At 40.7% G+C, this 57,671-nt stretch carries 55 protein-coding genes (1 of these 55 running past the window's edge); 15 read left to right on the top strand and 40 right to left on the bottom strand.

What is annotated here, in order from left to right:
• On the bottom strand, positions 1 to 2,535 hold the 5' portion of the coding sequence (locus HRT96_RS14975) for an efflux RND transporter permease subunit (RefSeq protein WP_293158341.1). The gene continues 561 nt to the left of window position 1, outside the view; the window shows 2,535 of its 3,096 coding nt (coding positions 1-2,535); its start codon is at positions 2,533 to 2,535; the stop codon falls past the left edge of the window.
• 33 nt (positions 2,536 to 2,568) lie between these two features.
• On the bottom strand, positions 2,569 to 3,648 hold the full coding sequence (locus HRT96_RS14970) for an efflux RND transporter periplasmic adaptor subunit (RefSeq protein ID WP_293158338.1): 1,080 nt from the start codon (positions 3,646 to 3,648) through the stop codon (positions 2,569 to 2,571).
• 355 nt (positions 3,649 to 4,003) lie between these two features.
• Between HRT96_RS14970 and HRT96_RS14965 the strand changes: the two genes are divergently transcribed.
• The 4 genes from HRT96_RS14965 (at position 4,004) to HRT96_RS14950 (ending at position 8,118) form a co-directional block, all read left to right on the top strand.
• Complete coding sequence (locus tag HRT96_RS14965; protein ID WP_006033523.1) at positions 4,004 to 4,690, top strand: LipL32 family surface lipoprotein; 687 nt, start codon at positions 4,004 to 4,006, stop codon at positions 4,688 to 4,690.
• 252 nt (positions 4,691 to 4,942) lie between these two features.
• On the top strand, positions 4,943 to 5,491 hold the full coding sequence (locus tag HRT96_RS14960; protein WP_293158333.1) for an ECF-type riboflavin transporter substrate-binding protein: 549 nt from the start codon (positions 4,943 to 4,945) through the stop codon (positions 5,489 to 5,491).
• 6 nt (positions 5,492 to 5,497) lie between these two features.
• Entirely contained in the window at positions 5,498 to 7,192 is a 1,695-nt protein-coding gene (locus HRT96_RS14955) for an ABC transporter ATP-binding protein (protein WP_293158330.1), read from the top strand.
• A gap of 29 nt (positions 7,193 to 7,221) precedes the next feature.
• Positions 7,222 to 8,118 (top strand): energy-coupling factor transporter transmembrane protein EcfT, encoded by an 897-nt coding sequence (locus tag HRT96_RS14950; RefSeq protein WP_293158327.1) that lies wholly within the window; start codon positions 7,222 to 7,224, stop codon positions 8,116 to 8,118.
• 108 nt (positions 8,119 to 8,226) lie between these two features.
• Here HRT96_RS14950 and merF read toward each other — a convergent pair whose 3' ends face one another.
• Positions 8,227 to 8,427, bottom strand: a complete 201-nt coding sequence (gene merF / locus HRT96_RS14945; RefSeq protein WP_293158325.1) for a mercury resistance system transport protein MerF — start codon at positions 8,425 to 8,427, stop codon at positions 8,227 to 8,229.
• Positions 8,428 to 8,571: 144 nt separating this feature from the next.
• Here merF and HRT96_RS14940 point away from each other — a divergent pair, with 144 nt between their 5' ends.
• Positions 8,572 to 9,405 (top strand): 4'-phosphopantetheinyl transferase superfamily protein, encoded by an 834-nt coding sequence (locus tag HRT96_RS14940; protein WP_293158323.1) that lies wholly within the window; start codon positions 8,572 to 8,574, stop codon positions 9,403 to 9,405.
• Here HRT96_RS14940 and HRT96_RS14935 read toward each other — a convergent pair.
• Together HRT96_RS14935 and HRT96_RS14930 are read right to left on the bottom strand one after the other, a co-directional pair.
• Positions 9,402 to 9,575 (bottom strand): hypothetical protein, encoded by a 174-nt coding sequence (locus HRT96_RS14935; protein WP_293158320.1) that lies wholly within the window; start codon positions 9,573 to 9,575, stop codon positions 9,402 to 9,404. The two genes, HRT96_RS14940 and HRT96_RS14935, sit on opposite strands and share 4 nt — an antisense overlap.
• A 1-nt stretch (position 9,576) precedes the next feature.
• Positions 9,577 to 10,176: a carbon-nitrogen hydrolase family protein gene (locus HRT96_RS14930; RefSeq protein ID WP_293158317.1), complete on the bottom strand. Its 600-nt coding sequence runs from the start codon at positions 10,174 to 10,176 to the stop codon at positions 9,577 to 9,579.
• A 676-nt stretch (positions 10,177 to 10,852) separates the two neighbouring features.
• Between HRT96_RS14930 and HRT96_RS14925 the strand changes: the two genes are divergently transcribed.
• Positions 10,853 to 12,394: a wax ester/triacylglycerol synthase family O-acyltransferase gene (locus HRT96_RS14925; protein ID WP_293158314.1), complete on the top strand. Its 1,542-nt coding sequence runs from the start codon at positions 10,853 to 10,855 to the stop codon at positions 12,392 to 12,394.
• Between the two features lie 111 nt (positions 12,395 to 12,505).
• Here the strand turns inward: HRT96_RS14925 and HRT96_RS14920 are convergent, their stop codons facing one another.
• Together HRT96_RS14920 and HRT96_RS14915 are read right to left on the bottom strand one after the other, a co-directional pair.
• Positions 12,506 to 12,742: a TIGR02647 family protein gene (locus tag HRT96_RS14920; RefSeq protein ID WP_293158311.1), complete on the bottom strand. Its 237-nt coding sequence runs from the start codon at positions 12,740 to 12,742 to the stop codon at positions 12,506 to 12,508.
• A 198-nt stretch (positions 12,743 to 12,940) separates the two neighbouring features.
• Positions 12,941 to 13,573: a GDSL-type esterase/lipase family protein gene (locus HRT96_RS14915; RefSeq protein ID WP_293158308.1), complete on the bottom strand. Its 633-nt coding sequence runs from the start codon at positions 13,571 to 13,573 to the stop codon at positions 12,941 to 12,943.
• Between the two features lie 244 nt (positions 13,574 to 13,817).
• On the opposite strand from HRT96_RS14915, the gene HRT96_RS14910 reads away from it, so the two are divergent.
• A complete protein-coding gene (locus tag HRT96_RS14910) occupies positions 13,818 to 15,095 on the top strand; it encodes a hypothetical protein (RefSeq protein ID WP_293158418.1) in 1,278 nt (425 codons plus the stop codon).
• A gap of 79 nt (positions 15,096 to 15,174) precedes the next feature.
• On the opposite strand, the gene HRT96_RS14905 is transcribed toward HRT96_RS14910, so the two are convergent.
• Both HRT96_RS14905 and HRT96_RS14900 read right to left on the bottom strand, forming a co-directional pair.
• On the bottom strand, positions 15,175 to 15,762 hold the full coding sequence (locus HRT96_RS14905) for a YceI family protein (protein WP_293158305.1): 588 nt from the start codon (positions 15,760 to 15,762) through the stop codon (positions 15,175 to 15,177).
• 110 nt (positions 15,763 to 15,872) lie between these two features.
• On the bottom strand, positions 15,873 to 16,436 hold the full coding sequence (locus HRT96_RS14900) for a cytochrome b (protein WP_293158302.1): 564 nt from the start codon (positions 16,434 to 16,436) through the stop codon (positions 15,873 to 15,875).
• Positions 16,437 to 16,633: 197 nt separating this feature from the next.
• Between HRT96_RS14900 and HRT96_RS14895 the strand changes: the two genes are divergently transcribed.
• Positions 16,634 to 17,524 (top strand): LysR family transcriptional regulator, encoded by an 891-nt coding sequence (locus HRT96_RS14895; RefSeq protein WP_293158299.1) that lies wholly within the window; start codon positions 16,634 to 16,636, stop codon positions 17,522 to 17,524.
• Positions 17,525 to 17,859: 335 nt separating this feature from the next.
• Positions 17,860 to 19,437, top strand: coding sequence for a PAS domain-containing methyl-accepting chemotaxis protein (locus HRT96_RS14890; RefSeq protein WP_293158296.1), 1,578 nt, complete (start codon positions 17,860 to 17,862; stop codon positions 19,435 to 19,437).
• A gap of 73 nt (positions 19,438 to 19,510) precedes the next feature.
• Here HRT96_RS14890 and HRT96_RS14885 read toward each other — a convergent pair whose 3' ends face one another.
• The 19 genes from HRT96_RS14885 to HRT96_RS14795 all read right to left on the bottom strand — a co-directional run bounded on the left by HRT96_RS14885 (position 19,511) and on the right by HRT96_RS14795 (position 40,831).
• A complete protein-coding gene (locus HRT96_RS14885; protein ID WP_293158293.1) occupies positions 19,511 to 22,573 on the bottom strand; it encodes an efflux RND transporter permease subunit in 3,063 nt (1,020 codons plus the stop codon).
• Positions 22,573 to 23,700: an efflux RND transporter periplasmic adaptor subunit gene (locus HRT96_RS14880; protein ID WP_293158290.1), complete on the bottom strand. Its 1,128-nt coding sequence runs from the start codon at positions 23,698 to 23,700 to the stop codon at positions 22,573 to 22,575. Before HRT96_RS14880 ends, HRT96_RS14885 begins: the two co-directional genes overlap by 1 nt.
• 1 nt (position 23,701) lies before the next feature.
• Entirely contained in the window at positions 23,702 to 24,736 is a 1,035-nt protein-coding gene (locus HRT96_RS14875; RefSeq protein ID WP_293158287.1) for an efflux RND transporter periplasmic adaptor subunit, read from the bottom strand.
• A gap of 131 nt (positions 24,737 to 24,867) precedes the next feature.
• Entirely contained in the window at positions 24,868 to 25,305 is a 438-nt protein-coding gene (locus HRT96_RS14870; protein WP_293158284.1) for a type II secretion system protein, read from the bottom strand.
• 78 nt (positions 25,306 to 25,383) lie between these two features.
• On the bottom strand, positions 25,384 to 25,839 hold the full coding sequence (locus HRT96_RS14865) for a GNAT family N-acetyltransferase (RefSeq protein WP_293158281.1): 456 nt from the start codon (positions 25,837 to 25,839) through the stop codon (positions 25,384 to 25,386).
• A gap of 127 nt (positions 25,840 to 25,966) precedes the next feature.
• On the bottom strand, positions 25,967 to 27,928 hold the full coding sequence (gene fhuB / locus HRT96_RS14860) for a Fe(3+)-hydroxamate ABC transporter permease FhuB (protein WP_293158279.1): 1,962 nt from the start codon (positions 27,926 to 27,928) through the stop codon (positions 25,967 to 25,969).
• A 66-nt stretch (positions 27,929 to 27,994) separates the two neighbouring features.
• Positions 27,995 to 28,948 (bottom strand): iron-siderophore ABC transporter substrate-binding protein, encoded by a 954-nt coding sequence (locus HRT96_RS14855; RefSeq protein WP_293158277.1) that lies wholly within the window; start codon positions 28,946 to 28,948, stop codon positions 27,995 to 27,997.
• Entirely contained in the window at positions 28,942 to 29,709 is a 768-nt protein-coding gene (locus HRT96_RS14850; RefSeq protein ID WP_293158274.1) for an ABC transporter ATP-binding protein, read from the bottom strand. The genes HRT96_RS14855 and HRT96_RS14850 overlap by 7 nt, the downstream gene beginning before the upstream one ends.
• 7 nt (positions 29,710 to 29,716) lie before the next feature.
• Complete coding sequence (locus HRT96_RS14845) at positions 29,717 to 30,436, bottom strand: siderophore ferric iron reductase (RefSeq protein ID WP_293158271.1); 720 nt, start codon at positions 30,434 to 30,436, stop codon at positions 29,717 to 29,719.
• Between the two features lie 47 nt (positions 30,437 to 30,483).
• A complete protein-coding gene (locus tag HRT96_RS14840; RefSeq protein ID WP_293158268.1) occupies positions 30,484 to 31,686 on the bottom strand; it encodes a TonB-dependent siderophore receptor in 1,203 nt (400 codons plus the stop codon).
• On the bottom strand, positions 31,687 to 32,619 hold the full coding sequence (locus tag HRT96_RS14835) for a TonB-dependent receptor plug domain-containing protein (protein ID WP_293158265.1): 933 nt from the start codon (positions 32,617 to 32,619) through the stop codon (positions 31,687 to 31,689).
• Positions 32,620 to 32,733: 114 nt separating this feature from the next.
• Positions 32,734 to 33,672 carry an AraC family transcriptional regulator gene (locus HRT96_RS14830; RefSeq protein WP_293158262.1) on the bottom strand — a complete coding sequence of 313 codons (939 nt, stop codon included), beginning with the start codon at positions 33,670 to 33,672 and terminating at the stop codon, positions 32,734 to 32,736.
• A 136-nt stretch (positions 33,673 to 33,808) separates the two neighbouring features.
• The gene (locus HRT96_RS14825; RefSeq protein WP_293158259.1) at positions 33,809 to 34,498 is read right to left on the bottom strand and encodes a siderophore ferric iron reductase; all 690 of its coding nucleotides are present in this window, start codon (positions 34,496 to 34,498) and stop codon (positions 33,809 to 33,811) included.
• A gap of 51 nt (positions 34,499 to 34,549) precedes the next feature.
• Positions 34,550 to 35,353 (bottom strand): AraC family transcriptional regulator, encoded by an 804-nt coding sequence (locus HRT96_RS14820; RefSeq protein WP_293158256.1) that lies wholly within the window; start codon positions 35,351 to 35,353, stop codon positions 34,550 to 34,552.
• 74 nt (positions 35,354 to 35,427) lie between these two features.
• On the bottom strand, positions 35,428 to 36,033 hold the full coding sequence (locus HRT96_RS14815) for a LysE family translocator (RefSeq protein ID WP_293158253.1): 606 nt from the start codon (positions 36,031 to 36,033) through the stop codon (positions 35,428 to 35,430).
• 92 nt (positions 36,034 to 36,125) lie between these two features.
• The gene (locus HRT96_RS14810) at positions 36,126 to 37,691 is read right to left on the bottom strand and encodes an aldehyde dehydrogenase family protein (protein ID WP_293158250.1); all 1,566 of its coding nucleotides are present in this window, start codon (positions 37,689 to 37,691) and stop codon (positions 36,126 to 36,128) included.
• Between the two features lie 22 nt (positions 37,692 to 37,713).
• On the bottom strand, positions 37,714 to 38,811 hold the full coding sequence (locus tag HRT96_RS14805; protein ID WP_293158247.1) for a saccharopine dehydrogenase C-terminal domain-containing protein: 1,098 nt from the start codon (positions 38,809 to 38,811) through the stop codon (positions 37,714 to 37,716).
• A gap of 85 nt (positions 38,812 to 38,896) precedes the next feature.
• Positions 38,897 to 39,760 carry a DUF1338 domain-containing protein gene (locus HRT96_RS14800; RefSeq protein ID WP_293158244.1) on the bottom strand — a complete coding sequence of 288 codons (864 nt, stop codon included), beginning with the start codon at positions 39,758 to 39,760 and terminating at the stop codon, positions 38,897 to 38,899.
• A gap of 219 nt (positions 39,761 to 39,979) precedes the next feature.
• Entirely contained in the window at positions 39,980 to 40,831 is an 852-nt protein-coding gene (locus HRT96_RS14795; protein WP_293158242.1) for an RluA family pseudouridine synthase, read from the bottom strand.
• A 999-nt stretch (positions 40,832 to 41,830) separates the two neighbouring features.
• Between HRT96_RS14795 and HRT96_RS14790 the strand changes: the two genes are divergently transcribed.
• Positions 41,831 to 43,462 (top strand): sodium:solute symporter family protein, encoded by a 1,632-nt coding sequence (locus tag HRT96_RS14790; protein WP_293158239.1) that lies wholly within the window; start codon positions 41,831 to 41,833, stop codon positions 43,460 to 43,462.
• Positions 43,463 to 43,495: 33 nt separating this feature from the next.
• Positions 43,496 to 43,618: a putative transporter small subunit gene (locus HRT96_RS14785; RefSeq protein WP_043994987.1), complete on the top strand. Its 123-nt coding sequence runs from the start codon at positions 43,496 to 43,498 to the stop codon at positions 43,616 to 43,618.
• Between the two features lie 113 nt (positions 43,619 to 43,731).
• On the opposite strand, the gene HRT96_RS14780 is transcribed toward HRT96_RS14785, so the two are convergent.
• From HRT96_RS14780 to HRT96_RS14755, 6 genes are all read right to left on the bottom strand, one after another.
• The gene (locus HRT96_RS14780; protein ID WP_293158233.1) at positions 43,732 to 44,574 is read right to left on the bottom strand and encodes a methyltransferase domain-containing protein; all 843 of its coding nucleotides are present in this window, start codon (positions 44,572 to 44,574) and stop codon (positions 43,732 to 43,734) included.
• 237 nt (positions 44,575 to 44,811) lie between these two features.
• Complete coding sequence (locus HRT96_RS14775) at positions 44,812 to 45,339, bottom strand: DUF2867 domain-containing protein (RefSeq protein ID WP_112712449.1); 528 nt, start codon at positions 45,337 to 45,339, stop codon at positions 44,812 to 44,814.
• 66 nt (positions 45,340 to 45,405) lie between these two features.
• Complete coding sequence (locus HRT96_RS14770; RefSeq protein ID WP_293158228.1) at positions 45,406 to 46,095, bottom strand: aspartate/glutamate racemase family protein; 690 nt, start codon at positions 46,093 to 46,095, stop codon at positions 45,406 to 45,408.
• A gap of 71 nt (positions 46,096 to 46,166) precedes the next feature.
• The gene (locus tag HRT96_RS14765; protein WP_293158226.1) at positions 46,167 to 46,637 is read right to left on the bottom strand and encodes a GNAT family N-acetyltransferase; all 471 of its coding nucleotides are present in this window, start codon (positions 46,635 to 46,637) and stop codon (positions 46,167 to 46,169) included.
• Positions 46,638 to 46,701: 64 nt separating this feature from the next.
• The gene (locus HRT96_RS14760) at positions 46,702 to 47,583 is read right to left on the bottom strand and encodes an NAD(P)-dependent oxidoreductase (RefSeq protein WP_293158223.1); all 882 of its coding nucleotides are present in this window, start codon (positions 47,581 to 47,583) and stop codon (positions 46,702 to 46,704) included.
• A gap of 94 nt (positions 47,584 to 47,677) precedes the next feature.
• Entirely contained in the window at positions 47,678 to 48,055 is a 378-nt protein-coding gene (locus tag HRT96_RS14755; protein ID WP_293140851.1) for an MAPEG family protein, read from the bottom strand.
• A 109-nt stretch (positions 48,056 to 48,164) separates the two neighbouring features.
• Here HRT96_RS14755 and HRT96_RS14750 point away from each other — a divergent pair, with 109 nt between their 5' ends.
• Both HRT96_RS14750 and HRT96_RS14745 read left to right on the top strand, forming a co-directional pair.
• Positions 48,165 to 48,413 carry a hypothetical protein gene (locus HRT96_RS14750; RefSeq protein ID WP_293158220.1) on the top strand — a complete coding sequence of 83 codons (249 nt, stop codon included), beginning with the start codon at positions 48,165 to 48,167 and terminating at the stop codon, positions 48,411 to 48,413.
• A gap of 254 nt (positions 48,414 to 48,667) precedes the next feature.
• The gene (locus tag HRT96_RS14745; protein ID WP_293158217.1) at positions 48,668 to 50,329 is read left to right on the top strand and encodes a CoA-transferase; all 1,662 of its coding nucleotides are present in this window, start codon (positions 48,668 to 48,670) and stop codon (positions 50,327 to 50,329) included.
• Positions 50,330 to 50,383: 54 nt separating this feature from the next.
• On the opposite strand, the gene HRT96_RS14740 is transcribed toward HRT96_RS14745, so the two are convergent.
• On the bottom strand, positions 50,384 to 51,304 hold the full coding sequence (locus tag HRT96_RS14740; protein WP_293158415.1) for an AraC family transcriptional regulator: 921 nt from the start codon (positions 51,302 to 51,304) through the stop codon (positions 50,384 to 50,386).
• 540 nt (positions 51,305 to 51,844) lie between these two features.
• On the opposite strand from HRT96_RS14740, the gene HRT96_RS14735 reads away from it, so the two are divergent.
• The gene (locus tag HRT96_RS14735) at positions 51,845 to 53,617 is read left to right on the top strand and encodes an acyl-CoA dehydrogenase family protein (protein ID WP_293158214.1); all 1,773 of its coding nucleotides are present in this window, start codon (positions 51,845 to 51,847) and stop codon (positions 53,615 to 53,617) included.
• A 321-nt stretch (positions 53,618 to 53,938) separates the two neighbouring features.
• Here HRT96_RS14735 and HRT96_RS14730 read toward each other — a convergent pair whose 3' ends face one another.
• Positions 53,939 to 54,301: a DHCW motif cupin fold protein gene (locus tag HRT96_RS14730; protein WP_293158211.1), complete on the bottom strand. Its 363-nt coding sequence runs from the start codon at positions 54,299 to 54,301 to the stop codon at positions 53,939 to 53,941.
• Positions 54,302 to 54,445: 144 nt separating this feature from the next.
• Positions 54,446 to 54,862: a hypothetical protein gene (locus HRT96_RS14725; RefSeq protein ID WP_293158208.1), complete on the bottom strand. Its 417-nt coding sequence runs from the start codon at positions 54,860 to 54,862 to the stop codon at positions 54,446 to 54,448.
• A gap of 204 nt (positions 54,863 to 55,066) precedes the next feature.
• On the opposite strand from HRT96_RS14725, the gene HRT96_RS14720 reads away from it, so the two are divergent.
• Positions 55,067 to 55,234, top strand: a complete 168-nt coding sequence (locus HRT96_RS14720; protein ID WP_293158205.1) for a hypothetical protein — start codon at positions 55,067 to 55,069, stop codon at positions 55,232 to 55,234.
• A 539-nt stretch (positions 55,235 to 55,773) separates the two neighbouring features.
• On the opposite strand, the gene HRT96_RS14715 is transcribed toward HRT96_RS14720, so the two are convergent.
• The 3 genes from HRT96_RS14715 to HRT96_RS14705 form a co-directional block, all read right to left on the bottom strand.
• A complete protein-coding gene (locus HRT96_RS14715) occupies positions 55,774 to 56,655 on the bottom strand; it encodes an alpha/beta hydrolase (protein ID WP_067042052.1) in 882 nt (293 codons plus the stop codon).
• Positions 56,656 to 56,772: 117 nt separating this feature from the next.
• A complete protein-coding gene (locus tag HRT96_RS14710) occupies positions 56,773 to 57,111 on the bottom strand; it encodes a hypothetical protein (protein ID WP_293158201.1) in 339 nt (112 codons plus the stop codon).
• Position 57,112: 1 nt separating this feature from the next.
• Positions 57,113 to 57,382: a hypothetical protein gene (locus HRT96_RS14705; RefSeq protein WP_293158198.1), complete on the bottom strand. Its 270-nt coding sequence runs from the start codon at positions 57,380 to 57,382 to the stop codon at positions 57,113 to 57,115.
• Positions 57,383 to 57,671 lie beyond the last annotated feature (289 nt).

Genomic DNA, 57,671 nt, shown 5'->3' with positions numbered 1-57,671 from the left:
GCCGTTAAGTAAGTTCATATCACTCACCAGTGGGATGATCTGTTGCTCAATGATTTCCATTGCTCTTTGTAATGGCATTGAGTTGGGCGGCGTTATCTGCAGCGTCACAGTTCTGTTTGTTTCAAGATGGCGGATCAAAGCCACCCCTGTGGTTTGTTGTAATTGCGCTAATGACGAAACCGGCACTACCTTACCAGCGGGGGTGGCTAGATTCGCCTGATAAAGATCTTGCGGGGTGGGAAAATCACTGTCGGCCGCTTTTAGGATCAAGTCTATTTTCTTTTTGCCCTCTTGTTTAAAATCACCAATAACGCGGCCATCCATCAATACGTCCAGTGCAATGCCTAAATCACGGTTCGACATATTATTAGCCCGTAAGCGGTCATGGTTCGGCAATATTTGCACTTCTGGGTAGGTGAGTTCAATAGACGGTATCGGTCGTATCTGACTGCCAGCTAACTCAGTATGAATCATATTGAACAACGCCCCAGCAGCGGTGACAATTTTATTCAGATCATTACCGCTAATATTAAGTTTTATCGCACGTCCTTCACCCAGTCCTGATTCAAATACGCCAGGCTGTAAACTCACGCCGTACATACCTGGAATACTGTAAATAAGCTCGGTAAAAAAAGGCAGTAATTCGCGGGCACGATCCCATTTTTCACTGATGGCACCTGAAATCATAAACCCCTCGGCACCGACGTAGAACATATTTTTTATCGCGGGGACACCATCGACTTCGGCACCGATATGTGGCAGTGCCATATCAAAAAAACGCTCGCCTATTTCCACCCGCTCCGCTGTCGATAATCCCGGTGGAGGTATCAAGATATTAAGTACTAGGTTACGATTTCCTTGTGGCAGATATTCCATTTTTGGCGTTAACAGCCATACAGAAATCATTGCCAACGAAATAAGCAAACCGATAGTCGAGATCCGGGTTAGCCAATTACGGATCACCAACGTCACCAGTGCTATCAATCCGTTTGACAAGCGTTGACCTAGGCGATCGAGAAACGTAGGTTTGTTGTCTGTTTGTTGTTTTTGACCGTTGAACAGCCAATAGGCAAACATAGGGATCACTGATACCGATACAAACAGGCTTAACGAGACCGCGGCAACAACGGCGATCGCGATGTCACGGAACAACTGCCCCGCTTCTTCTTCAATAAACACCACAGGTAAAAATACCGCAACGGTGGTAACTGTTGATGCCAGCACCGCCCCCCATACTTCTTTAGTCCCTTGCAGAACTGCATCGAACGCTGTTTTCCCCATCTGCCGATGTCGCACAATATTTTCGATAACCACAATGGCATTGTCCACCAGCATACCAACAGCAAAGGCGATCCCTGCGAGGCTAACAACATTGAGGTTACGACCCAACAAATCAAGAAAAATAAAGGTGCCGATAACACTGATTGGAATAGCCGTAGCAACAACGATAGTCGCGCGGACACTGCGTAAAAATAGCAATAATACACCCACGGCAAGTAAGCCACCAAACAGGATGTTTTGTTGGATCTGATCAATCGCACCGTTAATGTAGAACCGTTGATCATAAACCCAGTCTAGATAGAGACCTTCGGCTTCGAGCGTGTTTGCGTTTAACCATTGGTAGCGCGCTTCCACCAGATTCGTCATATCAAGAATGTTAGTGCCCGTTTCCGGACGAACACCAATGGCAATACCCGGGATCCCATTATGTAAAACAACAGAGTTTTTCTTAGCATAATCTTGCCGGATCTCAGCTACGTCACCCAGTAATACCCGTTGCTGCCCGGTAGAACGTAATACGACAGCAGCGATGTCTTCAGCCGATTTGAATTCTCCAATGGTACGAACGCGAAAATCATGCCGACCCACCGCCAACGTACCTGCCGATATGTTGGTATTTTCATTTTGGATCACCTCGATCACATAATTAATAGTTAACCCGTATGCTGCCAGCTTCTCGGCACTGATGATCACATGCATCTGATCTTCGGTTCCGCTACCAACAAACAGCTCTGACACGCCGTTCACCCGTTCGATATGCTGACGAACTTCATTTTCAAAAAAAGTTTTGTAAGTTTGCACCGGACGTTGATTACCGTCTTTCGTTTTCAGGATCATCCAGATCACCGGGGACGCGGTCGCACCAGAGGCATTCACGACAGGGTTATCAACATCGGCAGGATAAGAAGCCACTTCGTTGATCTTGTTAGTAACTCGCAACAACGCTTGTTCAACACTCGTGCCGACCTTAAAACGTAAGGTAACACTGCCCTGACCATTGCTCGCTTCACTTTCCATTTCGATGAGATCAGGCAAACCTTTAAGAATGTTTTCCTGCTCCTCAATGATCTCACGTTCAATTTCGTAAGGTGTCGCACCGCGCCAGCTAGTTTTAACCTGGATCTCCGGTTCGATCACCGTCGGGCTGAGCTGATAAGGTAACCGCGTCAGGCTGATAATACCGAACAGCAACAGCATGATAATACCAGCCAAAATGGTGACAGGTTTTAAAATTGAGAAGCGGATAATGTCCATAAGCAATCTCGGTTTTGTCTAATGATCAACGATTTAAAATCGAATAGCCTGGCCGTCGTGTATTCGCTCGTTACCTCTGGTAATAACTTGCTGGAAGTCGGCTATTTCAGGCGCTTCTATCGCAACAAGCAACCCTTTATACCCCAAGATCTGCACCGTAACCATCTTAGCTCTGCCATCAACGGCAAGAAAAACAACCGGTTTACCAAACTGTCTGATAACTGCATCTCTCGGTACTAACTGGCTGTTAAGTTTGGAACCACTCGGTAAACTAACCAGTGCTTGCATGCCTGCAATTAAATCTTTGCCTTGCTCAAGCTTTAATTTGACGGTGAAAGTCCGTGTCGCTACGTCTCCTTGAGGAATAAAGTGAACAAACAAACTGGTGTAGTCTTTGCCGCCACTGCGAACCGAAATTTGGCGACCAGGATATAAAAAGTTTAACAAGTGCCCAGGAACATCAACTTCAACCTCGATATCTTTATCATCAGCAACCACGGCAATCTGACCACCGATGTCAACCCACTCCCCTTGCTCTGTCAACTTTGCTTGAATCAAACCACTGAAAGGGGCATTTATCTGGGTCTTTTGTATTTGTAACTGCTGATAGTCGAGAATTGCCTTAAGAGATATAACGCGTTTTTTCTGCGCGAGTACACGATAATAGTGTTCATCGTACAGAGATTCGGAAATTGATTTATCGGCGTATAACGCTTTTATACGCTGTAAATCTTTATCTGCGCGCTCCAGTTCAAACTGGGACTGTCGGTAATTAGCACGAACACCCGCGAGTCTGGCTTCAAGTAAATCAGAGCGCAAAGTGACTAGAGCTTGACCGATTTTGACTCGAGAACCAGCCGTGAAGTGGATAGTTTTAACAATGCCAGCAACCTCTGCAGCAACACGTGATACTCGTGTATAGCTAATACTGCCAACGAGTTTGACCATAGGCTCTACTGGTCCACGGGTAATTTGGCTGACTTCCACCAACATAGGAGGCGGACCTGAGTTTTTCGGGGGAGGATCTTTATCTGCTGCCGCGTAAAGAATAATTGGACAGAGAACGACCAATAGCAGGATGTATAATGGCACCTTCAGTAAATACAATCGCATTGGCACTCCAAATGACTCGACTACATCACTGTATTTTAGCTGAAAATTAAGGATTATCTAAAATATCCGATATATTTTTGTATCAAAAAATGTGAACGGATGACGGTATACAATACACTCATGAGTATTAATTACATGACGGTGGTCGTTATTTTAAGTATCACTTTAGTATTAAACCTCAAGCATTAGCGAGTGCTAAGTTTATACATTGAAAATTGGCGTCAAGTCTGATTTTCACTGATTAATTGGTATTGAATTAGTGTTGAATTAGTGTTGAATCAAGTGATGATCGTGAACGGTTGAATAAATACAATATACTGGCGACTCATTTATATATTGATTTAAGGATAGAATTTTGAAAAAAGGAATTGCAACTAAATTATTACCATTATTAGCAATCGTTACACTTGCAGGTTGTATGTCTACTGGCCCACACCTAAAAAGCTCTAATAAAGAAAGCATAGCGGGTATGGAAGTACGTGCACCCTATATTAACTATACGAGTTATTTTGGTTATGTTGATGATAGTGTAACGCCAGATGGTAAAATTAAAGGTAAACCAGCATATTATTTATATGCATGGGTTCCTGCTGTCATTGACGAAATTGGTGTATCTATGATATCTCCAGCTGAAGCAACGCCAGCTGAAGGCGATTTCGTACAGAGCACATTTGAAGCAAGTCTTCAATCTGATCCAAATAAATATTTTGATACATATATTACACTTGATCGCCTAAACATTGTTGATAATGCAAAAATCAATAAAGGCGGTAAAGTACTTCAAGCATTAAACTATAATGACGATACTTCTGAATTACCTGCTAACCCAAGTGGTTCTTCTTATAACTCATTGTTACGTCAAGTATCTGAAGTAAGCAGCCCAACTAAAGCGCTTGTTCGTGGTGTATACCGCATCTCATTCACTTCATTCCGCTCAGCGATTGAAGGCTCTTTTGAAGCAACTATTGGTACAAACGTTCCAGGTGTTAAAATCGCAGCTTCTTTAGAAGAATTACATGAACTCGTTAACAAAGAAGGTTAATCCTTTTTTAATTAACTCGGTAGTCGTCATGATACCTGAAATAATCTAATTAAACGGCGCCTCTTGCGCCGTTTATATTTTTACCTGTATGTAGCTATTCGCAACGATTAAGCACAATGTACACACCCACACAAACTAATAACCTAAACGCTGGTTAAAAGAAAACCACTTTAACTTTATTTCCTTAATAGCCTGTATTCCTGTACAATTCGCACCTTAAATTTTCCGTGTTAATTTATATCCAAGGCTTATATGAATCTTTCAGCTAAAACTGTTGTTGTGATTGCGATTGGTGCTGCTTTATATGGCATCGGCGGGTTACCGATGTTTGGTATACCGGTATTTGCAAATACTACACTTAAACCTGCGATGGCAGTGCTTGCACTCTTCTCGGTATTATTTGGTCCATTAGTTGGTTTTTTAGTAGGCTTTATTGGTCATTGGGTTACTGATTTATTCTCTGGCTGGGGTGTTTGGTTAACGTGGGTATTAGGCTCAGGTATTGTTGGTCTTATCATCGGCTTATTCCCTAAACTAACAAAAGGTCGTTTAGAAAAAGGTCAATTCTCGATGAAAGATATGGCACTCTTTGTTGTGCTTGCCTTAATCGGTAATACTGTCGGCTATGGCGTATCAGCACTACTCGATACCATTCTTTACGCAGAACCATTTAGCAAAGTAATGACTCAATTAACGATTATTGCTGCAGGTAATACGATATTAATAGGTATGGTTGGCTACATTCTACTGACTGCATTTGCAAAACGTAAGAAACAAAGCCGTAATCTGACCGAGGGTTAATCAACAATGACTATCGAATTTTCTGACTTCTCTTTTAAATATGCTTCGCAGGATAAAGCGACACTAAAAGGCATAAATCTAAGGATAGAGAAAGGAGAGAAAATTGTCATTATTGGTCCAAGTGGCAGTGGTAAATCTACCCTTGGACAATGCTTAAACGGTCTGATCCCGCATGCGATAAAAGGCGACATGTCTGGTACCTTAACCATCAATGGTACGCTGGTATCAGGGTTACGTATGCAAGATTATAGCGAGGCAGTAGGCACTGTATTACAAGATACCGACAGCCAGTTTGTCGGTTTGAGTATTGGTGAAGATATTGCATTTTCGCTTGAAAACAACATGATTTCTCAAGCTGAAATGTTACCTATCGTGCAGAAAACCGCGGCTATGGTTGATCTTGATGAGTTACTTGATCATTCACCGTATGCATTATCAGGTGGTCAAAAACAACGAGTATCATTAGCGGGAATATTGGTTGATGATACTGACATCCTGTTATTTGATGAACCCCTTGCCAGCCTTGACCCGAAAACCGGTAAAGCCACTATCGAAATTATCGATCAGCTACATCGAGATACAGGCAAAACCGTTATCATTATCGAGCATCGTCTTGAAGATGTGCTACACCGCCACGTCGATCGCGTGATATTAATGGAACGTGGTCAAATCATTGCCGATATGAGCCCTGACAAATTAATCGTTTCACCACTATTACAAGTCCACGGTATTCGTGAACCACTCTATATTACAGCGTTAAAAGCGGCGAAGTGTCCCATTTCAATTTCAGATAATCCTGCTTATATCGAAAAGATGGACCTACAGAAATATCAAACACCATTAACCAATTGGTTTAATGCGCAAGCCCCGATTGTCAAACCACAGACTAGCGAAGTATTACTCGAAATTAACGATTTAACCTATTCTTACACTGGCGAAAAGAATGCCCTGGAAGGTATTTCGTTTAGCATTAATCGCGGTGAATTTGTTTCTATTTTAGGTAAAAACGGCTCGGGTAAATCAACCATCACCAAACTAGTCATGGGTGTTATCGCACCAGATACCGGCAGTATTAAGTTTAATGGTGAAGATATGGCTGATTTGTCTATCTTTGAACGCGCTCAAAAGATTGGCGTGGTGATGCAAAACCCGAATCATATGATCTCTCATCACATGATTTTTGACGAAGTGGCATTTGGTTTACGCAACCGTGGCCATGACGAAGCATTTGTTGAAGAAAAAGTATTACACGTTCTGGGTTTATGTGGCTTAATTAAATATCGCCACTGGCCAATTGAAGCACTTAGCTATGGCCAGAAAAAACGCGTAACGATTGCTTCAATTTTAGCATTAGAGCCTGAGTTACTTATTTTAGACGAACCAACCGCAGGACAAGATCATCGTAACTATACATCGATGCTGTCATTTATTAAGACGCTAAACAAAACGCTCGGTATTACTGTGCTTATCATCTCTCACGATATGCATCTAGTGCTAGAATACACCACACGTGCCCTTGTTATTGCCGAAAGCAAATTGATTGCCAATGCCCCGGTTTCACAAGTGTTCAGCGACCCTGTGCTACTTGACCGGGCAAACTTAAAAGTAACGAGTCTGTATACATTAGCCAATGCGGTTGGTATCGACAATACCGATGGTTTTATGCAACAGTTTATTAAATCTGAAGTGACGCCTGCATAATGAAGCGCAATACGAATCATAAAAACGATATGAATAAAAATACTTTTAATAACGACATTAAAAAACGTAATAATAGTAGTAACGTCAATAAAACTAAAAAAATCGATTTTGGTATTAACTATGTCAATACCAACTCAGTCCTGCATCAGCTTAATGGTGTTACCAAGTTTGTGCTGTTTTTAGCTTGGGTAACCGTAGTATTAACGACCTTTGATTTACGCCTGATCCTCGCGCTTATCATTACAGGCTGTACGTTACTTAAATTAACCAGAGTGCCGTTTCCTGTTTACAAGCCGTTATTGATTGCCACTGCCAGTGTACTAAGCATCAACGCATTATTCATGTTCTTGTTAGCACCACAGCAAGGCGTTGAGTATATTGGTTCAAGTACGCTGTTATTATCTCTGTGGGGGGATTATTCCCTGACCCAAGAAACCTTGTATTACCTGCTGACAGTAACGCTGAAGTATTTCAGTATGTTCCCCATTGCGTTAGTATTTGTGTTTACCACGCATCCGACTGAGTTTGCGGCAAGTTTAAACCGTCTTGGTGTACCATACAAAATTGCCTATGCGGTCAGCTTAACATTGCGCTATTTACCTGATGTGAAGAATGATTTTGTTAACATCATGCATGCACAACAAGCTCGTGGCGTGGATTTATCAAAGAATGTATCTGTACTGTCGCGTATTAGGAATGTAGCCAAGATCTTAGGGCCATTAATATTCTCAAGCCTAGATCGCGCAGATGAGATCTCAAATGCGATGACATTACGTGGTTTTGGTCATAATAAGAAACGTACGTGGTACAGCTTAAAGCCGATGACCAAGCAAGATTACGCTGTGATGGGGTTAATTACCTTGGTAGTGACGCTAGCTATTATCAAACGTGTTATGGCAACAGAGTTATTCTGGTATCCATTCTAGCTGATACTTTTTAGCTGGTACTTTATCTAGGTACTTTTTATAAACGAAATGACGAGCTAAAAGCGGTTAATGGCTTTTAGCTCTCTCCTCTCTATCTTCCTTTTCCCTTTACTCATGCCGTAACTTGATGAAGCCGACGACTGCCAATACGATAAATATTGCCAGCATTGGGAACAACACAAAATCAAGGTATTTGATCGCAGCGGCTAAACCCACTGCACTAAATATGATCACTAGGATTGGCGTAAAACAACAAATCGTGGTGACGATTCCACCTAACACGCCAGTCTTAAACATCTTGCTACTCATATAATCGCCCTCCCTGACATTAAGTCTAGGATAACAAATGAGATTGCTCCGCAGAATTCATGTAGATGATGATTTATGTTCATCATTATAGTTCATGATATAGTACTGAATTAGCTTACACCTCGTCACTCAATGGAATAAATAGTGCTTTCAACATCAACAGATCAACTAACATTAGCTACGAATGAAATTCATCTGTGGTCGGTAGACCCGAAAAGAATCCAACAACCTGAATTATTACGTACTTATAGTCGTCTGTTATCACCAGAAGAAACGACAAAACAGCAACGATTTCGTTTTGAAAAAGATAGGCACAGTGCATTAATCACCCGCGCTTTTGTCCGTGATTTGTTATCACGTTATGCAGATGTGCCACCCGCAGACTGGAAGTTTATCAAAGGTGAAAAAGATAAACCCGAGATTGTTAACCCACCCCTGCCATTACGTTTTAATATCAGCCACACCGACAATATGATCATTTGTGCGGTAATGCTTAATGACGATATTGGTTGTGATGTGGAAAATATCAAGCGCACAAGTGATGTATTAAGTATTGCGAAGCACTCATTCTCTCAAGTTGAAGTCGAGGATTTACTCACCCAACCAATAGCCCAGCAAGCGAGTCGTTTTTTTGATTATTGGACATTAAAAGAATCTTACATCAAGGCATGGGGGTTAGGTTTATCGATCCCGTTGAAGGACTTTAGTTTTACCCTGCCCGATAACCACCTGCAGGAAAATGTTAGTTGTATTGAAAACATTAAATTAAGCTTTGCAGCTCACCGTGTGGACGATGCCAATATCTGGCGTAGCTGGTTGTTTTATCCAAACAACACACATCGAGTCGCCTTGTCAGTTCGAGCAGCTAATAATAATCAAACTACAGACTATAAAATGCGATTTTTTAATTCAATACCACTCATTAAAACGACTGAAACGACAAGCTTTGGCCCTGATGTGAACACTATGATAGATTAAAGGTTAATTACTTGGCCTATCCAGTCGTTACCCTTCAGTTCAGCAATCACAAGTGCATTTTGACTTTCATCAGCACAAATGAGTTGACCTGACTTTGTCCAAATCGCACTCTTGCCTACTGGATTCCAATTACCGGTAGGTCTATTATGATTAGCCATTGCTACGAGCATATTAAACTCCCGAGCATATTAAACTCCCGAGCATATTAAACTCCCGAGCATAGCTGCTCATCAACTGAGTATCGGAGTCATAACCCCCCGCCGTGATTAACACACTCGCCATATATACATCAGCACCGAGTTCTGCACACCCTTTAGCATGTTCAATATGATTAGTATCAGCACAAATAGCATTAGCGACCGTTATATTATTCAGTTGAAAGCTATGTCGCTTATCGCCAACTGAAAAATATGTCTCTTCACCGGAGTGTAAATTCATTTTGGCGTAGCTTTCTACTCGTCCTGTTGGATAAATAATAGCTAAACCAATATGCGGCAGTCCCGTCGTTAACAGCGGTAGACCGACCCCTATTGTTATCTTGTTTAGTTTTACAATATCAATGAGTGGTTTAAGACGCTTATCGTCAACAGTAAAAGCAAGATTGGAGGCACATTCAGGCAGGTAACCTGTCAGTGATAACTCAGGAAATACAATATATGAAACACCTACAGATGCGGCTTTTTCAATAGCATTCATATGAACAGCTATATTTTCCGCTACATTACCGTCAACCGAAGAGATTTGCGCGACAGCAATTTTTATATTTTGCATTAACCTTCCTTGATTCAAACTAAGAATTACAGCGACGACATTTAAAGCCATAATCTAACAGGATTAAAAACTAACAAACCCAAAGGTACCGAGAACAATGTACCTATTAACAAATGGGTACAGTTTAATATTTCCATTTAAGTCTGAAAATCATAATAATCCAATAGTAGATATTAAAGCAACCATTAAATAAAACAGTTAAAACCTTTTAATTCATAAGGTTAAAATGATGCCAACAAGTCACATAAATATGTCATTTAGGTAAATTAATGTCAAAACGATATATATCTTTATGAGTAGTCATGTAATATACACATAACTTTAACATTCGTGACAGTAAGTCATAACATCACATGTGATGAAATACCCAAGTTACTTCAAGATGCTATATCAGAGACGAACAGGGATAACAGAACAAGGCGCAATATGTAGAGAATGGTTATTCCATTTTCAAATATTGTAACGTAGTACTGTTATTCCTGCTCGCCTCCCGTAGGGCAAGCCGAAATAATGAATCTTCGGCGTTATGAAGTCTTAATTTAGAATAACTAAATCTTCGACTTCATGCCTTGAATATCCCTTCCTTTCGGATTGCTGATTGTGCATCTTGAAGTAGCTTGGGTATATATGCGGGTCGACGCAAACGATCAATCACATGAAAAAATAGGAAATGGCTATGGAAGCACTCACGTTAGTTGATATGGGTTTTTTATACACAGAAACAGTAACAAGCCCAAAACACGTTGCAGGATTACAAATTTTCTCTATACCAAAAAATTACACGGGTAACTTCAGTCGAGACCTATTTGATAATTTAATGTCACAACAAGATGTTAAAAATCCATTTAACCAAAAATTAAAAAAACAAATCACCGGCCAATACTTCTGGCAAGACGATAACAATATTGACCTGTCATATCACGTACGTTTTGCAATGCTGCCACAACCGGGTAATGAAAATCAGTTACTTAGCTTTGTTGAACACCAGCATGAAACATTACTTGATCGTAATCGACCATTATGGGAAATGACTCTCATTGACGGTTTAGAAGACAACAAATTTGCTATCTACGTTAAAGTACACCACGCATTTACCGATGGGGCAAAAGCCAACCAGTTGTTGATGACTTATTTAAGTAAAAATACCGAATCAGCAATGACCGCATTCTGGGCTGTTGAACGACCACAAAAACAGCGCACAGCAGCCAGTACCTTATCAATACTGGCTGCTACATCAAAAACGCTAACGGGTCATGTTAAATCAATACCATCACTGGCTAAGTTAACAACTAAATTACTGTTCCAAGCAACAAATATGTACAAGGCAGATATGCCAACCCCATTCATGGCGCCTAAAACACCGTTTTCAGTTAGTCCAAAGCGCGCACGCCGTGCTGCAATATCATCATTGCCACTTGCACGGGTTAAAACACTTGGTCGTCTCACAGGTGCCACTATTAACGACGTGATTGTAACCGTTTGTGATATGGCGATCCATCACTACCTAGAAACACGTGATGTAGTACTTAAGAAGCCACTTGTAGCACAAATGCCAATGAGTTTGCGTGATTCGTCAGACCAGTTATCGAACAACCAAGTTGCAATCAGTTTAGTTGAACTTGCTTATGCAGGAGAACGTCCACTAGAACGCCTGATGACCGTCAAAGAATCGTGTCAAAAACTGAAAACTGAAGTAAAGTTATTAACAAAAGAAGCGTTAACGAATTATACGTTAATAAGCCAAGGACTCGCAGCAGCCAGCGAACTATTGAACTTGGATACAATATTACCACCAATGGGGAACGTACTGATTTCTAACGTACCGGGTCCAAGTAAAGCCTTATACATGATGGGTGCAAAAATGGAGAAATGCTTCCCTATTTCAGTATTACCACCAGGCATGTCGCTGAACATAACGTTATATAGCTACAACGGCTCCATTCATGTTGGACTGATCGCTTGTCGCTCTGCATTACCTGATTTGACCGAGTTAGCGGATTACATTGAAGATGCTTTTTCTGCACTTGAAAATGAAGTGTTAAATAGCGCAATTGAGAGTGTGACGGATCACATTAACTTATTGTCATATTCAAGTCGCAATGAAAATATCAAGCAAGAAAGCGTTGAAGTCATCAACAACATAGTCAACAATGTTGGACCACTGAACTCGCGTTCTGACGTTGATTCTGAAGACTCTCGATTATATGAAACGGCTTAGATAGATAGGTAAGTAGGTAAATAACTAGATAACTAGATAACTTTCATAGAAAACCCTGATTAGACAAATCAGGGTTGAATATAGCGTGCTAAGTTTAATAACACCACTATATTAGCTTAAAGGTGCTAACACTCGATGTAGGTGATCTGCTATTTCAATACCGCTATCGGTTAAATACCCACCGTCGTTTCGTGTAATAAGCCCTTTTTCAAAAAGTGATTTCGCAGCATTGAGAACCGCGGGGCCGGCTTCATGATGAACCTTAATGCCTTCTAAATGAGATTTTGTTGGGAATTTAGCCAGTAATTTCATTTCTTCAAACAGTGTATCAGAATAATTGTTAGTCATAATTGCTCGCTTTTCTTAAATAGGAGAAGTTTCATCATAGGGGCTTCAAAGAAGATTGCAAAATTAATAACAGAGTTAATAGGGGTAGATCAAAAAAAATCTAAGAAAACGAACACTTAAGGCCAAATAGGTCAGAATTCATGCAACTGTGTATGCTACACAAACACTTACTGTCTATTTAATGCTTAAACATTAAGATTACGACAACAAAGACGAGCTTATTACTTGATATAGCAGCTCATGCCCCGCGCTGTTTGGGTGTAATCCATCTGCCGTTAAATAGGCTTCTTTATTGTCATTAAACGGCGTGTAAACATCAATCAAATTCACACTGTACTTCACAGACAATGCGAGTAATGCGTGGTTGTAACAACGAATGGTTTCGTCATTACGGATGCGGTTATTTACATTAGGAATGCCATCAAGCTCGGCAGCAATAGGCGTAACGTTAATCAATACAACATTAGCGCCCTTCTCAAGTGAGAACTCAATACAGCGACTTAAGTTGTCAATGTAAGATTCTATGGCAACAAGATGATTACCGTCTTGCTTAGCGAGGTCGTTCGCACCATAACCAAATAGTACTGTATTTTGCTTATCGTCTGCTAATCGGGTCACGAATTCAGGTTGAAAACGTTGTATCAAACCATCGGTGGTTTCACCACTAATGCCCATATTAAAGACACTGACTCTATCTGATCCGCTTGCAGAAACTGTTGTACTTATTATGCGACTCAAGCAGCGAGTTTTAATGCGATCAGCCCAACCACCATAGTCAGCATCACTTTCACCACGTGTAATACTATCACCAAAACAAATTATGCTCGCCATATACCCTAGCTCCGAAAATATTCATAAATAAACTATTGAAAATAAACTACTACAATTGACTAAAACTAGCTATATTATCTTTATATTCAACAAAACAGACATCCGGTTGCATACTCTAGTTAATTTAAATAACGTGATGCAATTGCGAATGATTTTCACTTGCAATATACTATACCACTCATTATTTCCATCATTACTGGCACTTACGAGTGCTCATATAAATGAATTCACTAACATGGCCACTATGCAAAATACATCACTAGACCGAGTAAAAAGTGCATTTACCCAAGGTATCTGGGTCACATTAATTAGCATTGCTATCGGTTTTAGTTTTAAGATTTGGTTAGCACACTGGGTCCCAAAAGATGACCTTGCTCTGTTCCACAGCGTCGTCGATCTAATCTCTTTGTCGTTAATTTTAATGACCGGGTTTCGTTCATCTATGGTGGTGAGTTATTCACAAACACAAAATGACCGCGATATCATTAATGTGTTTCGCTATAGCTTAATTACCATGGTACTTATTACCTGGGGAGTTGTGATCCCCTACATTAAACATCAGTTAGATATTGACGTCAGTTATTACCAATTGGTGGGTATTATCTTTGGGATGGGACTAAAAGTATATTTCACTAATCTTATTGCCATGTACCGATTATACAGTATTTCGAATAAAGTCATTTGGTTAGAACCACTCGCTAATGTAATCATGTTTTTTGTTTGTTATTACGTGTTTAACTTAGATGCCTTGGTATCACTGTTTATGGGGTTAACACTATCATCTCTTGCCATTGCCGTTTACATGTTTAAAAAACGTCGTAGAGATATTTCAACACGTCCGTTAGCAGCTGTTCATTTCGATCCTAAGTTAGTTAATTTTGTGAAAAAAAGTTTCACCGCATCACTTGAAGCTGGCGCGAGCATTTTAATGATATACATTACCGTACTGCTGACCATTCGACATTTTAGTGTAGATGAATTAGGTGATTTCCAAGTCGTTGTACGCCCTGTATTCACTTATGTAACACTGTTATTCGTATTTCCTATCTATCGATTTGTATTACCCGAACTGGCGGTGTGTGTGCGAAACGGCGATCATCAGCAAATCAAACTGATCCGCAGCTGGGTGTTTAAAGTGTCTTTCGCTGTTAGCAGTGTGTTTTTCTTAATCATGCTGTTGTTTGGAGAATCATTAGTGCTTACTCTTTTCCCTCATGAATACGATGGCGCTGTTCCTGTATTGCTGCATTTTTCATTCTTCTTTATTTTTATGATGCTAAATGCCTATCAACTTGCTTATATCAAAGCGCATGGGCGCTTTATGCACAGTTTATGTATCCGTATCAGTGGTATAGTCACTCTTATGCTGTCATTCCAGTTATTAAGTCAGTTTACCGAAAATGTCGTCGCCATTATTATCGCGTTATGCAGCGGTTACTTAATGATGTTTATCTTATCCAGTGTAGTGGAACGACAAATTTTAAAGAGCCATAATATTAAGCTGATTCATCCGCCTGTTTGACCCAACGAGCAGGTATTGAAATGCATAAAGCCAGTCACTGACAACAGCGACTGGCTTTAACGCTAAACAAACAATAAGTTTACAGACGCACACCTTCAATATTAAACGTCATATCTACATACGCAGATGCAGGTCCAAGATTAGTCGTAATGCCATAATCAGTTAGTTTCAAACTTGCTTCACCCGAGAATCCAGCGCGGTGGCCACCCCAAGGATCTGCACCTTCACCCACTTTTGTAATTGGGAAAGTAATTGTCTTAGTAATGCCTTTTAAGGTGAATAGCCCCGTAACAAGACCCTTTCCATCATCACTGAACTCGATATTTTGACTTTTGAATTTTGCTTTCGGAAATTTCTTAACATCCAGAAAATCATCACTTTTTAAATGCTTATCACGCTCGGCATGATTTGAATCTAAACTGGCAGTATCAATTATTAGATTGATCTGCGACGCGTTTGGCGATTTAGCATCATACGAAAAGTCACCATCAAACGTATTAAAACGACCCAGTAACCAGCTGTAACCTAAATGCTTAATTTTAAACTGTATAGAAGCATGCGCACCGGCAACATCAATATTATAATCAGCAGCCTGAGCGGCATTGGATGCGACAGCAGCGAACAGTGAACTAGCTGTAATAGCAGCGGCTAAAATTTGTTTTTTCATTTTATTTCCCATTTGAATTTACCTTTAATATTTAATGTCTTCATGGCGACTTGTTATTTGAACCTAAGTCCGAATTAAAATCCGATAACATCGCTATTATTTATTAATCGTTATTTACTTTCTGCCTGCCCTACTTTCAACATACGTACTAACGTCTTATTTTTATTAATAAAGTGATGTTTAATCGCAGCGATGGCATGCACACCAGCGAGAACGATTAACACCCATGCTAAAATTTCATGTATGTCGCCCGCTATATCCTCTTGATTGTCAACAGAGAATGGGATTGCAGGTACGGTAAATGCTTCAAACACCATGATGCCACGTCCATCGGCAGTCGAAATTAAGTATCCCGATATCATTAATGTAAACATCAGTAGATATAGTCCGAGATGAACCAAATGCGCACTTGTTACCTCAAAGTTACTCGCATGCTCATCTGCACTATCTGGACTGATATTGATCCAGCGCCATAATGTGCGAATCAATAATAAACCAAGTAACAGAATGCCGATGCTCTTGTGCAAATCGAGTGAGCCTTTATACCAAGCATCATAATAAGTTAATTCAACCATATATAAGCCTAAGCCGAACATGCCAAAAATGGCAAATGCCATAATCCAGTGCAATAAAATAGCTACCCAGCCATACGCTGTTTTAGTATTATTTAACATTCAAGTATGTCCCTACATCAGTTAATTCATAATACGGTCATTTTGACTATTAAAAAATAGTGATTAATGCGAAACTATTGTGCATAAATGCACAGAACTTTTCTATTAAAGTAAATAACGTCATTCACAGTAACTGGTATAAGCGCTTGTTTATTTTAATGCTCCGTAATTGAACTCAAAACTAAAAGAATTTTGATATGAAAAACATTTCTTGGGATGATTACAAAATAGCGTATCAAGTTGCCATCGATGGCAGTTTAAGCCAAGCAGGTAAATCGTTAAATATCAATCATGCGACAGTACTACGACGTATTAACCAGTTGGAAACAGCCTTAGAAGTTAAATTGTTTTTTCGACACCAACGCGGTTATAAGGTGACGGATGCAGGCGCGATCCTCCTCGCTGAGTTGCCAGAACTCATTGCCCGCTTCAGCAAACTTGAACATCAGTTACAGAATGTAGAAAGTAATATTAGCGGTGAATTACGTATTTCCACCATCAGTTCGTATTCTTCACAGTTAGCGCCAGCACTAAAAGCGTTTAGAGATATCTACCCAGCTATTCGTATCAAGGTATTATCTACAGATGATATCGTGCCATTGGAGTCTGGAGCCGCTCACATATCACTACGTGCAGGGCCAAAACCCAACGGCGCGGATCTAATCGTTAAAGAGTTAACGCGGTTTAAAACAAATTATTATGCGTCAAAAGAATACGTGACAGAGTTCGGAAAGCCGAGTATTGACAGTAGCCTGAACGACCATTATTGGGTGTTACCTACGGCAGATAAATACCGGCTCCCTTTTGTCCGCCATGTCGTTGATAACATAGACCATGATAGAATCGTATTTCAGAGCAATCACTTTCCTGATGTTAACCAGGCCGTCATCGAAGGGATGGGCATTGGCCCCATGGGAGAGCATCAAGCGAAGCTTTATCCGTCGCTAGTAAAGATACCGTTGAATTCGCCTAAATCAGAAGAAGCAATGTGGTTTGTTTATCATAAAGATGCAAAACACAGTGCCCGAGTGAAATGCTTTTATGAATTTTTACATGCGAGATTAAAACGACTGCAACATAATAATTAACTTACATACATCAAAAATAGAAAGGTCAGCTTTGACCTCAGCACCAAAATACGGTCATCATTGCATCTCCGGAATATTTACGACATCTGTATTTAATCTATCCAAGTCGTAAACACATATCGTCAACAGTGCGCGGTTTCATTGATGTCGTAGTGACAGAATTAGCACTCATTTAGATGACCACTAAATATATTTAGTATATTAAATATCAATAAAACCAGCTATTAACACTAAAGTAATAGCCTAATTAACATAGGTCAAGGTAACACCATGATGTTATTGAGATAATTAAAATAGAGAGTAACAAATTTACGACAAAAATAATTGAGAAAATAATGACATCATCAAAATTAAACGCAGCACAATCGTTGCACGAAAATGAAGTAGATTATTCAGCCACGTTAAATCTAATATCAACAACCGATCCACAAAGTAACATCACTTATACTAACCAGGATTTTTGTCATGTAGCCGGATATAGTGCAGATGAAATGCATCATCAACCTCATAACCTTGTCCGTCACCCCGATATGCCCAAACAAACTTTTTTACAGCTATGGCAATATATCAGTTCCGGTAAAAGTTGGATGGGATTGGTAAAAAACAGCTGTAAAAATGGTAGCCATTACTGGGTTTCAGCGTTTGTTACACCAATTACCAATGAGCAGGGGCAAGTCATTGAATATCAATCAGTGCGGAGCAAACCTGATCGAGATACGGTAAGTCGAGCATCAGCACTGTATCAAAAAATGCTAGCAGGTAAGTCAGATTCTGAACTGCGCTTTAAACAGAATACTATATTACTCACCTTAACAGGGAGTTCACTGCTGCTTTTAGCCGCACAATGGTTTACCTCAGGTGCGACATTACTAACAGCTGCGACCACAACCGCTACCTTGTTCTCTTTTGCAATAATCTGGCACACCCACTATAGAATTAGTCACTTAACTAAATTAGCTAAAGAAGCATATGATAACCCGTTAATGGAGCATGTCTATACGGGTAAAAAAGACGACTTCTCAGCTATCGAACTGGCACTAAAGATGCGCCAAGCAGAACTACGAGCCATTGTCGGCCGTGTTAGTGAAACGTCAGCAGATATCTTGATCTCAGCGGAAGATGAATTTTCCCAAGCCCAACGGATAAAAACCAATCTAGAACAGCAGAATGATGCAACAGAACAAGTCAGTGTCGCCATGGAACAAATGTCACTCTCTGTTCGTGACATTGCAGAAAGTGCCGTGCAAGCATCTTTGCTGACCTCCGAGGCACAAAAAATGTCAACTGAAGGACAGCAAAGTGTCGAAACCACTATCAACTCTGTGCATTCATTACACCTAGAATTGGATAATTCAAAACGTGTGATCAACATATTATCTGAAGATTGTGTCCAAATTGAAACGATTCTGGACGTGATTGGAGCGATCGCCGATCAAACTAATTTATTAGCATTAAATGCCGCGATTGAAGCTGCTCGCGCTGGCGAACAAGGTCGTGGTTTTGCAGTTGTTGCTGATGAAGTGCGTTCCTTAGCCCAAAAAACGCAGGCATCAACAGGGGAGATCCAGCAGATGATCACAAAATTACAGCAAACCGCAACTCAGGCCGTTGAATCGGTAGATCGAGGCGTTACATTGTCCCAACAATGTAATGATCAAGCCGCTGAAACAGGTACACGCTTAGAGAAAATCAACCATAAGTTAAACCGAGTTACAGACAGCAGCCATCAGATCGCTTCTGCCGTTGAAGAACAAGCAGGCGTGAGTGATGATATTTTACGTAACGTTGAGCATATTGGTCAACTCAGTACCGCGACGTCAAAAACCAGTGATGACTCTGTTGAAAGCACTCGTAAGTTAGTAGCTAGATTAGAAACCATGCAACGCTTAATTGGTCAATTTCAAAAAAACTAATAAAAAGGAGCCAACGGTATTTTTCAAGACAGTTGGCTCCTTACTTTAGCACTAATTTCGATGACTTAACTAGCTACTGCTTTACTTCCAGTCGATGAAGCATGCGATACAACACGGGAACAACAAGTAAAGTAAGTACCGTCGCGAACCCTAAACCAAACATAATGGTTACCGCCATTGGCTTAAAGAATACATCAGGGAGTAACGGGATCATCCCCAATACTGTGGTAATCGCTGCCATGCAGACCGGACGAACACGACTAACGGACGCATCAATAACAGCTTGATAACGATCTTTACCCGTTTGTATTTCAATTTCAATCTGATCAAGTAATACAATACCGTTTTTAACCAGCATTCCTGATAGGCTTAAGAAACCAAGTAAGGCCATAAACCCGAACGGCGTATTTAGTATAAGTAAACCCATCGTCACACCAATAATCGCCAGTGGTACTGTTGCCCATACAATCACTGCATTTTTGACGTTATTAAACAAGAATATCGTGATTAAGAACATGAACAGATACCCCATAGGCATAGTTTGGAATAATGACGCTTGTGCATCCGCAGACGATTCATACTCACCACACCACTCTAAAGAGTAACCCGGTGGAAAATCGATTGCTTCGACTAACGGTTGGATACGTTTTTGTAGCGTTGCAGCCGTCTCTTCGCCTAATGGATCTGGATCAGCAAATATCGTTAACATACGTTTACGGTTTTTACGGACGACAATCGGATCTTCCCAACGAATATTTACAGCTAAAATAACTTGCTGTAACGGCACGTAACCTTTTAACACCGGACTCCAGATTTTCATACCTTCAATAGTACTGACATCCACCCGTTCTTTTTCAGGTAATCGCGCGATAATGGGTAGTAAGTTAGTCCCATCACGATAAATACCCACAGCCAAGCCAGAGAATGCCATTTGCAATAAATCATCGACGTCAGACTTAGTGATACCGTAGCGACGAGCCTGACTTTCGTTAAACACAGGTTCAATCACCTTAGTCCGTTCACGCCAGTCATGCCGCACGTTAAATGCCCCTGGATCGGCACGCATAATATCAATTGCTTGTTGTGCTAAGCCACGTAATACCGTTGGATCAGACCCCACTAAACGCGCTTCAATTTTAGAACCTGAAGAAGGACCTAATTCGATGCGTTTTAGTTTATATTCAATATCAGGATGGAGTGAATCAAGTTCCCCGCTCACTTTACGTAACATTGGCATTACATCGTCATAACTCGCAACTCGCACAATTAATTCACCATACGATGCATAGCTTTTCTCTGGCGCGTAGGTCAACATAAAGCGCTGAGAACCTTTACCCGTACTAGAAGATACATGGGTTACATCTTCATTGTCTCTTACCATCACTTCTAATTCACGTAGTTTTTCACTGGTAGCTCGAATATCAGAGCCTTCCGGTAGCCAAACATCAACCATAAACATCGGTGTGGTTGACGAAGGAAAAAACGATTGTTTTAACTGTGTGAAGCCATACAAACTTGCCGCCAGCATCAAAATCAATGTGAATACCGTGATCCACGCATTTTTCATGCATGTTTCTAATACGCGTTTATAAACAACAAAGACAACCCCTTTATACGGGTCGTTATCTTCACCGTCAGCATCTACTTTAAGGCCTTTAAAGAACATATCAGCAAAAAATGGTGTCAATGATATCGCCGTAAACCAACTCAACATCAACGAGATAAGTAAAACACTAAATAGCGTTTGCGTATATTCACCTGTCGAATCTTGAGATAAACCAATTGGAGCGAATGCGGTAACAGCAATCACCGTTGCCCCTAATAAAGGCCATTTAGTCTGGGTAACAATATCGGTTGCCGCCTGCAGGCGAGTTCGACCTTTTTGTACCCCAATTAAAATACCTTCGACCACGACGATGGCATTGTCCACCAGCATACCTAATGCGATCACTAATCCACCAAGCGAAATACGCTGTAGATCAATTGCCATTAGATTCATGAACAAAAACGTACCCAAAACGGTAAGTAACAGAATTAGTCCAATTAAAACACCTGCACGAACCCCCATGAATAAAAGTAATACCACGATAACAATAGCTATAGCTTGACCTAAACTAGTAATGAAACCTTTAACAGACTTATCGACTTCGTCAGGTTGGCTATAAACAACATCAATATCGATACCAATCGGTTGCTGCTCTTTGAGTTCACTTAAACGTTGATAAACGCCCTTACCCTTTTCTACAACATTAACACCCGAAATAAATGCTATACCTACATTCAATGCAACCTTGCCGTTAAAAGTAACTAAATTATCAGGTACTTCTTTAAAACCACGACTAATCGTTGCCACATCGCGTAGATAAATTAACCCTTGAGCGCCCGTTTCAGTAATAATCAAATCACCTAACGCATCAACATCAGTAAACTCCCCCGTTGGATGAATACGGATATATTCAGTCCCTATCCTCACCGCACCAGCACTGGATACCAGATTTTGCGTGGCTAACGTGCTGTAAATGGTCGTCGGCGAAATGCCCAAACTGCTTAAACGTTGCATCGACATTTCAATAAATACCTGCTCTTGCTGCACGCCAGAGACTGAGACTTTACCAACACCATCAACGAGTTCTATTTCTCGACGTAAATAGTCAACATAATCATTTAGCTCTTTATAGGAGTAACCATCGCCAGTGATCGCTAACAAAATACCGTAAACATCACCAAAATCATCAATCACAGACGGTTCTGCGACACCCGGTGGTAAATGGGATTTGATATCATTGACTTTACGGCGTAATTCATCCCAAATTTGTGGTAAATCATCCGGACCATACTTGTTCTTCATCGTCACCGTGATTTGTGACAAACCACGACTCGAAATAGAGTTGACTTCATCTACATATGTCAGCTGCTGTATGGCTTTTTCTAATGGATAAGTAACTTCTTCTTCAACTTGTAATGGGGTGGCACCGGGGTAAGATGTCACAACCATTGCGTCTTTAATTGTAAATGCCGGATCTTCTAATCGACCTAAGCCGAAAAAAGCCATGGTTCCGCCAATTAAAAAGATCAGTGTGAGCATCCAGCTAATTACTTTATTTTTAATAAAATAGGCGGCGATATCTTGTTTCATTATTGTCCAGCCTCTTTATCGTTGTTTGGCTTGTTTTGTGAATTGTTCATTGATTCATCGAAAATTTTAACTGATTGACCTTCACGTAAGCGGTTACCACCAGCAACCACGACCTTTTCACCTACCGCTAAACCAGAGCTTAAACGCACGCCTTCATTCATCACTTTATCAGTGACAACTTGACGTTTACTCACCGTGAGATCACTGTTAACTACCCACACGAATTTTTGCGTTGCATTCAAATCGTCACCATCTTCGTTTAAGATCGCTTCAAGTGGAATAAATGGTTCGTTTTTCTTGTAGATATTGAGCTTTTGCGCATCAGCACGCACTTCGACTGCCATGCCATCGAGAATAAATTTATCTTTAGGCATCGGCATCGTCAGTGTGATCACAAATGACCCCACCTTAGGGTCTGGCTCTGTCGTGAACTCTTTTAAATGAGCCTCGTATTCCATACCATCAGCAGTAATGACTTTCGCTCCCGGTCTTGATGCTTCAACTTCAACAGCAGAACTTTGCGAATAAATAATATCCGGTGCTTGTAATTGAATATCTACAGTCGTCGTACTGTAAATATTCATTACCTGCTGCCCGACTTGCACATTTTCAAACTGTTGTATTGGCACATGCGAAATAACACCTGAAAAAGGCGCTTTCAATTCAGTAAAACTTAAATTCAGTTTGGCAATATCCAGCCTTGCTTTAGCAATACGACGTTGTGCTTTGAGCTCATCAAATTGAGATGGGGCGATATAACCTTGATCAACCAACTTTGCCGAACGACGATATTGACTATCAGCAATGGCATATTCCGCTTTTGCGTCATCCACTTCTAAGCGATAATAAGTCGGATCAATTTGAGCAAGTATTTGCCCCTTAGTCACTCGTTCACCAGGACCAGTCGTCACAGATGTGACCTCACCTTGTAACCGGAAAGATAAGCTTGATTTATCTGCTGCAACAGCCACCGCAGGATACGATAACCTCGCAGAGTCTTCGGCTAGTTGCACGGTCTCAATCTTAACTAACTGTATTTTTTGTCTTGGCTCTATAATCGGCTGTTCACAACCTTGCAATATTGTTATCGCACTAAGTGCAATAACAATAGAAGAAAATTTGTTCATATTACAGTCCCCGCTCCTTGATCCAAGATCGTACTTTCTGACCTTCTCGCAATTCACTCACACCAGAAACGGCAATATTATCACCATCGTTTAAGCCTTTCGTTACACGCCCACTTGCATCTAACTCGACTTCTCGCTTGTGCACAATACCTTGATCATCAACCTGCCATACAAAAACTGAGTCACCCTTTCGCATTAATGCTTGCGGATAAATCGCACTGGCACTACCTTTAGGAAGCGCAATACGGACGGTACCCGCCATCCCCGGTAGGATATTTTTACCTTCAGGTCGGTCCATAAACAAGGTGACTTTATAGCTGGAATTTGTCGCGTTGGCTTCAATATCGATTTCTTTAAATTGAGCAGGAAATTCTTCACCGCGGATAGTATCGAACATAACGGTTGGGCGACGACTATACTCATTATTAAAACGTGCAAGCAGCTGTTCAGGCAGTTGGAAAGTGACATTAATAATGCCCGCCCGCTGAATATGCATCACGGCTTCTTTCGCCATCACATATTCATGATTTTCCTTTAAAGATAAAGATAAGGTGCCATCATAAGGGGCGACCAAGGTCGCATAACCGAGGTTGGATTCTTGTTTACTCAACGTAGCTTGCGCTTGGTTGCGCTTAGCCTTAGAAATATCGTATGCTAATTCAGAAACAACATTAGTTTTACGTAATTTAGCATCACGCTTAAACTGTACTGTGGCGAGTTCATAATTAGCTTGAGCTTGCTCAACCTGCAACAAGAATTCATCTTGATTTAAACGAGCAAGTGTCTGACCTTTAACCACATTTTGGCCAGGATTGGCATCCACCGAAGATAATAGACCCGAAACTCGGAATGCAAGTACCGCTTTATCATCGGCTTCGACAATACCTGGAAAGGTTCGAAATGTATCTTTAATACCAACCTCGACGGTTTGCAGTTTAACAGGCCGCGAGTCCGGTTCAGGTATTACAACCTGTTCTTCACTGCAGCCAGAAAGTAGCAGGCCAGCAACAACTGTGGTCGCTATAATTCCCTTCATATAATCACCCTAATAATGTGCTGTTTACTTAACGATTAATATTTTTTTTAAACCCGTCAAGTTGTCATAATAAACTATTACTAAACTATAGCCTTTAAAATAGTATTTACAATGACTTATATACAAGTCATTTATGACAACGATAAGAACACAACGTGTCCAGATGTAACGTCATCAATTTCTGGATTATTGGTATAACTTCTATTACCAAGAATACAAAAAGCAGAGCCATCACAAGGCACAGTTAACCAATTAAGCGTCCATGTTGTACTCGGTAATTCCATATTAAGTAAAAAACGCATTTCAGGAGCAGCTGGTTTAGGGTAACCATTGACGAGCGTGATAGTGTTACCGTTATAATCAACACTGGTTTCTGAGTCATCAATTTCTTTACGTATATTAACTAAATCCATGGCCGTTTTTAAACTACCGCTCAAATTTCTAACTACAGCCCGGCTTGCATCATGTTGGATATTAATAAATGTAGGGATCGCTGTTGCGGCTAAAACACCTAATACGATGATAACTATCACTAACTCAATTAGTGTAAAACCGTTATTATTTTTCATAAAATCAACTCATTCTAGCTTAACCGACGAACACGATATAAATATAAAATGACTACTCTAACTTGTTAACAAAATAAATCAATACTCTAATTCCATCGGCATATCTTTAACACCCTGTTTTTCACGAATACCACTGACAGGTACAAATCCGAACTTTAGGTATACATCTGCTGCATTCAATGCAGAGTTGACTGTAAATTTACCCTGATTTCCATTCGCTAAACATTCATCTCTCGCCTGTTCCCATAATTTTCTCGAAAGACCTTTGCCTTGCTGGGCTTCAACCACAAATAAATGATACAAATGCGAATTTCCTTTCATCCCAACAACACCAATTAGTTCGCCATTTAATTCTGCAACATGATATGCATAACCCGCATCTAAATAGTTAGAGATACAATTTGGTGCCATAGAATTGATTATTAACAGCCCGCCCTCTTTATTGCAGGTAGGTAAAATATATTTAATGACAAGAGGTGTGATTAACTGGCTAATTCCATCAATATCATTATGTTTGGCTTTTCTTATTATCATGTCATTCCCTTAGTCGCGCTAGCTGCTCGTTTATATCAAAGTTACACGCTAAGGGATTGTTATTCAATATATAATCATCAACAAATCAGATTGATATAAGTTGAAGATAATACCCGATCATTTAACCCTAGGTACTTAATCGACCCTTAATCAATAAGAAAATAAAGTAGCTTCCCCCGATGAGCGAAACCAAGATCCCGGCAGCTAGCTGAGCAGGATACAGAATAACTTGACCAAGCCAATCAGAAAACTGCACTAAAAATCCCCCCAGTAATGCGCTGACCAAAAGTTGTTGCTTGACACTTTTGGCACCCAACATCGCCGCCATATGCGGTGCAAGTAAACCGATAAAAGCGACTGGCCCCATGTTAGCGGTGACAAACGCCACAAGTAGCGCGACCAAACAGAGTAATAATACAAAAGCAGCTGAGCCATTTAACCCTCGTGAAAATGCCATTTCTTTGCCAGCAGATATTAATGTTAACCAACGTGATAGTGAAAATGCTAATAGCAATAATAACATCACGCTCACGGCAAGAATCACAGCTTGATTTGCACTTACTCTATAGCTAGATCCCGCCAACCAAGCTAAAATACCATAAACATCATCATTACCACGCGCCAGCGCAAATTGTACGAAGGCTTCAATCAATGCCGTTAACGCAATACCGGTAAGAATTAACTTCGGCGGTGAATAATCATGTTTTTTACCCAAAAGTAAAATGATTACTAACGCCCCCATCGCCCCAACAAACGCAACTAGTGGACCGGCTTCAAAAATAGTAATACCCCAAAACATACTCGCAAATACCAACGCAAAAATAGCCCCTGCCGAAATACCTAAAATATCAGGGCTCGCGAGCGGGTTATGAATCAAACGTTGTAAAATGGTGCCGGCAACAGCCAAACCTGCACCAGCGGCTAAAGACGTTAAAATACGTGGCCATCGTATCGACCAAGAAAACGCATCTGGCCATGCTAATGCCCAGGAACTGTCTTGCATAACAAAGACACTTGATAGCGTCACCGAGAGCACAATACTGGCTAAAATAGCAATAAAAACCCGCATTTTTAAACGGCTAATACCTTGCGGTAAACGAAACACCATTTGATCTTCCGCCTTTAATGCGCTCCGACTAAACCAAATAAGCGCAGGTGCTCCAATCACTGCGGCTGCGGTTCCACTCGGTATAAAATCGAGGGTAAACTGACTTACCCATGCAGCCAAACTATCCGTTAACACTAAAAATAATGCGCCTAATAATAAGCTATAACAGAGTTCATCACGTGCTGTTCTGGCACCTAAAAACCGAGCTATATTAGGCGTTAATAAGCCAACAAAACCAATCACGCCAACTGCCGTAATTGCTGATGATATTAACCATACGCCTAATAACAATAACAGCAAAAATGTCGGCATAATGTTAAGACCACGAGCACTTGCACCTTGCTGACCAATGCGCATTAACGTTAATACCCGTGGTGCTACCGCCAAAATAATCAAGCCAACCAGCATGCGTGGCATTAACCAATATACCCAATCCCAACCATTTTGAGCGAGATCACCGGCGCCCCAAATAAACAAGTTTTTAGCATATTGATCATTAAGCAAAATCACCCCTGTCGCCAAGGCACCAAGTAATAAATTAACCGCCATCCCCGCAAGAATAACGGGCAAGCCTGAAAGATTATTAAGCCCAGTGATCAATAGCACTAACGCCATTGCTAATAACGCCCCAAATAAAGCAAAAATATTACTATTTTCAATGCCTAAATCGGGAAAAAATACCGCTACTAATACCAAGGCTAACCAAGCCCCCGAAGAGGTGCCAAAAGTTAAAGGCGATAACAATGGGTTTTGCGTCAATTGTTGCATTAAACTGCCGACTAAACCTAAACTTGCCCCCACCAAAATAGCTATCACCAAACGTGGTAAAATAGCGTAAACAAAATCAACCTCAACAAACTCTAGCGGTTCTAGACCACAGATTAATGCCAACTGCTTCGTGATCGTTAATTCAGTTTGTAACTGCAACGATAAGAACAGTGCTAGCATCAGCGCCAGCACTGTCATTAAATACCTCAACATCTATCTTCCCGTTCTAACAAATTTTTTATTTCACTGCGTTATTTATTGCAATCGAAAACTAATGACCTAATTACCGGCCGTATTATTCTGCTTATGCGCTAACGCTAATAAGCTCTCGGCGATCCCTTCCGCAATGTATTGAATTGACATTGCCCCACCGTAACTCCAGCTTGTCGCAACACTATTAACGCGCTTACTCCGGACAAAAGGCATAGACTGCCATAATCTTGAACGAGACAATGTCTGCTGTTGATCAAACGGTTCAAAGTACAAAACAGTACCATCAGTAATTGTATGTAGGTCTGAAATGCGTTTTTGTACTATACCCCATTGGGTTACAGGCAGGTCTAACGCTGGCTCGATACCTAATTGTTTTAAGGCATATTGCGGCATGGAATTACTGCCATACAGATACACAGATGTTGTGCTAACAAAACGCAATGTGGCAACCTTTGGCAATTGACCATCATAAGCCTGCAATAAACGCTGCTTCAAATCATCGAGTTTATCCGCCATTGCCGCAATCTTTCGCTCTGCAAATTCTTGTTTATTCACAACTCCGGCTAAGTAACGAAAATTATCTAAAGCGGCTTGTGCATTATCATGAGATGCACTAAAAGTTTGATAAAATAATACCGGTGCTATTCGCTCCAATTTACTTTGCAAGTCTGCTTGCGGTGATGCAATAATAATAACATCCGGTTTCAGCGCCGCGATCTTCTCATAATTAGGCTCAACTCGAGTACCAATGTCTTGCACTTCTGCTGGCACTTCAGGTTTACTTACCCATTCTCTGTAACCTGCAATATCTGGCATACCGACAGGAACAACATCTAACTCTAAAATTTGCTCGGCCAGATCCCAATTCAGCACGACAATACGTTGCGCATATTGCGCTAGCTGCTTATTACCTCGACTGTCCGTTACCGTTATCTCAGCCTGTGAAAATAATGGGGTTATCAGCAGTACAGATGCGATAAATAATTGAATCAATTTAGTCATTTTTTTTCTAATTAACATACAACAGCAACCTTCTCATCTCGGCTTGGATGATCTATTAATGTAATATCGGTGCCATACAAGGCAGAGAGTTTTTTACTATCGAACAAAATACTATGATCTCCTGAAAAACTAATCTTCCCTTGTTTTAAAGCAACCACACGTGTCGCAAATCTTAGCGCTAAATTAATGTCATGTAGGATCACTATCACTCCCTGCCCAGACTCCCTGTTAAGCGACTGCAGTAGTGATAACAGATCATATTGATGACCAACATCGAGTGCAGAAGTCGGTTCATCCAAGATTAATACCCGCGATTGTTGTGCCAATAGCATCGCAATCCAGGCTCTTTGACGCTCACCGCCAGAAAGACTGTCTGCAATATGATCGCAAAATTGCGCAGTATCCGTTTGTTGCATCGCGGTTTCGATAATATCTGTGTCTTGTTGGTTATAACGCCCAAAAGTGCCACGCCAAGCAAAGCGCCCTAGCCGCACAAGTTCCTTCACCGTTAAACCAGCAACTTCGGGTAAACGTTGTGGTAAAAACGCAATTTTTTGTGCTAATAGTTTTGTTGATAGCGTACTCATTAATTGTTCTGAAAACTCAATCTTGCCGCTGTCTGGCTTTAACTGACCAGCTAACACCTGTGCTAAGGTCGACTTACCAGAACCATTGTGACCGAGGATCACCGTAAATTCATTACTATCGATTTGCAGCTGCTCAATAGACAAGATGTCACGCCCATCACGGTTCACAACAACATTTTTCAATTCAAACATTTAAATCCTATTTATTCTTTGGGCAGTTAGAACACAAGTCACCGTCATCGCGGCGGTAATGCATGCAACAACTGATGCGTTTAACTGACCATAATTCAGCTTCAGGGGCTTTATAAAGTGCACTCAAGTGTTTATTCGGTAAATCAAACGCAGCAAACCATAGTTTTGCCTGTTCATACACATCTAAATCAGCACGTAATTGTTGTAATGCGGTGAGATTAACCAGAATACTGTCCGCTAATAAATGCGCAACAAAGCCCGGTCGCAAACGGTATTGCAGCGCGAATTGTTCTCGCAAAGAGGCAAATAATAATGTCAATTCTTGTCCCGAATAAGCAATTAATGCCAGTAAATCCCCAGTAACTAAGCGGTGTTCCGGCAAAGTGAATCCAGCGACAAGGCCGTAATCACCCTGATATTGTCCAACTAAACTTAATTTAGGCACCGCATGAGTCGCATAAACGCCAATAAATGCGAGGTATAACGGTTGCCATATCAACATAGTCCAACCCCGTGTTAACCAATAAGAAGCACCCGCCTCTGGATGTTGCATTTGCCAATAATTATACAGTTGCTTAATCGCAACCTGACTATCTTGCTGCGGATTAAAATGCGCTTTTTCAGGGTTATCCAGTCCGCCTTTTAATAAGGGGGTGATGGATAACGCAGTTTGAAAAAATTGCGCATAATGCGTAGCCTGCATATTCGCATCCTTATCTAGAGGCATAAATTGTCCAGGCATGACACCTGGTCCTATTGAAATCAAATTAACGATTAAAAGTTAAATTTAACATTAGCAGTAATATTACGCTCAGCACCAAACCAGCAATTGTTCGTGTCATAACAAGAATAATATTCAGTGCCAAACAAGTTACTCGCTACCACAGAAATACTTGAACCATCTAAACTGTCGCTTAAGTAAGATAGATCATAAGCAATTGACATATCAACGAGTGTGTAATCAGGTACTTGATCGCTATTCATCGCATCAATCTGAGTTTCACCAACATAACGGATACCCGTACCTATGGTCGTCCCGGCTGGCATACCGTTATAAATGTAATAATTCAACCACGCATTCGCAGCATGCTTGGGAACCCAAATCGGCGTTTTACCTTCCAACCCGGTATTATCCTCGGTCACTTTCATGTCCATATAGGTATAACTCGTCGCAAGATCTAGATTGTCGGTTAGCATGACATTCGCTTCGAATTCAACGCCTTTAGACTGCGTTTCGCCCGTTTGAACTTTGTCATATGCTCCGCCAGTCGGATCTCGCGTTAAATCATTCTTCTTAATAATGTTAAACATCGAAACAACAAACGTTTTACTCATATCTGCAGATTCATATTTCAGACCCGCTTCCCATTGCTCACCAGTTGATGGTACAAACGCATTGCCGTGACGATCTGCCCCCACGACAGGTTCAAAACTCTGTGCATAACTGACATAAGGTGCTAAGCCATTATCAAAGTTATATAAACCGCCTAAACGGAAAGCAAAGTTATCTTGTTTAATGGCTGCAGCAGTATCAGCCCCTGAAGCATGGTCTGTTGATGTTTGTTCATATTCATCATAACGGCCACCAGCGATCACAATCCAATTACCTAATACCAGCTGATCTTGTACATAAAGCCCGACTTGATTACTTTCTAGATCAAAATCGGTGGTGTAGGTGAAATTAAGCGAGCTACCGTCGATTTGTTGATGATTAGGATTAAACACATCAATCGATGGCGCACTGGCATCTTTGTAAATAATACGTGAATCGAGTTGCTGATAATCAAACCCTAACAGTACGTTATGTTCGAGTACGCCTGTATTGAAACGACCTGAAATTTGATTATCGATAACAAAGCTTTGTGATTTCTCATCGGTAAGATACGCATTACGGCCAACGGTACGCATATCGCTCTGCAGCGCAGTGTTATAGGTATTTTCTTGGTAAGCATCCGCATCCATGTAACGCGCATTCATCTAGAAGGCCCAGTTATTATTAAACTCATGGTTAATTTTATAACCCAGCATTAATACTTCACGCTCATAGGTATTCCAATTTTCATCACCTGTGAAAGTACTAGGATCAAGCTTCCCGTTAGGATTTGATAACACACTCCCCGCCCCAGGTACTGATGTGTAAATACCTGCTGATGGATCATTTTGGTAATAAACATTAAAATTAACTAGCGTCTTATCAGACAACTGCCAATCTAAAGATGGCGCCAATACATAACGCTCTTCTTCAGAGGTATCTGCTTGTCCCTCTTTCTTACGCGCTAAAGCAACGACACGATAAGACAGATTTGAATCAGCTATCTGACCAGTGGAATCAATAGAGAACTCTTTGTGATCACGGCTACCACCAGTTATCGTCACATCGGTACTTTGTTCTTGTTGTGGTGATTTAGCAATGAGATTGACCATACCGCCCGGTGGGATATTGCCATACAAAACAGAGGTTGGTCCCTTAAACACTTCGACTTGTTCAAGTGCAATTGAATCAATTTGTGGCTGTAGATTCCAGCCATTAAACATCAGCGGCAAACCATCGTAAAAATTTTGATAGTTAATAAAACCACGAATATTAAATAAATCTAATCGAGAAACCGCGCCACCCCTTAGTTCAGTATTCACTGCAGGTACATAACGAAGTGCTTCGGCTACCGACTTCACCCCTCGTAAATCAAGCGTTTCTCTATCTACGTCAGTAATCGCTTGCGGTGTATCGATCGGCGCTAATGCCGTTTTGGTTGCGGTGTTTCGGTACGCTTTACCAAAGATAGTCATTTGCTCTTCAGTACTATCGCTAGAATTACCGCTAATAGACTGCTCAGCAAAAGCTGAACTCGATAAAGCGCAAATAATGGCAAAGGCCACAGGGGAAAATATACGAGCAGGTTGGTATAACATTCGGACTCCAAATCTCAATTCATGCAAATGATAATTATTATCGTTTGCATTGTATAGGGAGATTTAGAGAAAAAATTAACAATTTGGTGCAATAATCAAAAAGTTCAAATTATTTTAGCTTCGAGGTTCGATTGGTAGCCAATATTCCATGTAAGAAGATAAGTCCTCTGGGTCATAATTTATCGGATAGATCTCCAATTCATAACCGTCAACACTGTCATAATTTGAATCCGGTATCCAATGTGAAAACAACCAAGCAAGTACTTGTTCTAATTGTTTAATCGGTCCTGTAAATGGAATAACAGCGTACTCTTGTGCAGGTATATCTATAGTATCTAATGACGTAGTGCCGAGTAGATCACTCGCAGTACTACCCGCCCAATAAGGGATCGCATCTATATCATCATTGGCTTTAATCACTCCGACAACACCAATCAACTCTATATCCGCAGCCAGTGATGAGCTTTCACTCAACACGGACAGCATTTCAGCTTCAGGCAAGTTTTCGACAAATTCAGACCAAATGAGCGGGACTTGCTGTTGATAATTAGGTGTTAATGAAAACAATCCTGAAATAATGCCAGATGTGCAGTAAAGCGTAAATTCTGGGCGGGTTTCAATACGAATTTGTAATAATCGAGCCTCTAGATCAAAGCTATCTAATACCCGTGAACAGAGCTTAATTGGGGTGCGTAGACCAAGGCGTTTACCGCGTCGGCGGTACGCCATTGGCGAATATGCAAACATATTTTTAAACGTACGACTAAAACTAACTTCAGAGCTAAAACCTAACGCCAACGCGATATCAACAACCCGACTTTTACTGCCTAATAATTGCTCAGCCGCTAAACTCAATTTTAACTCTCGCACATACTGCGCAAGATTCAGCCCCGTTTCATGATGAAATACGCGCTGTAATTGCCAACGTGACCAACAACTTTTATCCGCCAGTTGTTCAACTGATAACGGTTGGTCTATGTTTTCATTGATAAAATCCAACAACTTTCCGATGCGGGTAAAACGGTTAACTTGTTTTTTATTTTCTTTCTGCATCGTACACACAATACCTTTGGTAAATAACCGAGGGAGTAAGAGAATTTAGATCATCCATTATAAGAATAATTATCATTTGTGCAATAAAGCAGAAGGATAAATAGTGATGGATATACGCATTGGAAAAAAACTCAAGTTATTTATTTGGACACGCTAAACAAAAACCGCCATCACTACGACGATAATACATGCAACAACTGACCCGCTTTACCGACCACTGTTTATCATTTAGTTGCTTGTATAGTGAATCCAAATATTGCGCTGGCATATCCAAGGCGGAAAACCAACGTTGGGCTTGTTGATAGATATCGATAATCGGTTTATGTTGTTGTAGCTTCAACAAATTAATCAAAATAAGGTCAGCTAATAATGGCTCTGTAAGCCTAGAGGTAAACCTAGCGATGGCAGAAAACTGTTGCTGTAATCCATTAAACAAAATAGATAATTCTTGCCCCGCATACGCCACTAATTGCGCTAATTCGCCAGTAACCATGGGGTTTTTCGGTAAAATATAACCCGCGACTAAGCCATTATCATAATATTGGCCGATATGACGTAATGTAGGCACCGCCTGCGTCGTATAAACGCTAATAAAAGCGAGTTGAATTGGCTGCCACAGTAACATGATCCAGCTTTGTGTTAGCCAATATGCTGAACCCGCTTCGGGATGCTCGATTTTCCAATATTGGTATAGTAGCTTAATGACATCTTGATTAGCTTGCTGTAAATGAATATCAGCTTGATCTACAGATCCTACTTCCCCTTTAAGTAATGGGGTTATGGTCTCTGCTGTTTTAAAAAGATAACTATAATCATCTCTGTGCATAATTTTTTCTTTTGTCGCGTTTTTGAACTAAAAACTAAAATAGTTAAATAGTTAAACAAAAAATGATTGGTACTGTTTTGGCGTCACCGCTAAACGTTTTTTAAAGTTTCGTTGTAAATGACTTTGATCTGCAAACCCTAATGCATTAGAAGTATCTATAATAGAGTGCCCAGATTTAAGCAATATCTTCGCACTCTTAATGCGTTCATCTAATTGAAATGCATGCGGTGACAAACCATAGGTCTGTTTAAAAGTACGCAGTAAATGAAAACGACTTAACCCTGACTCTTGAGCTAGATCGGTGAGTGAATGATTAATATAAAGTTGATCGGCAATCATTTCTTTTACTCTGTGGATATGCGTGGGAGCTGATTTTTCTAGATCTTTCGTTAACCAATGCTGCTGCATGTATTCTATCAGTAACGCTTCTGCCGACAGTGCATTAGGTTCGAGTAATAAATTGGTAAATAATAAGTCAAAATTACCATACGCTTGTTGGCTACGTAAATAACGATTGGTAAAAGGAGAGTAATCAATGCTATCTATGCCACTGATCTCAGCTTGCAGTTCTCCCACCCAACCTGTATCAACAAATAACATACGATAAGACCAATCACCTGCAGTTGGGTTACATGAATGGATATCACCTGGGTTAATAGTCACCGTATCACCTTGGCCAATGCGATTGTGCTGATTTAAGTTGTTATAATCAGCAATCCCGGTATCAATCACACCAAATGAAAACTCATCGTGAGTATGTCCCTGATAGCAGGCACTCGATCGTGACGCTTGCCGCATCTCGACAAATGGCAACGCCTTACTTTGTTTGAAGAATACGGTTTTATCCTGCTTCATTGCCTTCATCCTTGTGTTTATCAATTCCAATTGTCGTTATTATCAATTCAACGTACATTAAATTATCATACGACTTACAGGCCAAAGAACATCGAGATAACGCTAATACTTAGTAATAATCCCATTATCATGTTAAATCTTATTTGTCGTGTTCGCGTTGATAAATGGTCTCGAATAACATGTCCCATGGCAGCCCAAGTCGATATGCCAACAAAACATACAGTAAATGATATCGCACTGAATACAAGTAAATAGAATGTGGACTCGGTGTGGACGGACACAAATATACTCACTCCCGACATAGAAACAAGCCAAGCTTTCGGGTTTAACCCCTGAGATAATACACCGTCTATAAATGAAGGGGGTTGTTTGACCCCTGAACTGACTGTTACGTTTAAAGGAACCGATGTGGCAATTTTAAATGACATGTACAGGAGGTAAATACCAGCTAAGTATTTTAAAATGTTAGTTATTTCTGGATATTGTATTAACGATTGGTTCAAACCAAAACCAACCAACAGTACGATCAAAGTGTAAGCGAATGTTGCACCTATTACATGTGGTACGGTACGGAAAAATCCAAAACAAGCCCCTGAGCTTGTCGCAATAATATTAACTGGTCCGGGAGAGATAGCGCCAACTAAGACAAAAATAGCCATCGATAATATAACTGTAATCATAAACACCTCTACATAAATTGATGCTTATAATATACCGTTGGACTAACAGTCAGTATTGAACAAAATTGCTACCCTCTAGTATAATGCATTGCCTAATCACCTTTTGGCATATCAAAACTAATGCCTTGTGCCAAGGGTAACTCACTACCGTAATTAATGGTATTTGTAGTGCGGCGCATGTAACTCTTCCATGCATCGGAACCACTTTCGCGACCACCACCCGTGTCTTTTTCGCCGCCAAACGCACCACCTATTTCCGCACCAGAGGTACCGATATTGACATTGACTAACCCACAGTCAGAGCCGTTTGCACTCATAAATATCTCAGCTTCGGCCATGTCTTTAGTAAAGATCGCGGAAGACAGCCCCTGACTGACACTATTTTGGATAGCGATAGCTTGCTCAAGTGAATCGTAACTGTGCACATAAAGTAACGGTGCAAAAGTTTCTTGCTGAACGATATCAGCTTGAGGGTCGATATCCACAATGGCGGGCGTAATATAAAATCCGTGTTCTTCTTTTTCTTTATTGCTTAAGTTCGAGACTCGTTCACCACCCGTGATCAACTTGCCCCCCTGAGAGATAGCCGTATTGATACTCACTATCATGGAATCAATGGCCTGCTGATTAATCAGTGGACCCATTAAATTCAGGCCATCAAAAGGATCACCAATACTCACTGTGTTATAAATTGCTTCTAGTTTGGTGAGCACTTGATGTTTTAAGCTACTATGCACAATCAATCTACGCAGCGTCGTACACCGTTGTCCGCTTGTCCCCAAGGCAGAGAAGGTGATCGCACGAATTGCTAATTCAAGATCGGCACTCGGGCAAACGATCATGGCATTGTTACCACCAAGCTCTAGCAGTGTACGTCCCAATCTCGCAGCGACACGGCAATTCACCGCTCGGCCCATGGCACATGAGCCAGTCGCTGATACCAACGCAATATCCTTATGATCGACCAATTGTTCAACCTGCGTTTTCTCACCAAACACGATGCTACTGAGTTCCGCATTACCGCCAAATTGTTTAATCGCTGACAATAATAATCGATGGCAAGCCAATGCGCTGAGTGGCGTTTGACTTGATGGTTTCCAAATGATGCTGTTACCGCAAATCAAACTCAGTGTGGCATTCCAAGCCCATACTGCCATGGGGAAATTAAATGCAGTAATGATCACAATAGGGCCAATAGGATGCCATTGCTCCATCATTCTGTGATTTGGTCTTTCGGTGGCAATCGTTAACCCATAAAGTTGTCGCGATAAGCCAACTGCAAAATCACATACGTCAATTAGTTCTTGCACTTCACCTAAACTTTCTTGAAATGGCTTACCCGACTCAAGGCTAATAATGGTCGCTAATTGATGTTTCGCTGCACGGGCTTTTTCGGCAAACAGTCTGACTAACTCACCTCGTTGCGGCGCAGGCACACTACGCCAATGATAAAACTCAGTTTTTGCACTGTTGATCACGTTTTCAATCACATCGGGTTGTGCATGACTGATGGAAACAAATTTCTGACCATCATTCGGGCTAATCACATCTACTTTAGTCTCACTATCAAAGCACTGGTCCCCCAGATACGCACTACCATAGTGTTTATCGAGAGCATAAAAATCGCCAAGAACGGTTTTCAAAATTGCTTCATGCATGTGATTATCCTCGTCATTACCGTTAAATACTTAATTCCGCGTCTCGATAAGCTTTGGCAAACTCATTGGCTAAAAAATCGTCAATGTCTAACGTCTCTTGCTCAACAAAACCCTGCCTTTGCTCACTGCTGTTTAAAATTAAATCAACCGTAGTTACTGCCGCACTCGCTGTAGAGATTTGGATCGCACTTTGCTCTGCAGTATGTCGCAGTAAAAAAGTACGACTACATTGTCTTAATTTTTCGTCGACATAACCCGTTGCCACCACAGAGATCAACACCAGGTCCTGCATTGTGGTCGCCACTGAACTTTCGAATATTTCCATCAACATGTCGCGACGTTTACCCTCTTCCCCTAGCCGTAAGTCATGAAACAAGAATTTCATTAGTTTGCAATGGCCTGGATAACGGATAGTTTTATAAGTCAGTTCTCGTAGTTTTCCGTCCAAGGTATAGCAAAGATTAGCCAGACCACCCGAGGTATTAAACGCCTCGTATTCAACGCCAGAAATAGAAAACACTTCACGACCTTCTAACGGTTCCGTTAAGGTCGGAATATGATTTTTGATGGACTCACAGGGATTGGCATATTCATTAATTAACCCTTCAGTTGACCATGTCAGGTTGTACATCATTTGATTTGATGGATATTCTGGTAAGGCACCAACACGCAATTTAAGACTATCAAGTCGGTCGAAATAAGACCGAAAGCTATAACCTAAAATACCGATAAAACCAGGGGCTAAACCGCACTGCGGCATAAATACCTGCCCCGGCGCTGCAGCGAGTGCGATTTCTTTAATGGCTTGGGTACAACGTACATCTTCGGTTAAATCAAAATAACTACAGCCATTAGCTAAGGCTGCCTGTGCAACGTAAGGATTATCATTGAATGTTAACGCCGAAATGACCGCATCCTGCCCCGCGAGTAAATCATTATAATCTCGCATATCAGGTGACGAATTAGATAATAACTTAGTTGTAAATTGGTCACTAAAATGAGCGACTGCATCGGGGTTGATATCAGCACCCGTAACATCATAATCAGGGTGACTATTGAGGATTTTGGCAATTGCGCCACCAATTCGACCAAGCCCTAAAACAACAATTCGTTTTGCCATTCATAACTCCCTAAGACTGAACTCTAATTAATGCATGAGTACAGTCTATCCCTTTCCATTCTTACGGATAAAAAGCGACTAACACCTAATTTTCGTTATCGGGAGTAGTACTCCCAAGTATGGATTTCATATTAGTCGATTCAAATATTTTATCTGCACTCAGCGGTACAAAACCTTGGTATAACGCGCCATTCTCTTGGTTAAACCGCTGTGCAAATTCGTAATAACAACTGCTAATGGCTTGTTCGCCAGCATCATTAAAATTGACAATGCAAGTATCTGCCATGGTTGATGCTTGAATTAATAAATCCGAGGGTGCGCCTTTGATCACCCCACCGGCCTCATTCAATTGATAACCTTGTTGCTGTAATAACGCCACGACGTCTGTCAATTCAGGGGTACTTTTTAAGTGATTTACAAAGATGGTAAAATGGTTAGCACGTAATCCCCAGACTGATAACCAAGCGGCGTACTCGGACTCTGACGCTAAGGTTTGATAGTCTGCATAGCTGGGTAATTGCCATAACCGACCGGCACTTAATAAGGGAATAAGTCCTCTGCTCGATTGTTCAAGTAAGGGAGACTTTAATGTCGCTTTTGCCTGTTCGATAATATCTTGAATAATGACCTGAGAAGCGTCGGATAAAGACTGCCAACGCAACTCACTAATGAATATTTTGGTCGGTGACTTATCATGAACATAACAACGCGCATCTAATTTTTTAACATCAAATTGGTAAGAATCAAGATGCCGATAACCGAGCGCTAATACCTCATCTTCTAATATATCTATGCCAATATGCGAGTCGGCGAAGGTACGAAAAGCAACGTGATCATTCACTAATTCTTCACCACGACGTTCAAACAGCTGATGTATATCGACTGCTTGTGGGCTAATGACACTGTACTGCTGCCAAAGTTTGGTAAAAAATGTATCTAAAACAGACATGGGTTATCTCCTTAATTGCATTGCTGTTTTCAGAGATTATTAATACTAAGATAGGTGATGAATTCAGGTTTTGCTAGCAGGCGAGATCAAGTGTGAGACTTCAGAGGGTTAAGAACGAATAACTGAGTCATACTCCCACTTAAAACGTAGGGGCGGATGACGCTTAGAATAAACAGCCTACAACGGAAAGTAGACTGTTTTCGCTATCAATATTTTGGACTATCGCAACAGGTCAAGAAATTCAACTGGTGCTGGCGCCTCAAAAGTGAGTCGTTTGCCCGTATTTGGTCGCGTAATACTTAAGCTTAATGCATGCAGTCCCATGCGTGGTCCATCAGTGCCATAACGCGGATCGCCAATCACCGAATGTCCTAACCAGGCCATATGAGCACGGATTTGATGTTGTCGACCCGTCTCGAGTTTAACTTCAAGCAATGTCAGCTCTTTTACAGTGCGCAGCGTTTTAAAATGGGTGACGGCGTTTTTGGCTTCCGAATGTGGGCCAACAATCATCTGATACTTCTCTGGGTCCATTCTCAAGGGCTGGTCAATACGCCCTTTACTTGGTTTAGGGCTACCTTCAACTACCGCAAGGTAGGTTTTTTCGGCCCCTGACCATCCCTCATTCACAGCGTCACGCATCTCACGAGACGTTGCAAACATCAACACACCCGATGTATCACGATCGAGGCGATGAACAGGCCATAAAGCAACAGCGTTTTTTGCATGTGAGAGTTGCTTGCGAAGAATAGCAAGCGCATGCTGCTTGTTTTCATTGGCTGATGCCACTGACAACAAGCCTGCAGGTTTGTTAATGACAACAAGATCATTGTCCGAATACAAAATTTCGAGGTGGCGAACACCCAGTTGCGTGTTCTTTCCCGCTGCCCGAACCTCTACATTGTCGCCAACGTTGAGCTCATGGTCATGCTTCATGATTTGCTGATCGTTGACCAGTACGCAACCTGTTTTCAGTCGCTGTTTTATGTTTTTTCGACTCCAGCCTTTTAGCTGAGTATTGAGGAAGAGCAGTAGACCTGAGGCCTCTTTCACTCGTAATCTATCAGACATAGTAAGTTATTCTCCAACCAGCTTGTTCCAGTAATGCTTTAAACATAATGATCATCACTTAACATTTATATAGTAGACGTCTCGATTTGATAAAACGAACCGTCCTGTAAATTATTTTTTAATCTTGTAAGTTATATATTGAAGTAACTTGGGGATATACAAGACTAATTATGAGCCTGAGTATATTGATATTAATTTTCAGCACAAGATAAACCGGAGTGTTTGTCCAGAATACTAATCACTCTGTATAAAACAATCCCATTAAGCATCATTAAATACCATGAATACAACTAAATACCATCGACTACCATTAAGTATTATTATGGAAGAAGAAAGATTTAAACCCTGCATCAATCATTAGATTGCAACATACCCCCAAATATCAGGCTTTATGAAATAAAATATCAAAATATATTCTTAGGTAGAATTTTAACCTAATATGGTGCCTTTATTATGCGTAAATTAAACATATAATGATGCATTTAATGACCAATTACTACGCCATAAAAACCGTTATCAACTTGGCATTCATCCAACACATTGAAGCCTAAATCAATGACTTAGACCTCTTGGAACATTGTAGAAAACAAACTGGTCTAACCACACCTAACATGCTGTTTTTGATAATGATACCCTTCCATTTAACTGTATTAAATGATATGCACATATGAAATAACAAGCATGTGCATAGTCTTTGTAGGCTTTTTTGTTTTAGTAAAATACGGTGACAGATATTACGCATCCAGCACACGCCCTTATTCGCTTGCAATTTAACGTTCTAAATTAGTCACATCATGGAGCCTTAATTACACTTAAAGTGCGTTAGAGGGTCTCTGAGGGCTTTTAGCGCGTTGATTTTATATGACGGATGATGTATAAGTAAGCCGCCGAGTCTTTGCTTATGCGAATAGTTTCCGTGCAGAGTCAAGAAATAAGACATGCTATTGCTTTATTCCACGCATTTCAATTCTCGCCATAATCATAACCCCAAGGAGACCTATGTTAGACCCAGTGTTTTATCAATTCTCAACAAGTACTACCCTTATTCTCTTAATTGGCTTTTACGGCCTTACCTTTCTGTTCTCAACCTTAGCTTCAAAAAAATCGAGCAGTGTCGATGGCTATATGGTTGCCAATGGCGCAGTAGGATTTGGCATAGCAGCAGCAAGTATGACGGCTACCTGGATTTGGGCTGCATCTTTTTACGGCGCGGCAAGCTCAGGCTACCAATATGGTTTATCCGGTGCCATGCACTACGGATTCTGGGGAGCTCTAATGATATTATTTATCTATCCCTACGGACAACGCTTCCGTGAACTCGCCCCTAGAGCACGTACTTTAGCTGAAATAATGCAAGCAAGACACGGTTCTTCAAGTCAGCTGATCTTAGCCGTTTCAAACTTAGTGGGTAGTGTTATAAGCCTAATGGTTAACTTCACCGCTGCAGGCGCATTGGTATCGGTGTTAACACCATTATCTTTCGAAGTTGGCGTAGTAATAGCTGGTATTGGCGTTTTATCTTATACTTTATGGTCAGGTTTCAGAGCTTCAATCTTAACCGATTTCGCACAAGTTGTGGCCATGATGCTCGTCGCTATTGTGTTAATCCCTTGGATTTATTTCAACATGGGCGGATCAGAGGCGCTTTCACAAGGCTTCAGTATAATCACCGCTGAACAAGCCGACTTTTTCTCGACTAAAGCAATTTTAGAGCAAGGCGCACCATTCTTTGTAGCCGTTCTAGCCTACGGCATCGGTAATCAAACAATTGCCCAACGACTTTTTGCGGTACGCCAAGACCTCATTAAATCGTCATTTATTACGGCGACACTAGGCTACGGTTCAATCGTTATCGGTTTGGGTATGCTTGGTATGATGGCTCTGCTTATGGGCATGACGCCTCATGAAGGCGACCTGAACAACCTGATCCCGCAAGTAGCTTCAGCCTACCTACCGCCATTTGCAATAGGTATGCTGTTTATCTTAGTTATTGGCTCTTTGTCATCGACAGCTGATTCAGATCTCTCTGCACTTTCTGCCATTGTCATGACTGATATCTACGCTAAAAACTTAGCCAAAGGTAAAATCGACAATAAGAAAATGCTGTTACTGGGTCGTATAACCATGATTGTCGCGACAGCCCTTGGTTTAATCCTCGCTAGTTTCTCGCTCGACATTCTAGTCATGCTGGTATTTGTTGGTGCATTATGGGGTACGCTTGTTTTCCCTGTTATCGCTAGCTGTTATTGGGACAGAGTGACCAACCGCGCTTTCTTAAGTGCTGTACTCGGTGGCTTAATTCTATTTTGCTTGGTGCGTTTTGAATGGTTCGCACTCGTCGGGATTTGGGCTTACAGCCTAGAATTTATTGCTGCTGTCGGTGGTGGTACTGTGATTGGCTTAATGTTCTTTGGCTTTACAAATCGCAACGTGGCGCTTATCGCTGGTTCAATCGTAGGTGTGTTATGCGCGTTCTATTTCCACGATTTCTTACGTGACTACACTGTGCTACTTGGTTCTCTGGTTGCCTACGGTACAAGTACCATGATTTGTACTGCGGTTAGTCTCACAAGTAATGAACGATTTGACTTTGCGCTGATCCATGAACGCGTTCAACATTTTGATGATTAACCACTATTTTATAATTAAGCCTAGGAGCACAACATGATGTTATCCCTCTATATTTTAATATGGCCAGTAATTTCAGCGGCAGTGCTGTTCGTCATCGTCAGAGCTTTTGTTAAAGACTTGGCAGAAGCCAAACGCGAAGACCGTGATATAGTTTAAACAATAAAATGCAGAAAAGACTCACACTGCTCAATGGCTAAAAGTCACTGAGTAGTGTGTGGTAAAAACAAAACACCCATGTGAATAGAGCATTCTCATGGGTGTTTTTCATTCTATTTTTTCTGCGCACTGACTCCCATCAGATGCTCGACCTTTACTATGTTCTTAAAGCCCGCTGCTTTTAACCGACGGATGACGCCGTCAACAAAGCTGCTGCCCTTCTTTATTATGTGTGGATTTCCGGTGTAATGAAATAGCTGTCCGTCTCTGCGCAGCACCCGGTAGATCTGTCGGTAGAACTCTTCGCTATAGAGCTCACCTGCAAGGGAAAAGCGCGGTGGATCGTGAATGACCGAATCAAAAGAAGCCGCATCCATGGTCTGTATCAGCTCATAGCTACTGCCCTGACGTTGCACTATCCCCTTGTTCCCCAAATCGTTTGACCAAGGGTTTTGCGCACGTAGCCCCATTACCTCTGGGCTCAACTCGATAGTGAGTACCTCGCTTGCGCCTAGTCGGTGGGCAGCAATAGCCGCATAGCCTAGTCCGCTACAGCAATCCAGTACCTTATCACCCTTGCGTACAGCCTTTTGAGCCATCTCGGAAGCACTAACAAAAGGATCTGTTCCCTTGGATATGTGCATCTTGACGCCACTAATTTCTAGCAGAGGTGATCCTGCAGTGGGTGCAAGTTTATAGTAGCCACGGCTGCGGTCTTCAAGCGGAACCATATCGCCATCGCTACAGAGGTAGATCCTCTGCGTCTTCTTGACGATTTTTTTGAGTTCGTCAATAGAAAGTCGATTGTCTTCGTCGAGCACAAGGCTCTGGTCATTTAAGGAGAAGTCCTGCTCAGAAATATTCAGATCAACAGAGATCCGCACGCAAGACTGTCCTTTGGCGATAGCCTCCAGCGCCTGTTTGGCATTTGTTGTATGAAGGTAGTAATTGGGCATATAGTTCGTCTATCTAGTTAAAAATACTGACTCTACTATACACCGTCAACGTTAGAGGGCTTACTTAAATAATGATATTCCTCCGAAAAAATCAACATCATCGACTATTAATTAACTGATGATTGCTCACAGCCGAGAATAGCGAGGCTGAGATGCCTTTGGCTTATCTTGCAGCATGTGTTGACGACAGGATTACAACGAGCAGCACTGATGCTCGGCAAGGCTAGGAGCAACTTGTCATCCATTAATTTCACTAAACTCAGCTCGCTTTATTATTGAAGGAACTATCAATTTATGTATTGGCTCTACAACCAGCATATATGTCTTTCCAAGCGCGTTATGAACATGGACAACTGTAGATATTGTAATAAACTCACTATCATTAATATCTTTAAAAACAGATACCTTCACATCTAAGTGTTTATCTGAATCACCTAAAACAATTTCATTATCGCTCAGTGATAATATAGTAAATATCCCTACTCGATCACCAACTCGGTAATTATTAATTGGCTTTCCTTCATCCACAGCACCTAGATGTCCAAGGTTTTTTAGACCCAGTGCTGATACTAATTTGTTTCGCGCTGCCATTAAAAAGTTTACCCAAGCAGGCACAGTTGAAACATGCGCTAACCAAATTTGAAGTGATGTTCTTTCCCTATATCTTGTAGGAAAACAATAAGCATCAAAATAGTAAGCGCCACTCAAACTTTTCGATATTTGGCTACTGTTTGGAACATTACATTTCTCGATTTTAGCTTTCATAGTTGCACATTCGTCCCTTGATACCAACGTTCTAATAAGCGTTGCGAACCTGATTTTATGGGCTTGTTATATTGCCCACTCAACAGCTTTCTTAGCATGAATATATGTTGTATCTAAAAGAATTATGTCTGTATCACTTTGATCAACCAACATTCCAATTTCAGTACAACCAAGAATTACCGCCTCAGCGCCTTGATTCGCTAATGATTCAATAATTCGTAAGTATTCAGCTTTAGAACCAGGAAGTGAATTACCTAAGCAAAGCTCTTTATAAATAACATTATGAACAATGTTTCTATCTGCTTCATTAGGAATCAAAACAGTTAAGCCATGATCTTCCGTTAAACGCCCTTTATAGAAGTCTTGTTCCATCGTAAAAGCGGTCCCCAGTAAACCTACCGTTTTAATTCCTTTTTCCGCAAGAACGGCAGCGGTAGCATCGGCAATATGCAGTAAGGGAATATCGATAGCGTTTTCTATTTGAGGGGCGACTTTATGCATTGTATTTGTACATATTAATAAGACATCTGCACCTGCAGCTTGAATTTTCTTAGCCCCATCAATCAGGATTTTTGCAGTACCATCCCAATCGCCACTATGTTGTAATTTCTCAATCGGATCGAAATCAACACTATACATAGCAATTTTTGCAGAATGTAAACCGCCAAGTGACTCTTTGATACCTTTATTGATTGCTTGATAGTATCCAACTGTACTTTCCCAACTCATGCCACCTAAAAGACCAATTGTTTTCATAGAACCTCACAGAATGAACTTGCAACGCTTAAAGCATGGGCGCGACTTTTCGCGTCTAATGCCTTTACTTGTTAGCCGCAGATTGACTGCGACATTATTTTTGATTGGGTGTGAAACCCAAGATTTTTATAGAAGCCCTGTGCTTTGTCATTGAACTCCATCACCTCAAGTCTTATTTCTTTAGCACCAGAGGATAATGCCCATTTTTTGCACTCGAGCATCAGACTTTTCCCTAACCCTGAATCTCTATGATATTGGTCAATTACAATTGTACCAACCCGGCAAATTGGCTCTTTGCTGAGGAATGGAATTACTTCATTTTGTGAAATTGTTGCGGTAAGAAAGCCAGTAACCTTTTTGTCGATGGTTGAGACAAGAAATAGCCTTTCCTGATCATTCAAAGCCTGCAGAAGAAATTGTCTCTCTTCTTCTGAAGGCTTGCAAAATACAGACGGAGCATTTTCAAAATGAAACTCACCAATTTGCTTATTTAAATCAACCAATCCATCTAGATCATCAATTGTTGCCTTTCTGATATTCATTGATACTTCCTTACAAATTTAATGCTAAAGCTGACTGTTTTTTGTCCTTTTGTTTATGCGTTTGTTAGTTGCGTTTCAACACAGGCAAAACTTCAGCCATTTCACTATCCAACATTTCTAATACATTATCAAAACCATACTTGGGCTGCCAACTTAACTCTATCTGTGCTCGCGAAGAATCATAGATACGGTCAAGGCTAGTCGGAAGTGCCCACCCTCTTTGCTCAAAATTTTGAGCCACACTCGGAAGTTGCTCTTTGATCACTTTATCGGCCTCTTGATAAAGACGCTGACAATCCAATTGGCTAAATGGAGTTTTACCCGAAATAATGAAGCGGTTAAAACCATTTAAGCGCTTCTCAATTGCGCACAAATGAGCATTTGCTACGTCACGAGAATCTATACCTCGAGTTAGACGATAAATGCCCATAAGATCGGCTGGCTCAGGGAAACAACGAGACATTTGCAAAACGGTTACTGGCAAGTTGAATAAAGTTGATATTTCTTTCAACTTACTCTCAGCCTGTACTTTACTGTAATGATATATGGACTTAGGTTTTGGAATAACCAGCTCATTCACCCAACCCGCCGTTCCCTGTGGCGTGGATGCATAACCATACAATGCGGTTGTACTGGTAAATACAAAGTGCTTAATACCACTTTTAATACCTTGCAGTGCTAACTGTTCAGTGGCATCTACATTGATACTTTGGAATTCTGAATCACTGAGTAAACCGACATGAGGAGCATGAAGAGCGGCTGTATGAACCACAATGTCGACGTCTTTTAGTGCCTTAGCCATGAAATCAGTATCACGGATATCACCAATAAAATCGGTCGTGGAGCATGGCGTTCTATCTACACCTACTACATCATGAGTTCTCATTAACTTGATATATATGGCACGTCCAACTCTACCCGCGGAACCAGTTACTAATACTCTCATCACCTACGCCTTATTAAAGTTAAAGCTAAAGCTAAAAGCAGCTAACGCCAAGCACACCTGCGAAGTAAACTGGCGGTTTTTGTGCTGCTGATTGTTAGGCTGATAATACAAAGATACTTACCCAACTACTAATACCAATAAACCAAACAATAGACCTAAGTGTTGCCTTATCTGTGATATAAAAAATACCATGCAAAAGCCTACATATAACAAAAAGTAACGCTAATGCATCCAATGTATTTTGTTCGACATTTGAAACTACACTACCAATAATTACTGCAGCTGCAAATGCAGGAAAGGCTTCAAAACTATTAGCCTGAGCCCAATTGGCTCTTTGACCCCACCCTTTTAATTCATTAAGGAAAATCCTTGGCTTATTATTATTAAAACCTGGCTTAGAAGCTTTAGCTATAATTACCCAAATATATGGGATTATTGCAGCAGCTAATACACACCAATATGCAATTGTCATTAACCCTATCCTTTCAATGAAACTAATGAGGCCTAACGCTAAGCTAATCGGAAAAATACAGTTAAGCTAAACAGCGCCAGCCAACTGCATTATCCCTTTAAGCGCCCGGTTGAACGAAGCCGCTGCATGGCAGAGTAAACAAGCCTGTATTCATACACAACAACAGCAACGATTTAATCTTCTTTATGAACAACACCTTATCAATTTAACACCGCAAGGTAAACGGCCAACGACCATTGATGGCTATTCTCGTGCTGTTCGACGTATTTCAACTTACTTTGATCGTAATGGCTTACAGTTTGTCGATAGATATAGGCTGGATATTCACTTGATGTCATTAATCGAAGTTCAATCATGATTAATCCTTTAAAAATGAATTAAAAAAACACAATGTTTACCGTGCAACATCATCTGAACATAACTACTTAAACCATTGTTATAAATGCTAAAAAACAAACCACGGCACGGTTCCATGTTTAAAAATTCAAGCACTCAACCAATGGTGTCGCAAAAAGATAAGTTAATAGGCATAAAAAGCTATTCCGCCATAGCACCTCGCTTATTAAGATAAAATATAAGCTGCCCCCTCAATACACCACTAGGAGTGTTAATATGAACTTATTGTCTAGCGCCCGTATTATGAAGCATATTTTTCAATACCGATTACACTGGAATGAAAGAGACACCCACTACCAGTATAAGATTCCAGGTTCGCCAAAATTTATGGGTCCACGGGATGCCGTTAAATTAATTAAAGACAAAGAGACCGTGATTGTTTGTGGGATCGGCGGTAATCAACGTATCTCTATTCTGTCCTGGGCGCTAAGAGAAGTTTTTGAAGAAACACATCACCCACAAAATTTAACGCTAATTACTGCAGCAGGACTTGGCGGTCGAGGTAAAGTGCCAGGCACTCTTGAAGAGTGGGCTGTAGAAGGTTTAGTCAGTGAGGTTATATGTTCTCATTTTGAAACCTATCGAGCAATAATGGAGATGGCTGAAGAAGGCAAGCTTGCCGTGCATTGTATCCCGTTGGGCATTATGGCCGCGTTGGTAAAAGCCGCAGTAAAAGGCGAACAAAGTGTGACCTCAACCACAGGAGTCGGCACCTTTTGCGATCCGCGTGTTGACTGCGGTTCTGAAGTATTTATTCCTAAGCGTTATTCTCCCGACATCAATAACAGATTCTCGAAAGGTTTGATCACCGTTGACGGTGACAAATTGCGCTATCAAATGCCTAAGATTGATGTGGCCATGATTAACGCACCTGCGGCTGATGCTGAAGGTAATATTTATATTGAAAACTGTTCCACAATCTGTGAGTCAAAAGAGGCAGCGTTAGCGACTAAGAAAAACGGCGGCAAAGTAATTGTGAATATCGGTAAACTCATCGAGAAAAAACCTGACCAGATATTTCTAACTGCCGACCAGGTAGATGCCATCGTTTACTACCCTGAAACAGAACAAACTTGCTCAAGACGTCATGACGATCCGATGTTGTGTTTGACTGATCATTTTGAAGGGGACGTAGAAAGTGGTTTGGAAACGGTTAGGTTGATGAACAAGTTAGGTGGTATTACGCCTAAGCGTAGTAAATCACAAATGTGTATTGCAGAAGAATGCGCGGACTTAATGCAGCAATATGTAGCCCCAAAAAGTTATGTCAATATTGGTATCGGCTTACCCGAGCTGATTTGCGATACCCTGCAGAAAAAAGGTCTATTATCTAACTATACATTGTTTACCGAAGGCGGCGTGATCGGCGGTGTACCCGCTCCAGGTATGTTCTTTGGTGCCGCGGTTAAACCTGATAAGATCACATCTTCACCTGAAGTGTTTGAATTAGCAAATGAACGTTTGGAAGCCACTGTATTAGGATTTTTACAGATCGATAGCGAAGGTAATGTTAACGCATCCAAACGTGGAGAAGGCGCCCTCAATTACGTAGGACCGGGAGGATTTATTGATCTTAGCTGCGCAGCCAAAACGGTGTTCTTTGTCGGCGCGTGGATGGCAAAAGGTGAAGTGCATACCAGCCATGGCGTGACTGAAATTAAAAAACGCGGAATACCAAAGTTTGTCGATAAGGTAGAGCAAATCACATTTAGTGGTCAACAGGCATTAAAAGCAGGCCAGAATGTGTTCTACATTACAGATGTGGGTACGTTCAAACTAACCAACGAAGGTATGACTCTAATCAAAATACGTGAAGGTATTGATTTACAGAAAGATATTCTGGACTATTCACCGATGAAGATTATAGTGCCGCATTAACCGAGTAGCGCAGCATAGACCCTTTCCACTGCATTCCTAGTGTGAAAGGGTTAACTATTTATTTCGATAATGTAGCGGACAACATCCAAACCAGTGCTTAAATGCGCGTGTAAAATTAGGTGGATCACTATAGCCCAGCTCTAGAGCGATCTCCACGATGGTCATATTCGTTTGCAATAAAAGATGCTGTGATCTTTCCTTTCTGATGTCTTCAATCAGCTGCCGAAAACCGTAACCTTCGATTTTGAGTGCCCGCTGAAGGCTTCGAGTTGATTGAAGGTAAGATGCCGCAACATCTTCCAAGCTTGGCATTTGACCCGATGCTTGCCGTAATGAATCTTTAATTCTTTCGACGGTATTAATCGACTGTTCTGCCCGCACCAGGTTTTTATTACAAATATCGATTAAGGATTCATCACAGTCGACGTCATACTCTGTAACGACGGGTCGGTCTAACCAAGCCTTCGGAAAATGTACTTCATGGTGTTCGGCGTTAAATCTGACACTGTGCGTTAACTGAGTGAAATAATCTTCAAAGTAGTCCGGCTTTGGTTTTGCGAGAAACAGTTTTAACATTGAGGTTGGAAAGTTGAACTTATTCAATTCAGCAATGAATCCACTAATCACCAGATCAATGATGAAACTTTCGGCTTCACCTAGATATACCAAAGGCTTAATTCGAAATACAGCAAGACCGTCCTGTTCTATCAGAGAAACCTCGGTTAAATAAGCTGTCGTTTTGTAATAAAGAATAATCAGTCGTAAGCTATCGCGCAAATTAGCCTGAGAGATAGCCGCATGCCCCATGCTTTGAAATGAATTAGGACCAAGACTTTGACCAAGTAATATACCTAAGCCATTATTTTGGGTAATGCGCTGTGCATATTTAATGAGTTTAATAAACTTACTCGCAGGTATGCGTGTTGATGTGTCCATAACTTCCTGCGCTGTAAGACCGCTTTCGCAGAGAATCATAGACAGCGGTATGGTATGTTTCTCCGTAAGGTACTCAATGAGTAATGCGGGACCTAGGACCGGAATTAATCGTACATTAAGCACTTCATCAACTTTTAACATCTTCTTATTGAGTCCTATGGTAGGTGTTCAGATCATTAAACAAAAAAGTACAATCACAAGGAGCTAGCGTTCAATAAACTAAAGTATTTATTCTTTAGTGTCGATGATGTCGGTATAGAACTTATATCTGAGTAACAAAAATATATTATTTCTCTCATTTACAACCACCTTTCCTTTACATTTTGGACACTTTTACGTTACCCGCGATTTTAGAAATCATAGTATCCATTCTTATCCCATTAAATTAGTACTTCAGCTATCAAGTTGAAACATCATAGTAGAGTGTCGTAAAAAGATAAGTTTATAGGCATATAAAGCTATTCCTTCATCCCTCTCTGCTCGTTAAAGTAAAGTCATGCGTTATGGTTTTAACTCGAAGTAACGTTAACATTTATAACACGGAAAATACTTTTAAAATGGTATCAGGGAGAACTCCGAATGAAATTACCAAATCTACCCAAAGACATTGTTTTCAAGAAAAAAGTCACTCCAACTCCGTCCGCAATACGACGGAATATTTTAGTAAATCCAAAGCTAGATAGCTACGATCATCTCGATGAGAAATCGAGGGAACTGGTTTTAAAAACCATCGAATTTTTTGAAGCGCGCGGCAAAGCAAAAATTAAAGCGGATGAACGCGAATACAAGTGGTACGCTGATTATTTGGACTTCGTAAAAAAAGAAAAACTGTTTTCGACGTTTTTAACACCAGCTGGTTATGGCGATAAAGATTGCCGTTGGGATACTTATAGAAACTGCGCACTTAACGAAATTTTTAGTTTTTATGGACTGTCACACTGGTACTCTTGGCAGGTAACTATATTAGGTTTATTACCAATCTGGATCAGTAAAAACGAAGTAGCTAAAAAACGCGCAGCCAAGCTGCTAAAAGAAGGCGGTATTTTCGCGTTTGGTCTTTCTGAAAAAGAACATGGCGCCGATATCTACTCCAGTGACATGCACTTAACCCGTCAAGAAGACGGTACTTACCTCGCCAATGGCAGTAAGTACTATATTGGTAACGCCAACAAGGCGGCATTAGTATCGACCTTTGGCAAGTTAACCAACACGGATGAATACGTCTTCTTCGTCGTTGAGTCGCAGCACAAAAACTATGAACTCGTCAAAAATATCATTAACTCGCAAAATTATGTAGCGGAATACAAACTAAACGATTATCCAATTCGTGAAGAAGATATTTTAGCTAAAGGCCGTGACGCGTGGGATATGGCGCTGAACACAATTAACGTCGGCAAGTTTAATTTAGGCTGGGGTTCAATCGGTACCAGTACACATGCCTTTTACGAAGCTATTAACCACGCGTCACATCGCCGCCTATTTGATCACTATGTCACTGACTTTGTACATATTAAACAGCTGTTTAATGAATCTTATGCTCGTTTAACCGCGATGAAATTATTTACCCAACGTGGTGTTGACTACGTACGCTGCGCTAGCGCCGATGATCGTCGTTACTTGTTGTTTACACCAATGGTTAAAATGAAAGTAACCACTCAAGGCGAAGAGGTCGTTGACTTACTATGGAATGTGATCGCAGCCAAAGGTGTTGAAAAAGACATGTTCTTCGAAACCGCGTTGAAAGAAATTCGAACGCTGCCTAAGCTTGAAGGAACCGTGCATATCAACATGGCACTGATTCTCAAGTTTATGGGTAATTATTTCTTCAAACCGGCCAAGTACCCTACAATACCGACGATGAGCGCACGAGCTAATGATAGCTTCTTGTTTAATCAAGGTGTGACGAAAGGGTTAAGTCAAACACGCTTCCATGATTATCGCGAGGTATATAACAAGGTAGATCTCCCGAACGTCAACATCTTTAAAAGACAGATCCGTCTGCTGAAGGTACTGCTCCTCGTCGCGAAACCAAGCAAAGAGCAAGCCAAAGATTTTGACTTCTTATTGAATCTTGGTGAACTGTTTACCCTGGTCGTATACGGACATCTGATCTTAGAAAATGCCGAAATCAAAGGTATCGAGAATGATCTTATTGAGCAGATCTTCGATTTCATGGTTCGTGATTTTTCCAAGTTTGCACTGCAGCTAAGCCATAAAAGTTGTACTACGTTGGTTCAACAAACGATTTGCAGTCGCATGATAAAACGTCCAACTGTTGACGAAGAACGCTATAATCGCGTCTGGGAAAATTATACTTATAAAATGAAAGATCAGTACGAAATGAACCCATAACACAGGTTCATAATCCTCTTCGAATAGGCTCATGACTGAGTCTGTTCGCAGGCTCGTCGAGTCCACACCCCAATACTGTTACGTTCCTCACTTGCACATTATTGTCGCCAGTGGCAATTACAATAATACGCACTTGCCTTGTTGCCATTACGAAATGCAATGTGTAAGTATCACGCGAACGACCTAGCCGAAAGGCGTAATACCCAACTTGATGCTGAAAATCGTAGGATAATGATGTTAACGATATGAGTTTGAGGTATTAAATTCTATGGTGAAAACTGGCTAGTTCAACACCCGAATAAGGTGTCGGCTGCGCGACATCTATTCTTGTATGTTATGTTTTAATTTCAAGAAATCGCCATCAATTATTAATAGATGGACGCCTTCTTTAGTAATTGAACGATGAGAGCTAAGGTCGTCTGAAACAATATATGACATGCCCTCACTCAAAATGGACTGAGTACCATCTTTGAGTTCGTTTATAACCTCACCCTTCAAACAGTAAACAATATGCCCTTTTTCACACCAATGGTCAGCTTTATAATTTTCAGAGTATTCTACATATCTTACTCGTAAACCACCGAACTCCATTGTTTGCCAATATGCGATGCCTGTAGTACCAGAATGCTCTGTCTTGGGAAGACTTTTCCAATCAATAGTCTGAAAAGGAATATTGCTATCCATATACATTCTCGCCTCATTTGAAACATAACACCACGTTCAGCGGCGAGTAATAAGATGCTGTTTTCACAGCCTTTTATGTTAGCAAAAAACTGTGTAAACAGTATCGTTTACGACTGTAACTTTTTGTTATATTTGAACTAATAACTACACTAACATCGCTTTTAACACGGATTCATATTCAGCAGGAATTACACGCATTCCTAAAGCTTTAGTTTTATACCAACTAATAAAATCAGAATCAGTTATTGCTAATGGGGGGTCTAATAATTTTAGTTCGCCATCTTTTTCATATTCAACTGTATTTTTATAATCAAATTTTTCGAGCCATTTACCACCTGCTTTTCTAAAGCACTCAGTACACTTGTAGCTATAAGCGAGTTTAAAAACATTTTTTCTACCCACCTTTTCTTTTACAATTACGTAAATATAAGAACCTTCTGCCGCCAATTCTGCTTCATTCTTTTTGCTGGTGTACGAAAATGGTACTTTCCGAACTTCTTTGTATATACTTGTTACAGGACCTTGGTCTTCTGGAAGGTGCCCTACAATATAAGAACTCATAAATCCTCTCTAAAAATATAACGCCGCATTAAGCGGACTAAAAATGTTGGCTACGATTTGTGAAGCACGAACAAAAGCCAACTGTTTTTGTTCCGATTTAAAGCGTTTTTGGAACGAAGCTACTGCGTGGCAGAGTAAAAAACCCTGCGTTAATACTAACCAATAGCATCACCATTATGGTGGTACTTTATTGGGATAATTAGTATGCATTATTCACAACAGCAGCGATTTAATTTTATTTATGTACAACAGCTTATCAATTTAAGGCTGCAAGGTAAACGGCCAGCGACCATTGATGCCTATTCTCGTTCGATTCGATGTATTTCTACTTACTTTGATCATAGTCCTGACGGTTTAACGGTAAGCGGTTAGTTAAGCGACAAAGACATCATCGACACAAGCAATAATACCGTGACATTCAACTATAAAGACGGACAAACTCAAGCAACGAAAACCAGAACCTACCGACGCTGCAATTTCTCTGGCTCATCTTGCAACATGTGCTTCCCAAAGGATTACAGCGAATGCGTATTCAAGCAATATTACTGCATATGTTTAATTGGAAAATACCGTTACTCTCAGTAATAACCCCGAGCAAAGCAATACGCATTTGCCCTTGCTGTCAGCATGAAATGAAGTGCGTTGGGATCACACGAACGACCTAGCCGAAAGGCTTTAATAGAAATAATGGCATTAACGTTACAGATTGGAGAGATTAAGCTCATGGTAAAAACTGGCTAGTTCATTGATAAATAACAGGTCTGTTGTTCATCTATATTTCGCTCGTCTTGGGTGTAACCCCAAGACGAAGTATCCACCAAGATCAAACACGTTATTTACTATATAGAGAAAGGCTTGGACTTGTTCAACACCCGAATAAGGTGTTGGCTGCGCGACACCTATTCTTATTGTTAAGTGCCAACTGCACCACTGTCATTTAATTTTATAAACCTTTCAATATTGCTACACAACTCACTATCGCTTTGATATAAGTCTTGAACAACTGAAAAGTGGTTTTTTCCCGTCGAAAAATACAATTGAACATCATTACCGCTATCCCTTAATTTATCTGCATAGTCGGATGATTGTCGCTTAAATTCGATTGACTCATATTCACCAACAATCAACATTGTTGAGGGAGAATTCAAAGATGCTTCTAAAAGTGGGCTTTGCTCTAAAATAATTTTTTCTGTTAAATTAATTTCCGTTTGTAACCATGAAAATTTAAGTGGTGATAAATCAAATAAGCCACTGATTGCAATACAACCTTTAATAACATCATTAGGCAAATCAAGATCATTCCAATCGCATAATGCCAACATAGCTGCTTGATGACCACCTGCGGAATGCCCACAAACAAAAATTTTCTGGTTATTCCCATTAAACTTATGTGAATTGTTATACGTCCATTCTATGGCTGAACAATTTTGTTTGGTTATCTCAGGAATAGATACCTTGGGACAGAGTGAATAATTAGTCAAGACTACGGTAAATCCCTTTTCTACAAGTCCTTTTGCCACAAAACTAAAGTCTTTACTCGATAAGCTCTTCCAATATCCACCATGTATAAAAACAACCACTGGCGAGTTCATATGACTTGAAGGATAAACATCTAAGATTTCATCTTCAGATGAGCCGTAGGGAATATCCTCGAAGCACTTTAATTCATCGCGAGTTTCTTTGCTACGCGTCAAGTCTTGTTCAATATACATACCCAAATTATCGACACTTAAAACAGCATTATATTCTTCATTAATATCTTTTGATGTTTTGAAACCACGAAACAAATTCATAATTACTTAAGTCCATTGATGATGCTTACAGAGTTCGAGTTCGACATTTAACGCTTTGCTAATAGGTGTGCGTCCTTTGCACATCCTAGTGAGTTTACGAACATATTCAGCAACTTGTTACATTTTGATACGCTGGATAATATAATTACATAAAAAACCCAGCAACATAGGAAAAACAAAAAATATTGACGCAACTAACCCAAAGTAAAAAGACTCAGTCTTACTACTTGTGATAACACCAACCCCCCAAAAATAATCAATACTAAACATAACTAAATACAGAAAAAAAGCTAGCACTAACGACTTAGCTTCTTTAACTATAAAAAATGATATGAGCGATGCTACAACTGAAGAAATAAAAATAACGTAATCAGGGAATATGCCGAAAAAAGGTATGGCTTTCATTAAACCAATCAATGTTATCGAATAAATAATTACCACAGATATCCAATTCATATTATTCCACCACTTCAAGATCAATGTTTATCAGTGACGAAGATATAATATTCAATAATTTATCAGTTCCTTGATCACCAGTTAACCCACCTCCAACATCAATACAACCAGCTGACCCCTTAATACTCCCTCCATGGATGAAGAAGTTATCTCGCCCCCAAGTATTTGTACCCAATTTTGCATAAATTTTAATTCGCCAATCACCCCAATCACCTGGACTATCAGGTCTGAAATTTCGAAGAACATCACCTAAAAGGCTAGGATTACTCATATCTTTAGGTTTTATATAATAATGCCCAATTTTGGTATAGGACCTTTAAAGGAAGCTATTTGGCAAGCCTGAATTGCACTATTTAAACATTCATCTCTACCGCTTGTAGCTGAAAGCGTTAACGAATATGCTGGAGAAGTCAGCATAAGCCTACGCTTTGTGATACTAAATAATAATTTCATTGGATTCCTTTCCTATGTCCCACTTTAATAGCTTGTTGAACGAAGCCGCTGCGCGGCAGAGTCTTTGCCCTACCAGTCATACTAACCAATAGCATCACCATTATGGT

Origin of the sequence: Moritella sp. (assembly GCF_013215705.1) — a bacterium.
Taxonomy (GTDB): Bacteria; Pseudomonadota; Gammaproteobacteria; order Enterobacterales; family Moritellaceae; genus Moritella.
This window is presented reverse-complemented; position numbering and strand designations above follow the sequence as displayed.

Excerpts from the sequence above, each read along its gene's own strand:
- HRT96_RS14970 (WP_293158338.1), bottom strand. The coding sequence starts at position 3,648 with ATGCGATTGTATTTACTGAAGGTGCCATTATACATCCTGCTATTGGTC.
- HRT96_RS14835 (WP_293158265.1), bottom strand. The coding sequence starts at position 32,619 with ATGTTATACCAACCTGCTCGTATATTTTCCCCTGTGGCCTTTGCCATT.
- HRT96_RS14900 (WP_293158302.1), bottom strand. The coding sequence starts at position 16,436 with ATGTTAAATAATACTAAAACAGCGTATGGCTGGGTAGCTATTTTATTG.
- HRT96_RS14930 (WP_293158317.1), bottom strand. The coding sequence starts at position 10,176 with ATGCAAAATATAAAAATTGCTGTCGCGCAAATCTCTTCGGTTGACGGT.
- HRT96_RS14845 (WP_293158271.1), bottom strand. The coding sequence starts at position 30,436 with ATGCCTCTAGATAAGGATGCGAATATGCAGGCTACGCATTATGCGCAA.
- HRT96_RS14820 (WP_293158256.1), bottom strand. The coding sequence starts at position 35,353 with ATGAAGCAGGATAAAACCGTATTCTTCAAACAAAGTAAGGCGTTGCCA.
- merF (WP_293158325.1), bottom strand. The coding sequence starts at position 8,427 with ATGAGTAGCAAGATGTTTAAGACTGGCGTGTTAGGTGGAATCGTCACC.
- HRT96_RS14790 (WP_293158239.1), top strand. The coding sequence starts at position 41,831 with ATGTTAGACCCAGTGTTTTATCAATTCTCAACAAGTACTACCCTTATT.
- HRT96_RS14775 (WP_112712449.1), bottom strand. The coding sequence starts at position 45,339 with ATGAAAGCTAAAATCGAGAAATGTAATGTTCCAAACAGTAGCCAAATA.
- HRT96_RS14805 (WP_293158247.1), bottom strand. The coding sequence starts at position 38,811 with ATGGCAAAACGAATTGTTGTTTTAGGGCTTGGTCGAATTGGTGGCGCA.
- HRT96_RS14960 (WP_293158333.1), top strand. The coding sequence starts at position 4,943 with ATGAATCTTTCAGCTAAAACTGTTGTTGTGATTGCGATTGGTGCTGCT.
- HRT96_RS14920 (WP_293158311.1), bottom strand. The coding sequence starts at position 12,742 with ATGACTAACAATTATTCTGATACACTGTTTGAAGAAATGAAATTACTG.
- HRT96_RS14865 (WP_293158281.1), bottom strand. The coding sequence starts at position 25,839 with ATGATAATAAGAAAAGCCAAACATAATGATATTGATGGAATTAGCCAG.
- HRT96_RS14890 (WP_293158296.1), top strand. The coding sequence starts at position 17,860 with ATGACATCATCAAAATTAAACGCAGCACAATCGTTGCACGAAAATGAA.
- HRT96_RS14910 (WP_293158418.1), top strand. The coding sequence starts at position 13,818 with ATGCAAAATACATCACTAGACCGAGTAAAAAGTGCATTTACCCAAGGT.
- HRT96_RS14870 (WP_293158284.1), bottom strand. The coding sequence starts at position 25,305 with ATGAAAAATAATAACGGTTTTACACTAATTGAGTTAGTGATAGTTATC.
- HRT96_RS14745 (WP_293158217.1), top strand. The coding sequence starts at position 48,668 with ATGAACTTATTGTCTAGCGCCCGTATTATGAAGCATATTTTTCAATAC.
- HRT96_RS14825 (WP_293158259.1), bottom strand. The coding sequence starts at position 34,498 with ATGCACAGAGATGATTATAGTTATCTTTTTAAAACAGCAGAGACCATA.
- HRT96_RS14710 (WP_293158201.1), bottom strand. The coding sequence starts at position 57,111 with ATGAATTGGATATCTGTGGTAATTATTTATTCGATAACATTGATTGGT.
- HRT96_RS14855 (WP_293158277.1), bottom strand. The coding sequence starts at position 28,948 with ATGTTAATTAGAAAAAAAATGACTAAATTGATTCAATTATTTATCGCA.
- HRT96_RS14815 (WP_293158253.1), bottom strand. The coding sequence starts at position 36,033 with ATGATTACAGTTATATTATCGATGGCTATTTTTGTCTTAGTTGGCGCT.
- HRT96_RS14755 (WP_293140851.1), bottom strand. The coding sequence starts at position 48,055 with ATGACAATTGCATATTGGTGTGTATTAGCTGCTGCAATAATCCCATAT.
- HRT96_RS14730 (WP_293158211.1), bottom strand. The coding sequence starts at position 54,301 with ATGGATAGCAATATTCCTTTTCAGACTATTGATTGGAAAAGTCTTCCC.
- HRT96_RS14795 (WP_293158242.1), bottom strand. The coding sequence starts at position 40,831 with ATGTCTGATAGATTACGAGTGAAAGAGGCCTCAGGTCTACTGCTCTTC.
- HRT96_RS14715 (WP_067042052.1), bottom strand. The coding sequence starts at position 56,655 with ATGAATTTGTTTCGTGGTTTCAAAACATCAAAAGATATTAATGAAGAA.
- HRT96_RS14950 (WP_293158327.1), top strand. The coding sequence starts at position 7,222 with ATGAATAAAAATACTTTTAATAACGACATTAAAAAACGTAATAATAGT.
- HRT96_RS14895 (WP_293158299.1), top strand. The coding sequence starts at position 16,634 with ATGAAAAACATTTCTTGGGATGATTACAAAATAGCGTATCAAGTTGCC.
- HRT96_RS14830 (WP_293158262.1), bottom strand. The coding sequence starts at position 33,672 with ATGCAGAAAGAAAATAAAAAACAAGTTAACCGTTTTACCCGCATCGGA.
- HRT96_RS14705 (WP_293158198.1), bottom strand. The coding sequence starts at position 57,382 with ATGAGTAATCCTAGCCTTTTAGGTGATGTTCTTCGAAATTTCAGACCT.
- HRT96_RS14885 (WP_293158293.1), bottom strand. The coding sequence starts at position 22,573 with ATGAAACAAGATATCGCCGCCTATTTTATTAAAAATAAAGTAATTAGC.
- HRT96_RS14735 (WP_293158214.1), top strand. The coding sequence starts at position 51,845 with ATGAAATTACCAAATCTACCCAAAGACATTGTTTTCAAGAAAAAAGTC.
- HRT96_RS14780 (WP_293158233.1), bottom strand. The coding sequence starts at position 44,574 with ATGCCCAATTACTACCTTCATACAACAAATGCCAAACAGGCGCTGGAG.
- HRT96_RS14740 (WP_293158415.1), bottom strand. The coding sequence starts at position 51,304 with ATGATTCTCTGCGAAAGCGGTCTTACAGCGCAGGAAGTTATGGACACA.
- HRT96_RS14810 (WP_293158250.1), bottom strand. The coding sequence starts at position 37,691 with ATGCATGAAGCAATTTTGAAAACCGTTCTTGGCGATTTTTATGCTCTC.
- HRT96_RS14875 (WP_293158287.1), bottom strand. The coding sequence starts at position 24,736 with ATGAAGGGAATTATAGCGACCACAGTTGTTGCTGGCCTGCTACTTTCT.
- HRT96_RS14955 (WP_293158330.1), top strand. The coding sequence starts at position 5,498 with ATGACTATCGAATTTTCTGACTTCTCTTTTAAATATGCTTCGCAGGAT.
- HRT96_RS14725 (WP_293158208.1), bottom strand. The coding sequence starts at position 54,862 with ATGAGTTCTTATATTGTAGGGCACCTTCCAGAAGACCAAGGTCCTGTA.
- HRT96_RS14760 (WP_293158223.1), bottom strand. The coding sequence starts at position 47,583 with ATGAGAGTATTAGTAACTGGTTCCGCGGGTAGAGTTGGACGTGCCATA.
- HRT96_RS14925 (WP_293158314.1), top strand. The coding sequence starts at position 10,853 with ATGGAAGCACTCACGTTAGTTGATATGGGTTTTTTATACACAGAAACA.
- HRT96_RS14850 (WP_293158274.1), bottom strand. The coding sequence starts at position 29,709 with ATGTTTGAATTGAAAAATGTTGTTGTGAACCGTGATGGGCGTGACATC.
- HRT96_RS14840 (WP_293158268.1), bottom strand. The coding sequence starts at position 31,686 with ATGAATGCGCGTTACATGGATGCGGATGCTTACCAAGAAAATACCTAT.
- HRT96_RS14800 (WP_293158244.1), bottom strand. The coding sequence starts at position 39,760 with ATGTCTGTTTTAGATACATTTTTTACCAAACTTTGGCAGCAGTACAGT.
- HRT96_RS14915 (WP_293158308.1), bottom strand. The coding sequence starts at position 13,573 with ATGGCGAGCATAATTTGTTTTGGTGATAGTATTACACGTGGTGAAAGT.
- HRT96_RS14785 (WP_043994987.1), top strand. The coding sequence starts at position 43,496 with ATGATGTTATCCCTCTATATTTTAATATGGCCAGTAATTTCAGCGGCA.
- HRT96_RS14770 (WP_293158228.1), bottom strand. The coding sequence starts at position 46,095 with ATGAAAACAATTGGTCTTTTAGGTGGCATGAGTTGGGAAAGTACAGTT.
- HRT96_RS14905 (WP_293158305.1), bottom strand. The coding sequence starts at position 15,762 with ATGAAAAAACAAATTTTAGCCGCTGCTATTACAGCTAGTTCACTGTTC.
- fhuB (WP_293158279.1), bottom strand. The coding sequence starts at position 27,928 with ATGTTGAGGTATTTAATGACAGTGCTGGCGCTGATGCTAGCACTGTTC.
- HRT96_RS14720 (WP_293158205.1), top strand. The coding sequence starts at position 55,067 with ATGCATTATTCACAACAGCAGCGATTTAATTTTATTTATGTACAACAG.
- HRT96_RS14880 (WP_293158290.1), bottom strand. The coding sequence starts at position 23,700 with ATGAACAAATTTTCTTCTATTGTTATTGCACTTAGTGCGATAACAATA.
- HRT96_RS14765 (WP_293158226.1), bottom strand. The coding sequence starts at position 46,637 with ATGAATATCAGAAAGGCAACAATTGATGATCTAGATGGATTGGTTGAT.
- HRT96_RS14935 (WP_293158320.1), bottom strand. The coding sequence starts at position 9,575 with ATGCTCGTAGCAATGGCTAATCATAATAGACCTACCGGTAATTGGAAT.